Annotated in this window: 48 protein-coding genes and 1 tRNA gene; 34 read left to right on the top strand and 15 right to left on the bottom strand. The window is 66.1% G+C overall.

Annotation, left to right across the window (positions count from 1 at the left end; all coding sequences use genetic code 11):
• The first annotated feature begins 786 nt into the window (after nt 1–786).
• The gene (locus AB0I71_RS23535; protein ID WP_357587999.1) at nt 787–945 is read left to right on the top strand and encodes a hypothetical protein; all 159 of its coding nucleotides are present in this window, start codon (nt 787–789) and stop codon (nt 943–945) included.
• Nucleotides 946–1,410: 465 nt separating this feature from the next.
• Here the strand turns inward: AB0I71_RS23535 and AB0I71_RS23530 are convergent, their stop codons facing one another.
• From AB0I71_RS23530 to AB0I71_RS23515, 4 genes are all read right to left on the bottom strand, one after another.
• Entirely contained in the window at nt 1,411–3,366 is a 1,956-nt protein-coding gene (locus tag AB0I71_RS23530) for a bacterial transcriptional activator domain-containing protein (RefSeq protein ID WP_357587997.1), read from the bottom strand.
• A 25-nt stretch (nt 3,367–3,391) separates the two neighbouring features.
• Nucleotides 3,392–5,266: an Hsp70 family protein gene (locus AB0I71_RS23525; protein ID WP_357587995.1), complete on the bottom strand. Its 1,875-nt coding sequence runs from the start codon at nt 5,264–5,266 to the stop codon at nt 3,392–3,394.
• Nucleotides 5,267–5,489: 223 nt separating this feature from the next.
• Nucleotides 5,490–7,016: a PIN-like domain-containing protein gene (locus tag AB0I71_RS23520; protein ID WP_357587993.1), complete on the bottom strand. Its 1,527-nt coding sequence runs from the start codon at nt 7,014–7,016 to the stop codon at nt 5,490–5,492.
• Between the two features lie 467 nt (nt 7,017–7,483).
• Nucleotides 7,484–8,800: an ISL3 family transposase gene (locus AB0I71_RS23515; protein ID WP_357587991.1), complete on the bottom strand. Its 1,317-nt coding sequence runs from the start codon at nt 8,798–8,800 to the stop codon at nt 7,484–7,486.
• Between the two features lie 495 nt (nt 8,801–9,295).
• Between AB0I71_RS23515 and AB0I71_RS23510 the strand changes: the two genes are divergently transcribed.
• From AB0I71_RS23510 to AB0I71_RS23470, 9 genes are all read left to right on the top strand, one after another.
• A complete protein-coding gene (locus AB0I71_RS23510; RefSeq protein WP_357587989.1) occupies nt 9,296–11,431 on the top strand; it encodes a DEAD/DEAH box helicase family protein in 2,136 nt (711 codons plus the stop codon).
• 228 nt (nt 11,432–11,659) lie between these two features.
• On the top strand, nt 11,660–13,813 hold the full coding sequence (locus AB0I71_RS23505; protein WP_357587987.1) for an AAA family ATPase: 2,154 nt from the start codon (nt 11,660–11,662) through the stop codon (nt 13,811–13,813).
• Nucleotides 13,813–14,223, top strand: a complete 411-nt coding sequence (locus AB0I71_RS23500) for a hypothetical protein (protein ID WP_357587985.1) — start codon at nt 13,813–13,815, stop codon at nt 14,221–14,223. Before AB0I71_RS23505 ends, AB0I71_RS23500 begins: the two co-directional genes overlap by 1 nt.
• Before the next feature lie 501 nt (nt 14,224–14,724).
• On the top strand, nt 14,725–15,933 hold the full coding sequence (locus tag AB0I71_RS23495) for a cysteine desulfurase family protein (RefSeq protein ID WP_357587983.1): 1,209 nt from the start codon (nt 14,725–14,727) through the stop codon (nt 15,931–15,933).
• Complete coding sequence (locus AB0I71_RS23490; protein ID WP_357587981.1) at nt 15,926–17,035, top strand: DUF4007 family protein; 1,110 nt, start codon at nt 15,926–15,928, stop codon at nt 17,033–17,035. Before AB0I71_RS23495 ends, AB0I71_RS23490 begins: the two co-directional genes overlap by 8 nt.
• Nucleotides 17,032–20,607 (top strand): hypothetical protein, encoded by a 3,576-nt coding sequence (locus AB0I71_RS23485; RefSeq protein WP_357587979.1) that lies wholly within the window; start codon nt 17,032–17,034, stop codon nt 20,605–20,607. Before AB0I71_RS23490 ends, AB0I71_RS23485 begins: the two co-directional genes overlap by 4 nt.
• Complete coding sequence (locus AB0I71_RS23480) at nt 20,604–21,443, top strand: phosphoadenosine phosphosulfate reductase family protein (protein WP_357587977.1); 840 nt, start codon at nt 20,604–20,606, stop codon at nt 21,441–21,443. The genes AB0I71_RS23485 and AB0I71_RS23480 overlap by 4 nt, the downstream gene beginning before the upstream one ends.
• Before the next feature lie 589 nt (nt 21,444–22,032).
• Entirely contained in the window at nt 22,033–23,529 is a 1,497-nt protein-coding gene (locus AB0I71_RS23475; protein ID WP_357587975.1) for a DNA phosphorothioation-associated putative methyltransferase, read from the top strand.
• A 76-nt stretch (nt 23,530–23,605) separates the two neighbouring features.
• Nucleotides 23,606–24,646 carry a hypothetical protein gene (locus AB0I71_RS23470; RefSeq protein ID WP_357587973.1) on the top strand — a complete coding sequence of 347 codons (1,041 nt, stop codon included), beginning with the start codon at nt 23,606–23,608 and terminating at the stop codon, nt 24,644–24,646.
• Here AB0I71_RS23470 and AB0I71_RS23465 read toward each other — a convergent pair.
• Together AB0I71_RS23465 and AB0I71_RS23460 are read right to left on the bottom strand one after the other, a co-directional pair.
• The gene (locus AB0I71_RS23465) at nt 24,643–25,743 is read right to left on the bottom strand and encodes a hypothetical protein (RefSeq protein ID WP_357587971.1); all 1,101 of its coding nucleotides are present in this window, start codon (nt 25,741–25,743) and stop codon (nt 24,643–24,645) included. The genes AB0I71_RS23470 and AB0I71_RS23465 overlap by 4 nt on opposite strands.
• 9 nt (nt 25,744–25,752) lie before the next feature.
• On the bottom strand, nt 25,753–26,766 hold the full coding sequence (locus AB0I71_RS23460; protein WP_357587969.1) for a hypothetical protein: 1,014 nt from the start codon (nt 26,764–26,766) through the stop codon (nt 25,753–25,755).
• 630 nt (nt 26,767–27,396) lie between these two features.
• Here AB0I71_RS23460 and AB0I71_RS23455 point away from each other — a divergent pair.
• The 4 genes from AB0I71_RS23455 (at nt 27,397) to AB0I71_RS23440 (ending at nt 31,760) form a co-directional block, all read left to right on the top strand.
• On the top strand, nt 27,397–29,910 hold the full coding sequence (locus AB0I71_RS23455; protein WP_357587967.1) for a helicase C-terminal domain-containing protein: 2,514 nt from the start codon (nt 27,397–27,399) through the stop codon (nt 29,908–29,910).
• A 366-nt stretch (nt 29,911–30,276) separates the two neighbouring features.
• Nucleotides 30,277–30,507 carry a colicin E3/pyocin S6 family cytotoxin gene (locus AB0I71_RS23450; protein ID WP_357587965.1) on the top strand — a complete coding sequence of 77 codons (231 nt, stop codon included), beginning with the start codon at nt 30,277–30,279 and terminating at the stop codon, nt 30,505–30,507.
• The gene (locus AB0I71_RS23445) at nt 30,500–30,838 is read left to right on the top strand and encodes a hypothetical protein (RefSeq protein WP_357587963.1); all 339 of its coding nucleotides are present in this window, start codon (nt 30,500–30,502) and stop codon (nt 30,836–30,838) included. The genes AB0I71_RS23450 and AB0I71_RS23445 overlap by 8 nt, the downstream gene beginning before the upstream one ends.
• Nucleotides 30,822–31,760: an ImmA/IrrE family metallo-endopeptidase gene (locus AB0I71_RS23440; RefSeq protein ID WP_357587961.1), complete on the top strand. Its 939-nt coding sequence runs from the start codon at nt 30,822–30,824 to the stop codon at nt 31,758–31,760. Before AB0I71_RS23445 ends, AB0I71_RS23440 begins: the two co-directional genes overlap by 17 nt.
• Nucleotides 31,761–32,328: 568 nt before the next feature.
• Here AB0I71_RS23440 and AB0I71_RS23435 read toward each other — a convergent pair.
• Together AB0I71_RS23435 and fxsT are read right to left on the bottom strand one after the other, a co-directional pair.
• Nucleotides 32,329–33,312 carry an FAD-dependent oxidoreductase gene (locus AB0I71_RS23435; protein WP_357588086.1) on the bottom strand — a complete coding sequence of 328 codons (984 nt, stop codon included), beginning with the start codon at nt 33,310–33,312 and terminating at the stop codon, nt 32,329–32,331.
• A 401-nt stretch (nt 33,313–33,713) separates the two neighbouring features.
• Entirely contained in the window at nt 33,714–36,506 is a 2,793-nt protein-coding gene (gene fxsT / locus AB0I71_RS23430; protein WP_357587959.1) for an FxSxx-COOH system tetratricopeptide repeat protein, read from the bottom strand.
• Nucleotides 36,507–36,776: 270 nt separating this feature from the next.
• Between fxsT and AB0I71_RS23425 the strand changes: the two genes are divergently transcribed.
• Entirely contained in the window at nt 36,777–37,028 is a 252-nt protein-coding gene (locus AB0I71_RS23425; protein ID WP_357587957.1) for a hypothetical protein, read from the top strand.
• A gap of 148 nt (nt 37,029–37,176) precedes the next feature.
• On the opposite strand, the gene AB0I71_RS23420 is transcribed toward AB0I71_RS23425, so the two are convergent.
• Both AB0I71_RS23420 and AB0I71_RS23415 read right to left on the bottom strand, forming a co-directional pair.
• A complete protein-coding gene (locus tag AB0I71_RS23420; RefSeq protein WP_357587955.1) occupies nt 37,177–37,872 on the bottom strand; it encodes a RibD family protein in 696 nt (231 codons plus the stop codon).
• Complete coding sequence (locus AB0I71_RS23415) at nt 37,865–38,770, bottom strand: hypothetical protein (RefSeq protein ID WP_357587953.1); 906 nt, start codon at nt 38,768–38,770, stop codon at nt 37,865–37,867. Before AB0I71_RS23415 ends, AB0I71_RS23420 begins: the two co-directional genes overlap by 8 nt.
• 227 nt (nt 38,771–38,997) lie before the next feature.
• Here AB0I71_RS23415 and AB0I71_RS23410 point away from each other — a divergent pair, with 227 nt between their 5' ends.
• The 7 genes from AB0I71_RS23410 to AB0I71_RS23380 are packed head-to-tail and all read left to right on the top strand — an operon-like array spanning nt 38,998 to nt 45,746.
• Nucleotides 38,998–40,002, top strand: coding sequence for an NAD-dependent epimerase/dehydratase family protein (locus tag AB0I71_RS23410; RefSeq protein ID WP_357587951.1), 1,005 nt, complete (start codon nt 38,998–39,000; stop codon nt 40,000–40,002).
• Nucleotides 39,999–41,000, top strand: a complete 1,002-nt coding sequence (locus AB0I71_RS23405; RefSeq protein WP_357587949.1) for a hypothetical protein — start codon at nt 39,999–40,001, stop codon at nt 40,998–41,000. Before AB0I71_RS23410 ends, AB0I71_RS23405 begins: the two co-directional genes overlap by 4 nt.
• Before the next feature lie 17 nt (nt 41,001–41,017).
• Nucleotides 41,018–41,938: a glycosyltransferase gene (locus AB0I71_RS23400; RefSeq protein ID WP_357587947.1), complete on the top strand. Its 921-nt coding sequence runs from the start codon at nt 41,018–41,020 to the stop codon at nt 41,936–41,938.
• Complete coding sequence (locus AB0I71_RS23395; protein ID WP_357587945.1) at nt 41,919–42,821, top strand: phosphotransferase; 903 nt, start codon at nt 41,919–41,921, stop codon at nt 42,819–42,821. Before AB0I71_RS23400 ends, AB0I71_RS23395 begins: the two co-directional genes overlap by 20 nt.
• Nucleotides 42,767–43,945 (top strand): glycosyltransferase family 4 protein, encoded by a 1,179-nt coding sequence (locus AB0I71_RS23390; RefSeq protein WP_357587943.1) that lies wholly within the window; start codon nt 42,767–42,769, stop codon nt 43,943–43,945. The genes AB0I71_RS23395 and AB0I71_RS23390 overlap by 55 nt, the downstream gene beginning before the upstream one ends.
• A gap of 3 nt (nt 43,946–43,948) precedes the next feature.
• Nucleotides 43,949–45,061: a glycosyltransferase family 4 protein gene (locus AB0I71_RS23385; protein WP_357587941.1), complete on the top strand. Its 1,113-nt coding sequence runs from the start codon at nt 43,949–43,951 to the stop codon at nt 45,059–45,061.
• A 16-nt stretch (nt 45,062–45,077) separates the two neighbouring features.
• Nucleotides 45,078–45,746, top strand: a complete 669-nt coding sequence (locus AB0I71_RS23380) for a histidine phosphatase family protein (RefSeq protein WP_357587939.1) — start codon at nt 45,078–45,080, stop codon at nt 45,744–45,746.
• A gap of 118 nt (nt 45,747–45,864) precedes the next feature.
• On the opposite strand, the gene AB0I71_RS23375 is transcribed toward AB0I71_RS23380, so the two are convergent.
• Both AB0I71_RS23375 and AB0I71_RS23370 read right to left on the bottom strand, forming a co-directional pair.
• Nucleotides 45,865–46,074: a DUF397 domain-containing protein gene (locus AB0I71_RS23375; RefSeq protein ID WP_357587937.1), complete on the bottom strand. Its 210-nt coding sequence runs from the start codon at nt 46,072–46,074 to the stop codon at nt 45,865–45,867.
• Complete coding sequence (locus AB0I71_RS23370; protein ID WP_357587935.1) at nt 46,067–46,969, bottom strand: helix-turn-helix transcriptional regulator; 903 nt, start codon at nt 46,967–46,969, stop codon at nt 46,067–46,069. The genes AB0I71_RS23375 and AB0I71_RS23370 overlap by 8 nt, the downstream gene beginning before the upstream one ends.
• Before the next feature lie 693 nt (nt 46,970–47,662).
• Here AB0I71_RS23370 and AB0I71_RS23365 point away from each other — a divergent pair.
• From AB0I71_RS23365 to AB0I71_RS23315, 11 genes are all read left to right on the top strand, one after another.
• Nucleotides 47,663–47,938, top strand: coding sequence for a hypothetical protein (locus AB0I71_RS23365; RefSeq protein ID WP_357587933.1), 276 nt, complete (start codon nt 47,663–47,665; stop codon nt 47,936–47,938).
• A complete protein-coding gene (locus AB0I71_RS23360) occupies nt 47,935–48,168 on the top strand; it encodes a hypothetical protein (RefSeq protein WP_357587931.1) in 234 nt (77 codons plus the stop codon). The genes AB0I71_RS23365 and AB0I71_RS23360 overlap by 4 nt, the downstream gene beginning before the upstream one ends.
• Nucleotides 48,165–48,911: a GPP34 family phosphoprotein gene (locus tag AB0I71_RS23355; RefSeq protein ID WP_357587929.1), complete on the top strand. Its 747-nt coding sequence runs from the start codon at nt 48,165–48,167 to the stop codon at nt 48,909–48,911. Before AB0I71_RS23360 ends, AB0I71_RS23355 begins: the two co-directional genes overlap by 4 nt.
• A 49-nt stretch (nt 48,912–48,960) precedes the next feature.
• Nucleotides 48,961–50,454, top strand: a complete 1,494-nt coding sequence (locus AB0I71_RS23350; protein WP_357587927.1) for an APC family permease — start codon at nt 48,961–48,963, stop codon at nt 50,452–50,454.
• Between the two features lie 13 nt (nt 50,455–50,467).
• Nucleotides 50,468–51,124: a GNAT family N-acetyltransferase gene (locus AB0I71_RS23345; RefSeq protein ID WP_357587925.1), complete on the top strand. Its 657-nt coding sequence runs from the start codon at nt 50,468–50,470 to the stop codon at nt 51,122–51,124.
• The gene (locus tag AB0I71_RS23340) at nt 51,121–51,735 is read left to right on the top strand and encodes a GNAT family N-acetyltransferase (RefSeq protein WP_357587923.1); all 615 of its coding nucleotides are present in this window, start codon (nt 51,121–51,123) and stop codon (nt 51,733–51,735) included. The genes AB0I71_RS23345 and AB0I71_RS23340 overlap by 4 nt, the downstream gene beginning before the upstream one ends.
• 288 nt (nt 51,736–52,023) lie before the next feature.
• Nucleotides 52,024–52,386: a hypothetical protein gene (locus AB0I71_RS23335; RefSeq protein WP_357587921.1), complete on the top strand. Its 363-nt coding sequence runs from the start codon at nt 52,024–52,026 to the stop codon at nt 52,384–52,386.
• A 279-nt stretch (nt 52,387–52,665) separates the two neighbouring features.
• A complete protein-coding gene (locus AB0I71_RS23330; protein WP_357587919.1) occupies nt 52,666–53,193 on the top strand; it encodes a DUF6244 family protein in 528 nt (175 codons plus the stop codon).
• Between the two features lie 191 nt (nt 53,194–53,384).
• Nucleotides 53,385–53,786, top strand: coding sequence for a hypothetical protein (locus tag AB0I71_RS23325; protein ID WP_357587917.1), 402 nt, complete (start codon nt 53,385–53,387; stop codon nt 53,784–53,786).
• 14 nt (nt 53,787–53,800) lie between these two features.
• Nucleotides 53,801–54,256 (top strand): SitI3 family protein, encoded by a 456-nt coding sequence (locus tag AB0I71_RS23320; protein WP_357587915.1) that lies wholly within the window; start codon nt 53,801–53,803, stop codon nt 54,254–54,256.
• Between the two features lie 208 nt (nt 54,257–54,464).
• Nucleotides 54,465–54,914 (top strand): SitI3 family protein, encoded by a 450-nt coding sequence (locus AB0I71_RS23315; protein WP_357587913.1) that lies wholly within the window; start codon nt 54,465–54,467, stop codon nt 54,912–54,914.
• 225 nt (nt 54,915–55,139) lie between these two features.
• Here the strand turns inward: AB0I71_RS23315 and AB0I71_RS23310 are convergent, their stop codons facing one another.
• The 3 genes from AB0I71_RS23310 to AB0I71_RS23300 all read right to left on the bottom strand — a co-directional run bounded on the left by AB0I71_RS23310 (nt 55,140) and on the right by AB0I71_RS23300 (nt 56,438).
• Entirely contained in the window at nt 55,140–55,547 is a 408-nt protein-coding gene (locus AB0I71_RS23310; RefSeq protein ID WP_357587911.1) for an ImmA/IrrE family metallo-endopeptidase, read from the bottom strand.
• Nucleotides 55,548–55,857: 310 nt separating this feature from the next.
• A tRNA-Val gene (locus AB0I71_RS23305) sits at nt 55,858–55,932 on the bottom strand.
• A gap of 50 nt (nt 55,933–55,982) precedes the next feature.
• Nucleotides 55,983–56,438, bottom strand: a complete 456-nt coding sequence (locus AB0I71_RS23300; protein ID WP_357587909.1) for a TIGR02611 family protein — start codon at nt 56,436–56,438, stop codon at nt 55,983–55,985.
• Between the two features lie 669 nt (nt 56,439–57,107).
• Here AB0I71_RS23300 and AB0I71_RS23295 point away from each other — a divergent pair.
• On the top strand, nt 57,108–57,539 hold the full coding sequence (locus AB0I71_RS23295; RefSeq protein WP_007457244.1) for an SsgA family sporulation/cell division regulator: 432 nt from the start codon (nt 57,108–57,110) through the stop codon (nt 57,537–57,539).
• Nucleotides 57,540–57,671 lie beyond the last annotated feature (132 nt).

Below are 57,671 nucleotides of genomic sequence, written 5' to 3'. Positions count from 1 at the left end.
ATCTCGGACGCAGAGGGCTCGTTGCCATGATGGGCATGGGAGAGAAGAAAGGACTCCAGCGGGTCAGCACCGATTATCGTTCTGGGTATCCGTCGCTCCAGCTCTTCTAGCTCCAACTCTCTTCGACTAATCAGCTGCCCGACGGCGACAGGGAGCCCTCGCAGATCGACCGTCACCTGGACCCCTTCCGCCACATCTATTGGATCATAATATGGATCGACAAGGACCCATGTTTCTTGAACTTGTGTTACTTGATCTCGTAGATTCCAGTAACGAACCACGCCTTGGCGTTCTGAGATGGAACCAACATACTCCATTACTCGGCCATCACCCCTAAGGCTCTCGGAGGTGTTCCTCACTAGGAGCGAATTTCTGACAAAAGAGTACCGAACTTCGAGCTGATCGTGACCGATTTGGCCAATTCCGGTCGTACTTCGCCAGTAGGAATGCCAGCGACCTAAGTATCGACGCTTTCCTGGCGACCTGTGGAACTGGTAGTAGAAGTAGATTTGGCGTATGAGAACTGGCGTTACACCAAGAAGGAGGCCTGCCACGACCTCGGGCCAGTTGATGTCCAAAAGTATCACTCCTAACACTCACTGGCGCACGAAGTTAATCTATCAGCCGCGTCAATCGGCCACCATCGACGAACCGATGGCTATCCGCTCATCGGCACAACCGAGCGCTTCGCCCTACCCCGATGCTTGTCACGCAACGCGACGCCCGGTCGGCGGCAGATCTGGATACTCGGCGACGATGTTGAGGGTCCAAGGGCAGCATGGATTCATGTCCGAGCTCATGCCCCAAACCGGGCTGATCGAACAGCCCGGCAAGTGCCTGCTACCAACAGGCGACGGTGTCGTCACGCAGCTGCGAGTCGACTTCACCTTCACGGTCATGATCGAGTCGTGGATAGACAACCGCACCGAGGCTCAGATCTGCTAGGTCCGCCCGGTGCCGAGCGCCGTTATGACCCTCGGCGTCGGCAGCTCTGGCGCCGTTGCTCTAGCTGATCAGGCGAAGGTCACGGCTGCGGAGCTTCGCAACGACGCTTATTTGACGGTGGCTTTCGCCGATGACACGGTCTTCGCCGTCGCGCCGGTCCATCAGTACAAGGCGTTCACCGTCACTGGCACGCCGCCGCCAGTTTCACGGGGATTCCGCTTCGGGGCCGTACCGGGCCGCAGCGTCCCCCACTGGTTATGGGGAAACCGACGGCAGGGCGCACACGATCCACGGCAGCGGCAGATCAGGATGGCCGCCTCTGCGCTGCCCTTATTGTTCCCCTTGCGAGAGGGCCAGGTGCGGGCGAGTGTGGCCAGCACTAGCGAGCGGGGCGATCGGTCCGATGCGATTCTAGGCCAGTCATCGCCTGCGCTCGGAGCTGAAACGCCGACAGGTGGAACTGGGTCACGTACGGCCGTTCATGTGCGTGTTCTCGTGAGTGAGGCATGCGGTGGCGAGGCGCCGTGTGTACCGGTCGGTCAGGCTGGTGGCGGCGGCGTGTTCGCCGAGGTCGTTAAGGATGCGAGCGGCGCGTTGGTGCAGGTCGGCGTTGTACGGATCGATCCGGATGCCACCCTGCAGGTAGGCCAAGGCCTCCTTAGAGTCGGGTTCGGTGGCGGCGAGGGCGGCGTAGGCGTCGAGCACGTGCCGGCGTGCAGTCTCGCGGTATGGAATGAGCCAAGGCCAGGGCTGCCCGGCGGCAAGGTCGCCGGTGTAGGCGTCGATCACGGCTCGCCAAGCAGTGGCGGGGTCGAGAAGGGTCGAGGCTGCGTGGTCGACGGCAGCGATTAGGTGCCACAGGTCGACGTCGACGTGTTCGGAATGAAGGCGGTAGCGGTCGCCGGTACGGTCGATCATGTCGATACCGGTGGTAGCTCGTACGGCGGTGCGCATTTCGCTGAGGGTGGTGTAGAGGCGTCCGGTGAGCCGGTGGCCGGGTAATCCGGGCCAGAGGGCTTCGGCCATGAGATGGCTGTCGACCCCGTCGGGGTGCACGGCGAGGAAGACCAGCGCCTGCTGGGCCGCGGTGCGCCGCACCGCCATTGCTGTGCCGTCAATAAGCAGCGTCGGTTCACCCAGGACCCGCACCAGCACCCGCTTGCCGGAGCGGGTGGTGTCGTGGTGTGGGGTCGTCTGGCGCGGTGCCTGGGCGCGCGGCAGTGGGTGTGTGGGTGTGTCGGGCGCCGGCGGGTGGAGGTGACCGGTGACGGTGAGCAGGTCCGCGGTGGCGACGGGGTCGAGCACACATACCCGTAGCCCGGTGTTCTCCTTGGACGCGTGGGTGTGGCCGTCAGCCTCGACATGCCACGTCGGCGCTTGCGGCCAGGCGCCCAGCACCGCCACGGTCATCACGCCGGTGGTGAGGATGTTCGCGAGGCTAACCGGGGGCGGCTCGTCGAGAATCAGCACCGGCGGCCGACCGTCATCGGCCGGGCCTGATAGGACTGACGCCGTGTCAGGTGCGGCCAGTAGAGCTGCGGCGTGCGCAGGATTGTCAGCGATTCGCAACCCCGTCCCGGGTCGCAGGCGCGGGGCCGCTGGCCCGAGCAGCATGTCCACCGCGCGGCGGGTAATCACCAGTACCACCGTGGTCTGTCGCGCCGTGGCGAGGAGCGCGGTGATCAGCAGTCCGCGCGCGGCGTTCAGCGCTCCCGGCCCGACCAGCCCGACCCCGGTGGGTGGGAATCCGAACAGTGGTAGCGCAGACGCCGCCGGGGCGGGTGACGGTGGTGAGGGGCGGCTGACGGTAGCGCTCTGGACAGCCACGACGGTGGCCGGGAGCGCCGCCAGGTCCTCCGCGTTCTCGGCGTAGCGGCGTGGGCGGCTGGGGCGGTAGGCGCGTCGGCGGCGTAGCCATATCAGTCCCGCCGCGGCGGTCACTTGGTCGGCGATGTCGTGGGGCAGCCAACCGCCGCGCACGGTGATCCCATCGGCGGTGTCGGCCTGTTTAGCGTTGTCGTGCTCGGTGTTGGTGGTGGTGCTGGTCGTCGTCCCCTGGTGGTCGTCCACGGGTGTAGTGGGGGTGGTGATGGTGAGGGCGGCGGCGCCGGCGATGCCGGTGGCGGTGGCCTGCCAGGGGGTGGGCAGTGGTAGGTGGCGTAGCCATCGCACGCCGGCCCACAGCCGGGTGGCGGTGGTGGCGGTGACGAGGTAGGCGATGAATGCCCACAGCGCCCAGGCCGCGACCATCAGCATCAGGGTCAGGTTCTGTTCGGTCAGTGGGTCGTGGACCCACTGCCACAGCGCCACCCGTGGGGTGTCGGTCGTCGGCCAGCCCACCAGCCGCACGAGCAGGATCGGCGGGCCGACCAGCAGGACGGTGGTCAGCAGCATTGCCGCGGCCCGCTGCGGCCACCGCATCACCCACCCCCCGCTGGTTGGTGTGTCACGGGTGTGGTGGGCCGGGTAGGGGAAGGCTGCGGCGGGGTTGGGCGGGGGCGGTGTAGAGGATGCGGGTCCACAGGCGGCCGAGCCACCACACGGTGGCGGCGACGATGTAGAGACCGGCGACGGTGCCGGTGTTGTACCGGCCGACGAGGGTGGCGGTGAGGATCGCGAACGGGACACCCATCACCAGCCGCAGCCACAGTCCGGACACCAACGCGGTGATCACCCCGACCCCGATCAGCACCCCACCCACCCGTTGTCCGACCCCGAGCCACACCTCCATGCCGGGTGCGTAGGTCGCGGGCAGCGACCACTGGACCAGCATCATTCCCACCGTCGCGGTCACCACCGAGGTCACGGGGAAGGCGAGGAAGTCCGACCAGCCGCCGCGGGGGGTGCGCCACTGACGGAACGCGATCAGCGCCAGCACCATCGCGACCACCAGCATCGGCACCACCGGCAGCATGGTCCAGCGCAGGAACGCGCCCAACTCGGTGTCGATGTACTGGGAACCCACGACCGCATACATGCCCACGACGGCGACTCCGAGCCAGGCGGAGGTGAGGATGCCGGTGGCGACCTGCGCCCCCGCCGACATCGCCACCCCACTGTCGGTGCGGGCGGCCAGCGTGGAGCCCAGCACGGTGCCGGCGGCCAGGCAGGCGATCACGGCGAACACCGAGGCCATCGCCACCTCACCCCAGTTCATGAACGCCCAGTCCCGAATGAGCCCGGAATGCCACGTCGGCGTGAACAGCGCGTGTGACACCAGCGCCAGCGACGCGAACCCCGGCACCCCGATCGCCACCGCCCGCCACACCGTCGGCATCGGCTCCCCCACCGACGCCGTCTGCTCCGTAGTGAGGCCGCCGGCGTCGGCTGCGCCGCGGGCCGACGCCACCGCCGGATCCGGCACCAGCAGCGGCTGCAACCCGGTTTCCGCGGCTAGGACGTCGGCGACCAGCGGCATCTGCGCCGTGCCTCCCACGCACCACAGAGCGGCGATCGTTGCCGGGTCGACCTCGGCGGCGTCGACCGCGTCGCGCACCAGGCCCGCCGCCTGCACCAGGACCGGGCGGGCGGCCTGCTCTACCGCCGTGTGGTTGAGCACCACCGCCGGGCCCGAGGGCACCGGCACCGCCACCGCCGCATGCCCGGCCAGGGCGTGTTTCGCCGTGCGCAGGCTCGCCGTCAACGCCCACCCATCCCCCGCCGGCACCCCGTCGGGGAGCAGGGTGGCGGTCAACGCGGCGTCGATGGCGTCACCACCGGCGTCGGGGTCGGCGAGGGTCGACAGGACCTCGAACCCTGCCGGGCCGCGCCGCAGCACACTCACCTCGACACCGGCGCCCAGGTCACACACCACGACCACCGACCCCACCGGCAGCTGCACACCCGAGGCGAGAGCGTCCGAGGCCACCGCTACCGGCGCCTCCACCAGGCGTGGCTGCGCGAGGCCGGCGCGGTGGGCGGCCTGCCGCAGCCACGTCCGCCGGCGCGGCCCCCACCCCGCCGGCACGACCAGCCGCACGTCCTCCACCGGCCCGCCGGCCATCCGGTGGGCTTCGTCGACGACGCGGCGCAGGGTTGCCGCCACCAAATCGGCGGGCGCGACCTGCACGTCGGCGACACTCACCTGCTCGTCGACGGGGAGCCGGGGCCGGGGTATGAACCGCTGCGGATCGGCGGTGGCCGCCTGCCACGCCCGCTGCCCCGTCACCACCGACCCGTCGCCAGCGACAAGCACGGCGCTGGGCAGCGCCGGGTCGCCGTCGAACAGCAGCGGTGACCAGGATCCGTCCGGCCAGGCCAGGACCGCGGTCGTCGTGGCGCTTCCACAATCGATCGCCAGCCGCGCCTGCCCCGCTCGCATACCCGACAGTCAAACATGAGGATCACATTCACGTCACGCCTTAACTACAGCGCGCAGCGGTCGGTGAAATGGCCGGCCAGCGTACCCCGTCCGCCGACGTGCTGACGGTCCGCCCGCAGAGGGCAGGTCCCTTCGTAGTTCGGTCTCGACTGTCCTGGACGACAGAGGGGCTACTGACCCAGACCGAGCAGGTCATCGGGCAGATTCACAGGCGAGCCTGCCGCTACCGGCGTATCAGCATCGCCGTTTCCGCCGTGAGGTTCACCCGGCTGGGCTTGTAGCCACCAGCGGCGATAGCCCGGCCAAGGGAGTTGCGGATGGAGTACCAGTACGGCGGGTGATTACGGGCCGAGGGTGCCAGCGGGGACCCGATCACCTCTTCCAGCTCGGCGAAGGTGACCGGGATCGACTCCGACGTCTGCGCGGAGAGCCAGTCCGTTAGCGGCCGGTACTTACCGCTCGCCGGCACGCCTCGTCCGGCGTCCGCGTCGGGTTCGGCGTCAATGTCTCCTCGTAGGACGGCGACGATCTCAGGCGGGATGCGGAAGCCGGAGGCGCGCACGCCGTCGGGATACAGCGGCTTGAGTACGGGCGTTACCGGATCCGCCAGCAGTCCTTCGCTCTGGAGATCAGCGGTGATACGGGCGGCAGGGCGGGTGAAACCGCGCAGCATCCGCTCGTCGTCGTAGCCGCAGAGCCCGTACAAGATCTCCCTGCTGATCGTGCCGCCGAGCGCGGCGGCTTCCCGGATGACGTCGGCTTGGACCTGCCCCTCGGCGTCAAGCCGGCGCAGCAGTTCTGTGACTGCCTCGGCGGTCCAGGCACCGACCGGGGTCAGGTCATCGCGTTCCCGGCTGGCGTCCTCCAGCGAGGCTGGATTGACCGTCACGTCCAATGCCGTCGACCGCAGCAGCAGGTCGCGAGGCCGCAGCAGGAACAGCTGCCGACCTCCGCTGAGATCGAAGAACTCCTTCGTCATCTCCTGCCGCGGGCCGATCACCACCGACCGGTGCCGCCACCACCAGTCCTCCTTCTCGTCACCGGTGACGATCACGAGATCGAGCTGGCGACGGTTGGCCTCCTCGCAGGCCTGCCAGTAGACGAGGAAGTCACCCGCCGGACCTTCCGGATGGTCATCGTCCTTGTCGGCGTCGAGGTATCCGGGCGGCTGTTGCTCTTCGACCCTGCGCTTGCCGTCCGCGATCAGCCGGGTCCACTCTTCATCCGGAGGCCGGGCCAGCACCTTGCCGTCCAGCAGCGCCGTCAGCCGCTTCAGTACCCGATCCTCGGCCGCTGGCGTGTCCGCCTGCACCCGGTCCGGCTCGGCTTCGCCGACCGCGTTCAGGAGACGGTCGAACACCTCGGTGACGTCGTCCTGCAACGGGTCAAAGTCAGTGTCGGCCAGGGCGACCTGCTTAGCCCACCGAGTAAGGGCGTCCACGGTCGATCGCTGGTTCTTGAGCAGTGCGGCACGCACGTCCTGAGCAGCACCGTCGGGGTTGCCGATGGCGGCCAGGCGGTTGCGATGGAATTCCTGAATCGCCTGATGAGGCACCACGAGACGGTCCCCGAGCCGGTCGAAGACCGCGAGGAGGTCCTCGGTAGTTTGCACGTTGTAGCGATACAGATTGAGCAGCACATTGGCGTCGACCGCGACCAACGCGGACCTCAGGGCGCTGTCCACATCGGCGCCCGTAAGGATCCGGTAGCCCTCAAATCCGTCAAACAAGCCCGACACGGGTACCTCCACCGCCGTAACCGCCCGAAATCCCGCCCGGATGGCATCGTACGGAGGCAAGCCGACCTAGACCACAACCGGCACCACGGCTGTCGATACCTCGAAACCCGCGCCGCCCACCAGGAGCTCACGAACCTCCGCCTCCGGCCACCTGACCGGCGGCAGCCAAGACGCGGACGCTTCGGCGCATCGGTTCCGGCGGCACCCTGCTCGTCACCGCATCGGCGGACGCCGGCAGCGACTGCCGCCGGTTCAGGGCGGCCGCCGATGAGAATCGCTTCGTGCCCGGCGACGAGTGGGCGTACCAAGCACGCGACGACGCTCGTTCCGAGCGTGTCCAGTTCCTGGCCGTCGCCACGGCCACACCGTAATGGCAATTATTTGTACCCGGCCCCGCGCCTGGCTCGCGACCTGCAGGTGCGGTTGATGGTTCGTGCCTCGGTTGGCCCACCGGTGCGCGTCATAGCGGCTCTTCGAAGTTAAGCGGGGTTGAGGTGTCCGCAGTAGCGGCGGGTGGCGGCGGTGCGGGTACGTAGCCGCTGGTTCTCGGGATTCCGGAATCCGTAGGCGTCGCGAGCGATGGTCTTGATGACCCGGTTGGTGCCTTCCGATCCGGCGTTGGTGATTCCGGTGGTCAGGAACGCGTGGATCTGCGGCCACCAGGTCTCGATCGTGGTGGCGAGCCGGTGCAGTTCGGGCAGGTCGGAGGCGGCGCAGCGGGCGTAGAAGCGGTGCAGGAGCCGGTGGACGTGTTCCCGGTTCGGCTGGGTGCGGGCGGTCGCGAGCAGGTCGAGCAGGTCTTCTTTCGCGTTCCACGCGGCCAGGATCGGGGCGCCGAGCTTGGCGGGCAGGGCTTGGAGGGTGTCAACGAGGCGGTCGACGTGCTTGCCGGGCATGCGGGCGGCGGAGCGAGTCAGCCGGTTACGCATCTGCCATTCCGGGTCGCTGCCACGACCGCGGCGCCCGCGTAGGGTCAGCGTCACCCCGCGGCGGACCTCGGTGACGGCCCGGTTGGCCAGTTGCACGACATGGAAGTGGTCGACGACCAGCACCGCGTGCGGTAACGCCTGCCGGATCGCGGACTTGAACACGGTGCACATGTCGATCGCCACCGCCTGAACCTGATCACGCCAGGCCTGCGGGCGCCCGGTCAGCCAGCCCGTGACCGCCGCCGTGGTACGGCCTTCGACCTGGGCGAGCAGCCCTTGTCCGCCGGACAGATCACAGAATCCCACGTGCCACCGGTCTGCGGTTGTGGTCCAGGATCCGGCCTGTTCGTCCCATGTCCAGTGCGGCTTGCCACGGCGAACCTCGTCGATGCCCAGCACCGCGACCGGCCCAGGTTCGGCCGGCAGCACCGCGTTCGCGTGGGCGGTGAACGCCTCGGCGACGACCGGCCACGAGACGCCGTGATCCCGGGCCGCCTGCACGATCGTGCGCCCGCCGTCGGCGACCGCTGCACCTGCCGCCTGCCGCAACCGGGCGGTCAGCCGGGCACGAGCCGGGAGCTGAGCGACCTGCTCAGTGAACGACCTGCGCGGACAGGCCGGGGTCGGGCAGTACCAGAAGCGTTTCCGCCAGCGCAACCGCGCCGGCCGCCCGGCGACCGGCAGGTCCCGCGGCCGGGTCACCGTCCACTGCTTCACCCGCACCGCCCGCTGCCCGCACTGCGGACAGCACCGTGCCTGCTCACACCCGGTGGACAGGTCCACCACCGGGACACCCGCGGCGTCCAGTTCCACCCGCTCGGCGACCAGCCCGTCCAGCCCCAGCAACCGGGTCGTATCGTTGACCATGCTCGCAGCTCTTCACTTGTGACCATCCGACTTAGACACTCAGATGATCACCGATGAGCTGCGAGCCCTTCACATTCGGGTCAGCTTCAGCCGCAAACCCCGCTCAACTTCGAAGAGCCGTCATAGCGCTTCCTGCCCGGTGGGGGGCATGACCCCTCTCGCAAACGGCCTTCAACTAGGAGCCACCACCGACCGGCAAATAGACCTAAGGGTTGAACATCTGGCCCGCTCGTGCCCTGTTGATCATTCGACAGAGGATCGTACGGTCTTCGCACGTCCTGACGAAGCACCTGGGGCGTCTTCGTTCCGGTTATCGCGGCCGTCAGCCGCGACAGTTGAAGCTCGCGAGACTTCGATGAGGTTTGTCCGTAGACTTAGCAACGTCGAGACCAGCGGTCGAGGGTGCCCCTTGCTTGGAGGTCATAGGAGACGCCCTGGGGCCAATCAGCGAGGACAGGATGGAGGCGTCGGTTGAACTCGCCTCTTGTCACGGCGATGATCAAGGTCGACCCCCTCTACCAGATTCCGGACGATGACCTCGTCGGAGATGTCCTGATACCGGCGATGGCTGCAGCCGACGAGGCGCGCATCGGGGCAGGATTCTTCAGCTCGCGCTGCTTCGCCCAGATCGCGCCCGGGCTCGCCGACTTCCTGGCTCACCCTGGCCGTCAGCTCAGCCTTCTCATCAGCCCCGAAATCGACGATGCCGACCGCGAGGCTCTTGAGCGAGGCACCAAGCAGCCCGAGCAGGTGATACACGATATCGAGCAGCGGCTGCTCGCCGACGCCGTTGTGTCGGCGTCGGCCCTCGTGCAGCACACGCTCGACTGCCTCGCCTATCTGATCGCCGCCGGCAGGCTCACGGTGCGTTTCGCGTTGATGGCTCGTGGCCAATACCACAAGAAGAAGTGGCTGCTACGCGGCGGGACCGACTGGCTCGCCATACATGGTTCGGGCAATGCAACCGCTCGCGGCTTGCTGGTCAACGGTGAGCAAATGACGGTCGACCGGCCGTGGGCGGACGGTCCGGCAGCCGAGACCAGGGTGGCGAAGCTGCTCCGCGGCTGGAAGCGGGACTGGAATAACGAGAATCCGCATGTGCTGTCCATCGACGTCACCGACGGCCTGCGAATGCTCGGCCGACGTGGCGCCAAGCGTTCCGTGCCCACTATCGACGACTTCTGGCGAGCCTGGCAGGCCGACCACATGCGTGGGCTCGAGCCCGCCCTCCCGCCGGGCGTGGTGACACACCCTCCTCGCGTGCTGCTCATACCCGACGGCGTCGAGTGGGAAACAGGGCTTTACCGGCATCAAGGTGTCGCCGTACGGACCTTCATCGGCGCAGGTTCACGGGGAATCCTGGCCATCGCTACCGGTGGAGGCAAGACCCAAACGTCGTTGATCGCCGCAGTGAACGAACAGGACCGTCATACCGGGCCGATGTTGATAGTCATCCTCGTGCCGACCACGCCGCTGATGCGGCAATGGATCGAGGTGGTACGGCGCTTCGGTGTAGAACCTGCGGTACCGAGCGCACTGACCGTACCGAAGCGACGCGTCTGGCTGGAAGAGTTGAAAGCCAGCCTGACCACGACAGCCAACTATACGGCAGTGGTCCTGTGCACCCAGCAGCTGTTCGTCCGCGATGAAGGCCTTCGCGAGAGCATCGAAGCACTGCCGCAACAGGTCTTGACGATGCTCATCGGCGACGAAGTGCACAATCTAGGCGCCCCCACGTTTCTGCGCGCGGCGCCACAGCGCTTCGATGTCCGGCTTGGTCTATCGGCGACGCCGTCGCGGCAGTACGACGAAGCCGGGAGCGCCGAGCTGTTCAACTACTTCGGGCCGCCGATATACGAGTTCACGCTGGCTGACGCGATTGAGGTCGGATGCCTAACGCCGTACCGGTACTACTTGCACGAGGTAAGACTTACCGCCGACGAGTTCACGGCCTATGTCGACTTGAGCCGGCAGTTGCGGCGAAAGGGATTCAACCGGCAGGACGACGGTTCGGTGGACGGTCTAGAAGATCAGATCGAACACCTGCTGCGGAAGCGCCGCGCTGTCCTGGAGCAAGCCTCCGCCAAGATCGTTGCGCTAGAAGCGCTTCTCGTGGAGACCGGCGTCCGCGAGGTAGCTCGTACCCTGATCTACACTTCCGCCAAGCAACAGGTGCTGGGCGGCACCAAGCAGCTCGACGAAGCCAACGCCCTGCTTCGGCGGCTCGGGATCCGGTTCCACGAATTCACCAGTGCGGAGACCGGCCGCCGCGGATCTGAGCAGTATCTAGAGGCGTTCGGCCGCGGTGAATACCAGGCATTGACGGCTATGAAGGTGCTTGATGAGGGCATAGACCTGCCGGAGACCGACACCGCGTACCTGTTGGCATCGAGCACGGTGCGCCGAGAGTGGGTCCAGCGGCGAGGCCGCATTCTACGACGGGCTGACGGTAAGTCGCATGCCATATTGCACGACTTCATCGTGCTGCCACCCGCCGATGACACCAGCGACGGCCGCGCCATCCTTACCGGCGAGCTTGCCCGCGCTCGGGAGTTCGCCGGCGCAGCGGAGAACGAGTACGACCCCGACGGTCCCCGAACGATCATCAGCAGGCTCGAACGCAGCGTCTAAGGCAGAGGTCAGGATGGCAGTCACCCCCCGAATTCACGATGTTGCCGAGCAGGAAGTCCTGGGAATCCTCGAACGGTATCCCGGATTCCGGGCAGCCCTGGTAAAGGCTCTCGACGAGGTCGTTGTCAAGCAGTCGATAGCACACACCAACCAACGTCGTGACGAAGTCGCCAAAATTGTCCACGCTCTCGGTCGATCAGCCGTCACTGCGAGGGGGGGAGCAAGCTCATGATGATCAAGTCGGTGCACATTCTCCGCTTCAAGCTGTTGCGTGATGTGACGATCCACTTCTCGGTCGACCCCGAGCGGCCGTTGACCGTCATCCGTGGGGAGAACGGTTCCGGTAAGACCAGCTTGCTGTACGCGATGCTGTGGGGCCTGTACGGCATGGCAGGGCTGACGAAGGTAGCCAACATCGAGGCTCCTCGACTCACCTCAACCTTCTGCCGTGCGGGCTCGCCTGTGGCGGTGGAGGTTGAGATCGTCTTCAGCCACACCGACGACATGGGCACGACCAGTGAGTATCGGTTGCGCCGTCTGGTGCTGGAGACGCCTCAAGCAGACGGTCCTCCGCGACGCGGCCAAGATTCCCTCACGCTCGCCAAGCTGACCCCGGAGGGCGACAAGCCGGTGCCGGCTGCGGAGGCATGGGTCGAACGACTCGTCCCACTGCGGTTGTCGGAGTTGTTCTTTACCAATGGTGACGACATCCAGAAGTTCATCTCGGGGCGGGTGTACTCCCACGAACGGCAGGCGAAGGTACATCAGGCGATCCGGGAGCTTCTCGGTATCGATCAACTGACGACAGCCGTAGGTGACCTGAAATATGTCCATGGCGGGCTTAAGCGGCGAGTCTCGGCGGAGAGCGGCAAGGACGCCGAGGAACTCGAGGAACAGTGCGAGGCGCTGCGGCAACAGATAACCGAGCAGGAGCAGCTTCGCACGGCGACCGAAGGCCGCCAGAAGTCCATGGAGACCCAGCAGCACGAGTGGGAACGGGAGCTTGCGCAGCTGCGAGGTGTAGGCGACCTCGACGAGTTGAACGCTCAGATCAGTACGCTTAAGAGTCGCATACAGGCTTGTCGGGCCCGGGAGCACACAGCCTTGGCCGACATGAAAGCCGCGTTCAAGGGGCAACCCTTGTCGCGAGCGTTCACCGCAGCCGGCTTGGCGAGCGGGCAAACGAAGCTCGAAGAGCTCGCCGACCGACGCGTCATCCCGAACACTTCTCTGAAGGTGCTCCAAGACCGGCTGGCCGAGGAGGAGTGCATCTGCGGGTCGGACCTGCATCCGGGTACCCCGTTGCGGGAACACGTTGTTCAGCTGCTTGAAGAGCAGCGCGAGCACTCCGACATGGCCCAACGGTTGACTGAGCTGAGGTACAGTGCGGCCGCCTTCGATCTCGCTGCCGCTGACGTCGACGCCTTCGCGGCCAAGCGTCAAGCGACGCTGGCCGACTACACCGCAGCCCGCGATGATTTTAACCGCGCTGATGTCGAGCTGAAGCAGGCAGAATCGAAGCGCAGTCGCATCGATGACGCGCGGGTGCGAACACTGACCGATGAGCTTGCCGCTGTCGGTAAGAAGATCGCCGCCCGTGTCCTCGAACTAGGCCGTATCGCCGAGCGCATCGCCCAGTACGAGCGGCAGCTCGAGGAGCGCGAGCAGGAGCTGTCCAAAGTCACGCAGAAGAACCGGGCGAACCAAGACCTCATCATCAAGCGCGACGTAGCCGAGGAACTACGCGAACTTGCCGAACGGGTGCAGCGACGCCTGGAAGGCGAGTACGTGAAAAAGGTCTCGACGCGCCTACAGGAGATCTTTTTGTCAATTGTTGGAGCGGAGCCGGACGCCCATCTCGGAGTCTTCAAGGGCGTATCCATCACCGACAAGTTCGACATCGTGGTCGAAAGCCAGAACGGCACGAATCTTGACACCGACTACGAACTCAACGGCGCTTCACAACGCGCTCTCACGTTAGCGTTCATCTGGTCGCTGATGGAGGTGGCAGCCATCACGGCGCCACGTCTGATCGACACGCCCTTGGGCATGGTGTCCGGAGGAGTGAAGCAGCGGATGGTGAACACCATCACCCACCCGCCGACCGGTGACGAACCGCCATATCAGGTCATTCTCCTGCTTACCCGTTCCGAAATCATGGAGGTCGGTGACCTGCTGCAACAACACGCTGGGGCTTTCACCACGATCTCATGCAGCAAGGACTACCCCACTGACCTCGTGTACGACTGGCTAGGCGAAGACAGCGAACAGGCCGAGGTGCGAGCATGCTCCTGCACCCACGAACAGTCATGCCGCATCTGCGCCCGCCAAATCGATAACGCACACGGACTCGCGTTCCGGGATGTCGAGGTCACTGTCTGATGGTAGAGATCAACAATCGGTACGCAGCCATCGACCTGTTCATGCCAGAGGACGAGCACCGGGTCATCCGCGAGCATGTCGGGACAGGGCAGCCATTCCAACGGCAAGTCGACGCATGGTGGATCGCGTTCTGCCTAGGCGTGCGGCACAATCAGACACGGCCCTTGCCTGACAGGCGCACCAAGTTCATGGACGGAACGATCCTCAGTAGCGACCCCTGGCGGATCGTCCATCTGGAATTGATTGCGCTCGGCCTCCGCGGTGAGGAGATCTTGACGCGACCTCGCGATGTCATTCAACTGGCCACCGAGCACGCAAACTATGGACTAGAGCTTCTCGTCGGCACATTGACCGGGCAGAACGAACCTACGCTGACCCTCATGAACTACTTGGACCCCGCCACGCTCTAGTTACGTGGTCCGCAGCCATCAAGGAGCCGCTACGTCACTCGGCCTTCACCGTAGCCCTTTCGGGCGCCGGCATGGCGAGTGCCGAGCGTAACCGAGCCCCGCGTCGTCCGCCGGGGTCCGATGCTACCGAGCACCCGGCTAGCAAAGCAGTGGTTGCGAGCCATCGTTTTGCTCGTCGCCGCCGGAGATGTCCGGTCAACGGCTAGGGCGTTGAGTCGGCATACGAGCGCGGTGGGCGAGAGCTACGGCGGAGAGGGTACACAGCGTCACGCAGCTGCAGTAGTACAGCAGACGCCTACGACGTCAACATGAGGGGTCGCCCTACCGCGTCGACGTGATGGTTGGGGTTCCTAGTCGACGGCGTAGCGACGTGGCCGGCGTAGAGCGGATGGGAGCCCTCTTACGGTAATCTTGCCATCCATGATCACGGCTGGTGGGACGTGTCGAGGTTCTGTGGACTGCCACCAGCCGATAGGGTGGGTGCAGAACGAAGGGAGGAGGATGGGCCACGCAGGCACTGATCCCATCGTTTACCTTGACTACAACGCTACCGCCCCAATCCGTCCCGAAGCGCTACACGCGACCGCGGAGGCACTCAAATCGGTGGGCAACGCATCGAGCGCCCACGCCCCCGGCCGGGAAGCTGCCGCCGCTGTTGAACAGGCGCGCGCCCGGGTAGCGGCACTGTTGGGCTGCACCGGAAGCGAGTTGATCTTCACCTCTGGTGCGACGGAGGCCAACAATCTAGCCATCCGGTCCGCCACGACACCTGGCCGCAGCCTAGTGATTAGCGCCGTAGAGCACCCTGCGGTGAGTGAGGCCGCAGCGACTCTCGCCGGCACGGTTCACACGATCGGCGTCTGCCACGACGGCACGCTGCGTCTCGACGACCTAGAGGAAGCGCTGGCGGCGAGACCCGCGCTGGTCTCGATCATGGCGGCAAACAATGAGACCGGGGTCCTGAACGACCTGGAACTCGTCGTGAAGCTGTCACACGAAGCCGGTGCGTTGGTGCACTCCGACGCGACACAGCTCGTGGGTCGGCTCCCCATCGATCTTCACAGATTGGATCTTGACTCTCTGTCTCTATCAGGCCACAAGTTCGGGGCTCCTCAAGGCGTGGGGGCGCTGTTCGTACGGCGGGGTACACGGTTGGCGATCCGGCCGCTGGCGTACGGCGGCGGTCATGAGCGTGGACGGAGGCCGGGAACCCTGAATGTGCCGGGCATCGTCGGCCTGGGCGCCGCTGCGGAGGCTGCCGCCCGTTGCCTCGATCAAGAGGCATCGCGTATCCGGTTGCTGCGAGACCGCTTCGAGACCGCTGTCATGACGGCCCTACCCGGCACCCGCCGCAACGGTCATCCTGACCGACGGCTACCTGGCGTATCGAGTCTGACCTTCGACGGCCTGCCGGCCGACGCAATGCTCGCTGCCATGCCCGCCATCGCGGCGTCCGAGGGCAGTGCCTGCTCGGCCGGTGCCATGGAGCCGAGCCGAGTCCTGCTCGCCATGGGCCTGAGCCGGGATGAAGCCGAGTGCACCATCCGTTTTTCTCTGGGCTACGCCACTACCGCCGATGATATTGATATCGCTATTCGCCACGTGATCGACGCTGAGCGCCGGGTTCACGCTGCCCTGTACCCAAACACCACCACGACTGCCTCTGGAACCGCCCAGGGGCAGGAAGGACCGCGGAGACACGATGCTTGAAACCAAGCTAAAGGACATCGCCGAGCCGTCGTTCTCCCGCCATGAGACCTTCCACCCCCGGTTCGGCTGGTTGCACAAGGCGTACAGCGCCTTGACTGACCCCAACATCGGCAGCGACGTGTTTCTGCGCGACAACGCGACGGTGACGCTCGGCGTGGGTAAAAACATGGTCAATGCGATCCGGTTTTGGTCATACGCCTTCAAACTCACCGTCGAGTATCCAAAGGACCCGACGTCGCGTGCGAACGTCGCCTCACCGACCTGGGAGGCGCAGTGGCTGCTCGACGAGAACGGCGCCGACCCCTACCTTGAGGACACTGCGAGTCTGTGGCTGCTGCACTGGTGGCTCCTGGCGAAACCCTGCCACACTCCCACCTGGTGGGTGGCCTTCCACGCCCAGTCGACGTCCCGATTCACCACAAGTGAGCTTACCGAGACCACGCTGCGGCACGTACGGTTGGCTGGCTGGGAGCCTCCGGTAGAGGCATCGGTGGCTAAGGATGCGGATTGCCTCACCAAGATGTACGCGCGCCGGCGTGAACCCACCGCGGGTTCTGGCGGAAGTTTCGAGGACCTGCTCGATTCCCCCTTCCGGGAACTCGGGCTGCTGGAGCCCACCGGGTTTGGACGCAGCAACGCAGCGAGCCGCTGGCACTTCACCAGCAACGCTCGCACCTCTCTGCCGCCGGCCTTGGTCGCCTACGCATGTCTGGACTACGCAGCGCGCAGCGAGCCTCTGCAGAGTGGTTCCATCGCTCTGGCCCGTCTCACCAATGAACCGGGTGGCCCAGGTAGGGCCTTCCGGCTTAGGGAGCCGGAGATCGCGCATGCCTTGGAGGAGATCGCCGGCGAATACCCGCAGATGGCCCTGGTGGAGGGCATCGGACAGCGCAGCCTGCGGTTCGAGGGCAATCCCAAGGAACTGGCCTGGGACGTGCTGGAAAGCTACTACGGCAATGTTCGCGATCGCGCAAGCCTCCCGTACCGGGAAGCTTGGTACACCGCGCAACCACCCGGGATGCTGCGCGAGATGCGGCGACGTGGCCGCACCGACCTGCTCGACCAGCCGACTCTCGATCGACTCGCAGGAGCCCTGGTATGACCGCCAATGGTGCACCGTCGGGCATCAGTCCGCAGACGCCGGCCGGGATCAACATCGTCAGCAGCCGACTGCGGTCGACGAACATCGAACGCGACGTCCGCGGCGAGCACCTCGGGCCGGTGCACATCGGCATCCGGGCACAGGACATGCTGGAACGGGTCACCGCCGCCCTGGAGGACCAAGCAAATACCCGCGCCTGGTCCCTGACAGGGCCCTACGGCTCAGGCAAGTCGACACTGGCGTTGGTCGTCGTGTCGGTGCTCGGTCGTGCTGGGAACCGCCGGACGGAGGCCGAAGAGGTCCTCGCCGAGGCGAGCCCGATCCTGGCCCGCCGGTTGACCACAGCTCGTGACAACACCGCGCCCGACGGATTCATCACCTGCGTCGCCACGGCACGACGAGAACCTCTGCTCGACAGCATCACGCGAGCGCTGCTCGACGGTGCCGCCCGAGCCTGGCACGGGGGCAACATGCCCGCACCCGTGCAGGAAGCACTCGCGCCCCTCAAGGCTCCGGGTTTCAGCAATCGGGAGCTCGTGTCCGCCGTCAAGATCCTCTGCGAGCAGGCGCCGGTCATGCTGGTCATAGACGAGTTCGGCAAGTCGCTAGAGCACCTCGCCTCCCATGGTGAGTTCAGCGATGCCGGCAGCGACGTGTTCCTGTTGCAGGAACTCGCTGAGCTCGGTGCAGGCTCCCGCGGCGTGCCGCTCTACCTCCTTACGCTGCAGCACCTGTCGTTCGCCGACTACGCCTCCCGCGCGAGCACGCTGCAGAGCCGGGAATGGGCGAAGGTTCAGGGCCGGTTCGAGGACATCCTCATGACGATCCACCTCGGCGACACCGTCGAGCTGATCCGCCGAACCCTCGACCACGACGGCGTGTCGCCCAAGGGGCGCAAGCTCATAGCCCAGCATGCCGCCGCGTCCGCTCAGGCCTGGACCGAACGCGGTCTCCAAGGCATCCTCGCCGCAGGCCACGACACGTTCACCCACGTGTACCCCCTACACCCGCTGACAACAGTGGTCGCGCCGCTGCTCGCCGCGCAGATCGGGCAGCACGATCGGAGCATGACCGGGTTCATCGCGAACGACGAACCCCACACGGTGCGACGCTTCCTGCTCAGCTACGCCTCAAGTCGCCCCTCCTCCGCGTCCACCGTCCGCATCGCCGACGCCTTCGACTACTTCTTCACCGCCGGCCGCACCACCATCTTGGCCTCGGCCAACGCGAGCCGGTGGATGGAAATCGACAACCGCATCACCGAGGCCAACGGCCTCCCTGAGCAAGACCAGGTCATCCTCAAGACCATCGGCATGCTCAACCTCGTCGACGCCTCTGGCGCCCTGCGCGCCAGCATGGACACCATCTTGTTCGCCATGAGTGACCCCATCACGCTTAATGACGCCACGGCCCGACAACTGCTCGCCGACCAAGTCACCAGCCTCGTCGACCGCGGCTTTGTGGTGTACCGACAGTTCAGCGATGAGTACCGGGTCTGGCGGGGCAGCGACGTCGACCTGACCAGCCACATCGAGCAGCTCATAAACGCCTGCGACGACCACGCCGCGGTCAAGGTCATCTCGACCTACCTGCCGACCGCCGTCGTGGCCGGTAAGCACAGCCAACGCACCGGCATGCTGCGCCACTTCGTCACCAAGGCCACCGACGCAGGCTCGCCCGAGCTCATCGGGCCGTCCGCCGCTGACGCCGAAGACGGACTCCTGCTGTTCCACTTCGGGGACGAATACACCATCCCCACGGTTCGAACCGACCGCCCTGTCATCGCCGGCGTAACCGCCCACGCCGAGAAAGTACTCAGTACCGCCCGCTACCTCCACGCTCTGCACGAGCTACCGGCCAACGTCGAACTCGACGCCGTGGCCAGCACCGAGGTCAGCGAACGTATCGCGCAAGCCAGCGCCGAACTGGCCACCCGCGTCGCAGAAGCCTTCCTGCCAAGCCAGCTGGCCCCCACCTGGTACCTGCTGCCTGCCAAGGCGGGAGCTGCCGTCTTCACGTCTAACGCCGAGACCATCGAAGGTAGAAGTCTCGCAGAGCTAGTCTCCAAGGCGTGCGAGAGCGTATTCCCCTACGCTCCGCACATTCGCAACGAGATGCTGGGCCGGCATAAGCTGACCAGCCAAGCAGCCAAGGCACGGCGTGAGCTGATCATCGCCATGATCACCTCGCCCACCCAGCAGTATCTCGGTATTGAGGGCTACGGGCCGGAACGCGCCATGTACAGCGGCGTCCTGGAGTACCTCCAGCTGCACCGCCCCACCAATCAGCGCAGCGACGAGGATACCGAGCTGCTCCCCTTCGGCTTTCACGAGCCGGAGCCCGGGAACTCGCTGTACCCGGCTTGGACCGCCATGCAGCAGCGTATGCGGGCCGCCACCGAACAGCCGCTGGGGCTCGATGCCGTCTACGAACTCCTCGAAGCGCCTCCGTTCGGAATACGGCCGGGCGTAACCCCGGTCATCGTGCTGACCGCGCTCATCATCGGCAGCCAGGAACTCGCCCTCTTCGAGGAGGGCACCTACCAGACCCGACTCACCGAGGCTCTCGCCGAACGCATGATCAAGAGCCCGGAGCGGTTCGCAGTCAAAGCCATGGGCGTTGAATCCGGTCCGCGCAAGATCGCAGTGACGGAGATCGCCCAGCAAATCGGTACGCGGATGCCAGCAGCACCGCCGATGAACGTCCGCAACGTGGCACCCTTGGCGCTCACGCGGGAGCTGCTCGACCGGGCACGGGGCCTGTCCGCGTACGCCGATCACACCCAGCAAATCCCCAAGCAGGCACGGGCTGTACGTCAAGCGCTCAAGACCGCGCGCGAGCCCGACGCTCTCCTGTTCACCGACCTGCCGTCCGCCCTCGATCTCAAGCCCATCCCGGCGAACGGTGAGGTCGACGAGCAAGCAGCGCGCCGCTACGCCGAGTCGCTGAGCAAGGCGCTTACTGAGATCAGCCGAGCGGACGAACGTCTGCGCACACAAGTTGTCAAGGCCATCGCCGAGGCATTCCACATGCCCACGAACCTCGGCAAGCTACGTCAGCGCCTTGCGGCCTACACCCGACACCTCGCCGACGTGAACCTGGTCGAGGCAAAAATCCGTGGTGTCATCACGCTCGCTCAAGAGACCACGCTCAGCGACGACGAATGGCTCGATCCGTTCGTGGTGCGGATCGTTGGCCGCGGACTCTCCGACTGGCGTGACGGTGACATCAGTACCTTCACCAACGAGGTCCGCGCTGCCGCTCGCGCTATCGAACGGTTGGCCAACCTGCACCAGCCCACGATTACGGAACCGACCGACGCTTCGTTCCTTTCCCGGGCGATCACCGTTACCCAGGCCGACGGACACGAGCTCCACACCGTCGTCCACCTCTCCGAGGACGAACGCGCCAACGCGCAGGCCCTGCTGCCGGAGGTGATCGCCCTCGCTCGGAAGAAGATCAGCGAGGACGGTGAGCGGGCACTGCTCGCCCTGCTGGCCGAAAGTGTCATAGTCGAGAAGGACGCTGGCAGCGACGACGCACCATCCACGCGAAGGAAGCCGACCCGATGACTGCACCCCGACAACGTACGTCCGACGAGACCCGCCACGTCCTCGGCATCTCAGGCGGTAAAGACTCCTCCGCCCTCGCGATCTACATGCGCACCAAGGTGCCGCAGATGGAGTACTTCTTCTGCGACACCGGCGCCGAACTCCCCGAGACCTACGACTACCTCAACCGGCTCGAAGCGGCCCTCGGCAAGCAGATCGTCCGACTGAACGCCACCCGCGACTTCGACCACTGGATGCAGGTCTACCAGGGCACCCTTCCGAGCGCATCCATGCGGTGGTGCACCAAGAACCTCAAGATCAAGCCGCTAGAGGAATGGCTGGGCGACAGCCCCGCCATCTCGTACGTCGCTATCCGCGCCGATGAGAACCGTCTCGGCTATGTCAGCACCAAGCCCAACATCAAGGCTGTATTCCCGTTCCGGGAAGACGGCATCGACCGGGACGGAGTCAACCGCATCCTGGAAGAGTCCGGGATCGGGCTACCGGCCTACTATGAGTGGCGCACCCGTTCCGGCTGCTACTTTTGCTTCTTCCAGCGCAAGCACGAGTGGGTTGGCCTCGCCGACCGACACCCCGACCTGTTCGAGCGCGCTGTGGAATACGAGGACAAGGTCAATTACCAGGCCACAGCGATGCGCGGCCGCCAGTACACGTGGTCTCAAGGTGAGTCGCTGCGCGACCTTCTCGAACGGCGCGACGTGATCGAAGAGCGGCATGCTGCCGCGCTCGCTCGCGCGGCGGCCAAACCCCGTCCTAACCTCCCTCTCATCGAGGTGCTCACCGATGCCCTAGACGAGGAAAGCGACGAGGCGGGCTGCGCCGTCTGCCACCTCTAAGTGTCCGCGTCGAGCGATACCGGCAGGAACAACACATCGGGGTCCCGCGCTAACCTGTTGTACGGCTGGCGCCACCATGCTCTGGCTGCTTCTGTGTCCGCAAAATTCCCAACCGCAGCTGCACGGCGACTTGCCGTATGAACGATTAGCCCAATCACTATCCCACCCACAGGTTCCGGTTCCGATAGACCGAACAACGCGGAAATTAGCTTCGGTGGCAATCGGACCAGCTGATCTGGGTTGCGAAAGGTGCCGGTCGACCGCTGAACGTCTGAGGGCGGCATTGCGGCTGCCACAAATTCACCCTCTCGGCCATCGGAGTGCGTAACTAGAAAGGAAACGTGGTTTGCATCAGTCATACGCGCCTTCAAAATCACCGCAGCTCCAGTGGGTAGCCCTTTCGCTGGACAGTGACCGCTAATTATTCGATCTAGTCAAGTCGGCCATGTGACTTCGGCTTCTGCATAAGGAACTACGTAAGCGTACCGAGTCGCTAAGGGCGGGTCGGCAGAGTTGGCGAAGCGACGGCGAACGCCTCTTGCAGCCTGTACGCTTCGGGTCTCGACTTGAACCGGCAGAATCGTGAGTCATGGACAGCGCCCAGGCGATCCCCCGGCACCAGACAGCGATTGCCCGTCAGCACCTGTCCAAGCCCATCTCGCTTGCAATGGCCGACGGCATCCTGAGCGATAAGTCGACCTTGTTCGACTACGGCTGCGGGCGGGGCGGAGACGTCGCCCGCCTCCAGGCCATGGGCTACACCGCCCATGGCTGGGACCCGGGACACAGCCCCAACGCCGTACGGCGCGCGGCTGACGTAGTCAACCTCGGGTACGTCATCAACGTCATCGAAGATCCCACCGAGCGGGTGCAAACGCTTGCATCAGCTTGGGCGCTAGCCCGGCAGGTACTCGTCGTGGCGGCCAGACCCGAGTGGGAGGCGCGAACGATCACCGGCCACCGTCACGGCGACGGTCTCATCACCAAACGCGGCACCTTCCAGAAGTTCTACTCGCAGGAAGAACTACGCAACTGGATCGACGTTCAGCTGGGCACCCACTCCATAGCCGCCGCTCCCGGCATCTTCTACGTCTTCCGCGCGAACGCACACGCCCAGACCTTTCTAGCGTCACGTGCTCGGCAACGACCCGCGGCCGTCCGCCGGCCACGGATCCGGCAAGCCCTCTACGACACTCACCGCGAGGACATGGACGCGCTGGCGGCCTTCATCACCAGTCGTGGCCGACTCCCCGAGCCAGAGGAGGTGCCCGGAACAGCAGGTCAGCTCCTGAGCGCCTTCTCTTCGCTGAGACAAGCCGCAGCGATGTTGCGGGATGTTACCGGCAGCCAGGACTGGGACAGGGACCTTGAACGAGCCCGTCGTCAGGCAGAGCGGGATCTCCTGGTCTACCTCGCACTTGCCACTTTCAGAGGCCGACCCAAGGCGTCAGATCTGCCAAAGGGGATAGCGCTTGACGTACGAGCGCTATTCGGATCCTACCGAATTGCCTGCTCCAAGGCAGACGAACTGCTTCACGGCATAGCCGACCAAAAAGGTTTGAATAATGCATGCAGTCTCTCTCATGTCGGAAAGCTGACGGCCGACGCCCTGTACGTACACGCTACTGCGATCCAACTGCTAGATCCGCTTCTCCGTGTATATGAAGGATGCGCCCGAGCGCTCACTGGGACGGTAACAGAATGTACCATCATCAAGTTTTCGCGGATAACGACCAAGGTCTCCTACCTGTCCTATCCAGACTTCGATAAGGCGCCACACCCCGCATTGGCGACATCCCTAAGGGCGGACCTTAGAAAGTTGGATGTCAAGTTCACTGACTTCCGCCGATCAGCTAACCCGCCCGTGCTCCATCGCAAAGAATCGTTCGTCCCCCTTGACTACCCCGGTCGTGGCAAGTTCGCTCGGCTGACCATCCAGGAAGAGCGCGCCGGGCTGCTGCACGAAACCGCGACCATTGGGACTCATGCCAGGTGGGAGAAAAGGCTACAAGACCGGGGCTACCGGCTGGCTGGGCACCGCATCATCCGCACCACGACGGCGACCGCCCCTTCGGCCTTCCAGTAATCGACGCCGCTTGCAATCTTTCTGCTTCGCGAACCAAGGGTCTTCGCTGGCGCTCGGCCAGCCTTCTCGTCGTTGCATGCAGGTGTGGAAGAATGGTGCCATGGATGCCCTGCCCGGCTCCACAATGCCGCCCGCCTCGGTGCAGGGGTTGTTGAACCTGCTCGAAGAGGCGAAAGGATCTGTGCAGGTTCTGGATCCGTCGGAAGAGGTGAGGGCGGCCTGGCGTCGGCTGATCCATGCTTTGCGGTCTGGCAAGCACGTGCCCAAGGGCTGGCATCTGGTTCACCGCGGCCGCAACACCGGTGACCTGGTGATCGAGCTACGCCGGGGCCGCCACCCGAGCAAGCGGTACCAGCCGGCGAGTCGCTCATTAGTGCCGGTCCCTGAGCTCTTGGTGGACCCTCATCCGGTCATCGAGCGGTTACGCAAGCAGCCCAGCCGCCTCCCGGAGTCCGATGAGAACCGCTCCCGGACGCTGTTGCTCCTACAGGCGCTGTGTCTGGAGGCAGAGAAGCGGGAATGGGCCATCAGGTTCGATACGGACGCGCTGCTGAGCGTGGTCGTCGACGAACAGCCGCTCGAGGTGCGGGTACGGGAGGAGAAGGGAGCCCGCTGGATGCTGCGCCTGGTGCTCACGGTCACCGACGCCGACGCCGGTGTGGCCGAGTGGAAGGACTACGCCCGCAAGCGGCTTGAGGACGAGTTGCCCGCCGTCCTGACGGACCTGCGCCAACGTGGCCGGCGGCTACGTGACCGCCGCGAAGCTGCAGCGCGGGCGGAGCAGGTGCGGCTGCAGCAGGAACGCGACCGGGTGGTGACGGCGCACCGCGACCAGATCCTGCGGCAGCAGGTGGCTGCGTGGCTGCTGGCCGAGGACATACGCTCCTACTGCGCAGATCTCGTCAACGGCGGCATGCGGATCGACGACCCGTGGCTGGCGTGGGCACACACCTACGCCGATGACCTTGACCCGCTGGCCGACCCGCCCGGAATTCCCAGCGATCCACCGTCATCGGTGGTCGTGCCGACACCGAGACAGCAGCACGTCGGGAGGACTGCCTCTGCGGCGCCGCCCTATCAACCGTGGCATCCGAACCGCCGCTGGTACCACGGCTAGTAGTGCCAGTGGCCCGCAGGCAGGTACGGCCGCAGGTCATCGCGCTCGGGCCTTGGCGTCTTCGGCATGCCCTCCCGGCTGAGCCGGGGATCCACGTGGTCGGCATGCTGCAGGATCCACGTCGCCCAGGCCCGCACCTCCTGCGCACGGTCGGGCTCCAAGTCGTCAGCGACCGCCGCTAGCGCTGCCGCGTAGGCGCGGGCGTCGTCGGCGAACTGCCGCTCGCCGATACGAGCCTGGATGGTCTTGCGGCGGTGGTCCTCGGTGAACTGGCGTTGGGCCTCATCTTCCCGCCGCTGCCGTTCCCGTCGGCGCTCCTGTTCGCGGCGCTCCTCGGCCTCGCGGCGCGCGATCAGGAGGTCGGCCCACCGCTCGATGTGGGTGAAAATCGCGCCGAGTTGCCTGTGCAGGGGTTGGTCGGCGGTGTCAGTCCAGGTGTCGTAGCCGCGGCGCCGCGCCGGGTGCACTTCCTTGATCGTCAGCTGTAGCGGCTTGCCGCGCTCCCCGTAGAGCTGGAGCGGGAACTCGTCCCGGCCGATGCGCAGGATCAGCTGGCCGCTGTCGTAGTGGTCCCGTCGGTTGTGCCGAAACAGCGTCTCGTACCCGCGGAACTCGGCCTCGGTGATGACGGCCTGCCAGATCTGGCGCATCCGCTGCACGGGCCGACGCTTGTTCGGCATCAGGTAGGGCCGGTGCTGGTAGATCATCCGCTCGGGGAAGTCCAGCGCCTCGGTGAGGTCCTGCACGATCGGGTGTGGGCGGCGCACCGTCGAGGGGACAGGGACGATCCGGCCGAGGAACTCCTGGGTCCGGGGCCGTGGACGCGGAGGCGGAACCCACTGCCGGGTTGGCTGATCCGGCGGCGTCAGCGCCGGCGACTCGACGCCCTGGCGGTCGACCTCGACCAGCAGCAGCGACATGCCACCCGGTGACGACCAGCTGCGTAGTCGTTGCGGACCGGCTCGCAGCAGCCGCAGCTTGGCAACCTTCGCCGCGTGCCGCCACGCGATCAAGGACTCCTCGTCCAAGCCCTCCAGTTTGAGCCGGCCGCCCGCCGCTCTCACCCGGTCGAGCACCAGTTCCGGTGTCACCTCCACCGCCGTCTCCTACCGGTCTAACCCGCTGTGCGGGGCGGTGTTCTCGCTGGGCCAGATCTCCCACCGGTTGCGGCTGCCGCGGCGAACCTCGGCCCCCGGATGCTCGACACTGATGCGGCTGAGCTCTTCGATAACCTCGTCGATCGACTTGCCTGAGGAGATGACCGCCAAGGGCTGCGGCTTCGGCACGGCCGCCGGTTCAGGACGCTTCTGCGACGACGAGAGCATCTCGTGCAGACGGCGCAGCCGCGCCGACCAGCGCGGCCACGCAGGGCACGGGCCAGACCCCAGGAAGGCCGGGTCGCCGGAGGTTGACCAGCCGTGCCAGTCGGCGGGCCGGAAGCAGTCGGAGCACATATCTTTCGCCTCGAGGGACGCCATGGCTCGCAGCGCCTCGAACCTGCGTCTGACCCGGTCCGCTTCCGCCCGAAGCTCCCGCCGCTGTGTCCGGTCAGCCGCCCCCGCCTCGGCGGTGAGCCGGTCCACCTCTCCCCGCAGCCGCTGCACTTCGTCACACCGCCAGTAGATGAAGTCAGTCATCGCCAGCTCTCGCCGATGCGACGGGAGCCACCCGGTGACGTCCACGACCGTCTCAGGGTCACCCACCTCGCAGATCAGGGCAACGATGTTCGCTTCGGTTTCGGCAACATCCGCGTCCAGCTTCGCGATCTCCGCTGCTCGACGTCGCTCGTCCATACCGGGGAAGCGTGTCTTCTCCTGCAACCCGGTCCGCTCGGCGATCTGGGCCTTGAGGATCGACTGCTGCTCCACGAGCGCGAGGCGCGCCTGATGACGGCGCTCGTCGTACCCGGCCGCTCGTGCCCGCCGCTGCCGCTCCCGCTCAGCCCGCCCTGCCTCGTACTCCGCCTCCCAGGAGACGAGCCACTCCTCTACCTCCTGCGGGGTCTTGTGCCGGAAGCCGGGCTCTGCGCGAGTCCACTGCGCCATCACCGCCGTCGCCGCCTCCAGGTCCGCGGCACGCTCGGCCTCTACCCACCGGTTCCATTTGGCCTCGTGGTGCACCTCGATGAACAGCGACCTGGCAGCCTCGAACTCCGCCGCGGTCGCCTCGGCCCCAGGACAGGGTTTCCACAGCAGCCCGCCGATCTCGATGACGGCGGGCTCCTCAGCCTCCCGAGGGGGGCCAGCTTTTGACATGGAGCATCTCCTCAAGCGAGCGAGCGTTGCTGATATGGCACATCACGCTACGACCCTGCTGCGGATCGGCGACGGCCCCCAGGTCCGGCCAGGATCGGGAAGCCGACGGCATGCTGAACAGGATCTGGCTGTGTCCGACCTAAGCGTCTGCAGGCGGCTGGCCCCGCGACACTTCGGCCGGGAGAAGCGTGCAGGCCGTCGTGCGCGATCAGGCTGTGCGGTGTGATGAGCGGTGCAACGCTGGTCGCGAGTGCGGCGCCGACCCCTGCGGCATCGCGGGCCAGCCGACAGGTCGTGGGCTGGTCTCGATGCGGGAAAGATTGCATGGGCGGCGGCGCCGGTGCCCCGTGCGCGTTGCTGGCAGACGTCGGTTGGACCCTACCCAAGAAGCGAAGCGTGCTCGGGAGCGACCGCTAGCCGGGCCTGAAAGCCATGGTGACGCTGACCGTCCGCATGGGAGGATCACAGCCGGCTTGGCCAAAAACGAGGACAGAGATGGCATTCGATTTTAGTAAGTTGTCGGCCGGCGGCACGATCGGCCGCATTATCGATCCCGCGCGACTGTTCGACGCCTTGCCGGACAAGGCAGATGGATACGGCTACCTGCGCGCGGTGCAGAAGGACGTGCTGGACGCGTGGTCGACACGGCGCGCGGAGCGCGACATCGTGGTCAAGACCAACACCGGAGGCGGCAAGACCATCGTCGGGCTGCTCATGTTGCAGTGCTGCCTTAACGAGAAGACTGGCCCGGCGCTGTACCTGTCCCCCACTCCCGACCTGGCCAAGCGTGTGCGCGCCGAAGCGCGCAACCTCGGCATCGCTACGGTCGACGACCCGGAGTCGTCGAAGTTCCTGCGCGGCGAGGCCATCTGCGTTACGACTATGAACGTCTTGATCAACGGCAAGACTCGGTTTGGTCTAACCGTGCCTGGTAGCCGCCACCAGCCGGTGATGGTCGGGTCGGTCGTCGTTGACGATGCGCATGCCGCGCTGGCCATGACCGACGAGAACACTCGTCTGCGCATTCCACGCGGGCACGCCACGTACACACCGCTGGTGAAGCTGTTCGAAGACGACCTCAAGGCCCAGAGCCCGCATCAGTTGATGGACATTCATGACCAAGACCCCAGTGCAGTGCTGGCCGTGCCATTCTGGGCATGGCAGGACAAGCACGAGGCCGTACTGCAGATTCTGCATCCAGAGCGCTCCAGCCCAGCGTTCGAGTGGTCATGGCCGCTGATCAGCGACATCCTGCCGTGGTGCCATGCGGTCGTTACGGCGGACGAAATCGAGATCATGCCCCCGTGCCCGCCAATCGAGAAGATCCCCAGCTTCGCGCAGGCGCGCCGGCGCATCTACCTAACGGCGACTCTGGCGGACGACAGCGTGCTGGTCACTCACTTCGACGCAGACAAGGACAGCATCGCCACCTCGATCTTTCCCGACAGCGCCGCCGACCTCGGTGACCGCCTGATCCTGGCCCCGGAGGAACTCAACCCCGACATCTCCCACGACGAAGTACGCGCCCTGGCCGCCTCGGTCGCCCAAAACCGCAACGTCGTCGTCCTGGTCCCCAGCAAGCGGCAGGCAGCCAAGTGGGCATCCGAGGCCGCCCTCACCGTCAGCAAGGCTGACGAAATCAGCGCCGCGGTCGAGCGGCTGACGGCTGGGCACGTCGGTCTCGTGGTCATTATCAACCGGTACGACGGGATCGATCTGCCCGATGAGGCATGTCGCCTGTTGATCATCGATAATCTTCCACTAGCTTACGGCGGCTTCGAACGGCGCGAGGCTCTTGCGCTGCGTGACACCGAGGCCATGGTGACCCGCCAGCTTCAGCGTCTAGAGCAGGGCATGGGTCGCGGCGTGCGCAGCCGTGACGACCGCTGCGCCATTCTGCTGCTTGGGCCACGCCTGACCCAGTTGCTGGCCCGTCCGGAGATTGCCGACCGCCTGTCGGAGGCCACGCGCGCGCAGCTCGACTTATCCCGCCGGGTCGCCCGGAACCTGGAAGGCACCGACGCGGCCGGACTGCGCGCGGTCATCACTCAGGTGATCGACGACGACCGGGGTTTCCGCCTAGCGTCGCGCGAAGCATTGATCAATGTGAGCTATAGCCCAGCATCGGTGTCCGCGACCGCTACGCACCTGCGTGCGGCCTACAACAGTGCCGTCGGCCATCGCGCCAGCGAGGCTGCAGCACGGGCCAAGGCCGCTGTCGGGGCTGCCCGCGACGGAGGGGATGCACCCCTGGCGGGCTGGCTCGGCGAGACCCATGCCGCCTACCTCAACGCTGTCGACACCGTCGCGGCGCAGCAGGCACTCACTGAAGCGGCCCTGCTCAACAACGCCGTGTTACGCCCACGCGCTGGCATCGAGTACCACCGGATTAGCCCGCCGTCGCCGCAGGCTTACCAGGCCTCGGCCTACCTGACCGACCGGTACGCGAGCGGGCACGACCTGATCGTCGGACTCGACGCCCTCATCGACGACATCGACTGGGATCGGACCCGCACTGACGCCGCCGAAGCAGCGCTCGCCGACCTCGGCGCGCATCTCGGTTTCAGCGCCCAGCAGCCCGAGCGCTACTTCGGGATTGGCAGCGACGTTTTGTGGGCCGCCGGCAACCGCACCTACCTGGTAATCGAGGCCAAGACGGGTGCGCAAGCTCCCCGCATCTGGAAGAAGGACATCAACCAGCTCTCCGGATCAGTTAACTGGTGCCAGCGCGAGTACGGCAACGACGCGATCATCATCCCGGTACTCGTACACCCGACCCACACGGTCGAACATTCCGGGACACCACCGCAGAACACACGGATCATCAACGAGCCCAAGCTCAAGGCCTTCAAGTACGCAATCCGGCGATTTGCACGAGCGATCGGCCACGATGACAAGTACCTCACACCCACCGGCGTCGAGCCGCAGCTCGCCGCGCTCGACCTCGGCGTGTCCGCGCTGATCGCCACCTACACGCAGCTGGCCTATCGCGAACCGGCGAGCGCCTGACCACGGCAATCGCAGCCACCAGCAGGGCGCGCATCTCTTCATTTCCGCGACGCCGGCAGTGGCCGCTGATCGACGACGGAGCGCTCGTCCGGCCGGCGATTCAGGGGGGTGATTGGCCCTAGCTAGCCCTTAAACGACCAGCCGCAGGTGAGCGCTCACACGGTAGAGCAGCCGCCAACCACCCTTGATCAGGCAGAACTGCGAGAGGCAGGGACCTTCGGAGATTAGCGAACCCTGCACCCTTCGCCGCACCGACGCATCGCGGTCTTGCAGATCTACCGGGTCGAAATCGACTCGCGTGACTTGTAGTCTCTCCAGTTCAAGCCGAACCACCCAGCTTGCACAGTATCGGACAGAGGGGACGTAGTGGCGGTCACTAGACCTAGCCCAGGCTTCCTTGACGGACAAACCCCTTGTGGCGCCCCAGGAGGACGCAAGCGCTGGCGGAACGCGCGGGGCGATCGGCTGTACGAGTGGGACGCCCTCCACGGGCATGTTGAGGCTTACACCAAGCAGGGCCGGCACGTAGGTGTACTTGACGCGGTGACCGGTGCTATGGTATCAGGACCGGTCAAAGGAAGGAGGATCGATGTCTAGCAAGCAGACCTTCGTGGACGCGTGCTTATCTGGCCGAGCACTCCTGACCGAAGTCGACGATTATGTGTCGGCTTGGCATGATTGCGAAGACGACACGAGAGACCTCCACGAATTCCTAGGAATGACAGCCGATGAATATCGGCTCTGGGTCGAGCGGCCGGAGTCCCTCCGTTTCATCCTTGCGGCACACAAGAATCGCATGCCCGTCACTGAGTTGGTTCTCGAGCAAACAGGGTTAATGGCCGCCGCTCGCGCTGAGGCCAAAGATGAAGCAGTCCATGTGCTGCGCTGGCTGATCAAGACGGGCAGAGTGAGTGACCCGGACGCCTGAACAGCGTCTCGCGAGTCGCATCGTCGAGCGCCACGACCTCACTCCACCCATCGACATCGCTGCCCTCACGAAGCAATATGCCGCACTGGAGTTCGCCGAATGGCCGTACGAATGTGACGGATTGACAATCGGACTAACCTCCTTACCCAGACCAAGGGTTTTCATTCGACATACCGGGAATACCCTGCGACAGCGGTTCACGATGGCTCACGAACTCGGCCACGTGCTACTTCCTTGGCATATCGAGGAGGTTGCATGTAGCCCTAGAGTTGGTTCGGGAGCGTTCTTCGAGGGCGGCCTCCGAGAGCGGGAAGCCTCAACCTTCGCGTCTCACCTGCTGGTGCCAGACAGGTTCCTAGAACCGCTTTGTGCAGTCGAAATAAGCATGACTGACGCCCTGAAGGCGCTAGAAAAGGCGGAGGTATCAGCTTCCGCAAGTCTCATCGCGCTGGCCCGAGCACTTCCTCCAGGGGTAGCCTTCGTAGTAGAGGATCGCATATTTAGCTCAAGGGGAACGGTTCTGCCCGCCACGAACTTCGACTACTGGCGGAACCGACAGGCCTGGAATAGCGCGGCCGCATCGCACGGACGGACAAGACTTAGAGGGAAGTCTCTTCGATGGTTCAAGTTCGAACAATTTGAAGAGCCGGCGAAGGTCTCGGACCCTCGAGACTCCACCCAACTCCTAAGGGATGCCATCGCCTGCATCACCGACGATCCACGGGAGCAGAAACGGATACTTAATGTCGTCAATGGAGTGATTGGGGCGGCGATGACGGATGAGAACAGATCTTCACCAGCGAGAGCCCTCGCAACCATGCGACATCGACTGAGAGCTCGTGCCGACCTCGCTGAGCTTCTACAGGAGCCGGACTTCGACCTTTTTCTACGCAGACGCGCGTTTGCACACTCGAACCACTGATCAGGACGAACTCGAACTTGTTGGCACAGCTTGTGCTATGCACGAAGGGCTCCGGTGGCGCCAGTACCGAACCTGCCGATCTTCAACCAGCGAGCACAACACATGGGCCATGCGACCGACACACCACAGGCACGGTTGCTAAAAGAGCAGGTCACCGGCATATAGACATAGATAGAGCAGCGGGTTAGGAAACCGATGCTCTATCCCCTGAGCTACGAGGCTGGACGATCAACGCCGCTTGGCGGCGGCTGTCAGCGTACCGCAGGAAGCTCCTGGGGTGATCAGCGCTGGCACCGCCACCAGCGGATCACACACCGACCGCACGTCGCCGGGCCCGGCCCGGCCGGTCGTCACCGACGGGCATGGTCTCGCACCGCCGTTCCCCTAAGGTCACCGGCTGCGGAGCACACATCGCGCACATCAGCAAAGATCATCTACCGGTTGGCGGTCCTGCTGATCGCGGCTGATCTCCGCAGGACAGCCGTGCCACTGGGCTCGCCGCTGGAGGCATGCCCAGATTCGGTAGCGAGCTGATCCTGGTCGGCAGGAAGCCGCAGGCCGCCGTTGGTCAGCCATGCGCCTGTCGGCCTCGTCGCGGGCGCGCCGCTCGTGCCGCCGCCTCTGAAGCGCAGCCCCAGGACAGAGTGAGTCCTGCCCCACCATGGCCGTAGCTGTGGATCACACGGATGCCGCCGATGCGTTCCTGCTCGACACGGACGCAGGGCCGCGTGGGGCGCAGACCGACCCGGTGGGCGATGACCCGGGCGTCCCGAAGACGTGGCTCGATCTCGGCACAGCGGGTGATGATCGCCGCAGCGGTGTCCGGATCGGGTTCTCTGCTCCACTCGCCCGGGTGCGCGGTCCCGCCGACGACGACCGTCGCACCATGGGGGTAGAAGTGCGTCAGGTCCGGTGAGAGCCCCGTGTCTTCGGAGAAGAACTCGACGATGCCGGGGTTCTCGACCACGACGAGCTGCCCGCGTATCGGAACCAGTTCGGGATCAGGTACGAGGCGCCGAGCGCCCAGGCCAGCGCAGTTGACGACAACAGGAGCGATACCAGCGGCTTGGTCGAACGCGTCGATCCGCCGAATCTCGACCACGCCGCCGGCCCTCTCGAATCGCTGCCGCAGGTAGCCGAGATAGACCGGCATGTCGACCAGCGGCGCGATGTATCGCCACCCGGAGACGAAGCCGTCCGGAAGCTCGCCCGCCTCACACACCCTGAACCCGTCGAGTTGGTCGCCCCACTCCGGCGGGTCCACCCACTCGCGAGACGCCTCGACACCGGCGACGAGCCGCACTCCCGTCGACGGGTCGACGGCGAGACCCCGCAGGACATCAAGGGTCCGAGCGCTCCACACACGCACCCGGTCGACAGGCTCAACGAGGTACGGACCCCACATCGCCCCAGCCGCGTACGAGGTGGTCCGCTCGGGCGGGTCCGCCGCCCACACCTCGACCCGCATCCCTGCCTCGACAAGACAGACCGCAGTGGTGAGCCCGGACACGCCAGCACCGACAACAAGAACATCAAGACCGCCGCGGCTCACCACCCTGACCATAGGGCACAACGGGTTTGCCACAACGCCACCATGCAGGGGTGCCCACGCGCCGCTCACCGTCCATGACCAAGCGATCGACAGCGGCTCCGTCCAACCTCCACACCACCACGAACACATACGCGAGGCAAAGGCCCGCCACCAACGCTCCAGCTCATCGACGGGTGCGCCGAGCGGCTGACGGCATACAGGCCCGACTGCAACGGCAGGTACGGGGCTTTACGTGCACAACCCGACGAGTTCGATCACGTGCCGCAACTGACCAGGTGGCCCGGCGGCGATCCAACGAAGTGACGATGCGTGACAGCGTTACGGAGCCCAGCCTCTCCCTCGGCGTGCGGATCTGGCCGATGAGCGTGCACCTGATAAGTGGTCGCCTACCGAAGCCGCGCTTATCGCTGAGGGGGTAACGCCCCATCCGTCCGCGACGCAGTTGTCCGGCGGGCCATGGGAGCGTCTTTCAATCGGGCCAGGAATGCGGCAGTGGCCAACGTGTGCGGGTGTCTCGCGCCGAGGACCTCGGTTCGCCTGGTAAGCGCGATTTGCAGACATTCGGCCGCTTGGTCGTGGTGGCCAGAATAGGCGAGCCACTCACCAAAGTTGTGCATGCTGTTTAGGGTGTCCGGCGCGAGCTGGCCGAGAATGCGTGCACTGTCGTCGATAAGATCCATCCAGGCTTTCGCAGCTTTACCCGAATCCATGTCGATGGAATTGTGAAGAAGATAGTTGTTGCGGACGGTCAATGTCTCCGGGTGGTCGGTGCCCATGATTCGGACGCAGTCGGCGAGCAGGGTGTCGTAGTCGTCGGCTGCGTGCTGCACGTCGCCGGACTTTGCTAACGCGTTCGCCAGGTTGCCACGGGTCGCGAGAGTGTCCGGATGGTCGGGGCCTAGCTGCTTCGTGCGAGCCTCGAGAACGCGCTGCAGGAGTGGGATGGCTGTTCCTATGTCGCCGCACTCGATGAGCCACCTAGCGTGCGCTCCCTGTGCAGCAAGGGCGTCCCGCTGATCGGGGCCGAGCGCGTCGAGCCGGTCGCCGGCCAGCCGGGCGGACATCGCGAGGGCGGCTTCGCTCGCTCCTGCCTCCCCGTACATTCCGGCGAGAAGCGAACGCGCGTCGTGGGTGTGCACATGGCGTGATCCGAACAGCCGCTCACAGTCCGCCAGTACCTGTTCCATCTCACGGATGCCCTCGGCCAGGGCGCCTGACCGAGCTCGGCACGCGGCGAGATTGGCGCGAGCCACGATGGTGCCCGGGTCGTCGGGTCCGTTGCTGCGCGTGAAGTCGCTGACCAGTTCTTCATGGGTGGAAACGGCTCTGCCGGGGTCGCCGGCATTCGCTCGCCATCGGGCGGCAAGCCCTCGAAGCTCGAGGACATCCGGATGGTCGGGTGCCAGGTGCTGTATCGACCTGGTGATCAAGTGGTCGAAATACTCGGCAGCGCCCGACGGATCACCGGCCTCGCCTTGGCGGATGCCGGCCAGGATCAATACCTTATGTACGCCGGATTCTATGAGTTCGTCCCGGTCATGACGGCACAGGGCATCGACGCCCGCGCGCATGGTCAGGGTGAGCGCTCCCGCGTGACCTCCTCTGAGCCAGTATCCGAGCAGGGTGTCAGCGGCCGCCCAAATGACCGAGGACCGACGTTCAGCGTCGAGTGCCTCGCGAGTGACTCGTTGGACAAGCGCATGCACCCGAACGATGCCATCGTCGTGACGTAGCAAGCTAAGTCTGTATAGCGTTCGCAGGCCGTCACGGATCGTGTCGATCTCGGCGGCGTCGATGTCGCCGTCCGAGCCGGCGGCCGACCATACCGCGTAGGACAGCCAGCTCCGGGCTGCGTCTTCTGTGACGAGACCGGCAGGAATGTTGTTGGAATCTAAAACGCTGAGTAGCTCCATGAGTGGCCGCGCCACACCGATCGGTGTGAGCTGGTTCGCGGCGTCCATCGAAAGTGCCCAGGTCGTTGCAACAGTGTCGCGATGATCGTCGGGCAAGGCTTCTGGTTCGGGCAGCAGTTCACTGAGGCGCTTGCGTTGGTCCGCGAAACGGCGTCGGTACTCGCTGCACCGTAGCTGCCGGTCCAGCATGAACGCCGTCGCCTGGGCGAGCGCGAGCGGCAACCCCTGCAGATCCGCAGCGACGCCGTCGATGTCGTCGCCAAGTGGTTCCCGATCTCGAAGTGCCGACTGCAGGTACCGTGCGGCCTGTTCAGCACTGAAGACATCAACATCGACGATACGGCGTCGATGTCCGGCGAGGGCTGCGTCGCGGCGCCTGGTGGTAACGATGACCCTCCCGGCAGGCCCTCGCGGCCAAAGCCCAATCAGGTCGGCAGGGATCTGCACGTCATCGAGGACGACCAGCCAGGGCTCTTCATTGGTAGTGAGCCAAGCGAGGAGCCGGTCGGCCGCCTGATCAACGCCGTCCTGTGGGCCGAGCATTGCCCGAGCTGCCTCGACGTAGGTTGCTAGGACCAAGTCCCGTGAAGATGCCGTCACCCAAATGATCGTGGCGGTCCCCGTTCTGCGGTTGTGAACAAAGTCAGCGGCGAGCTGTGTTTTGCCGACGCCGCCGAGACCGGTCAACACAACCGTCTCCCCGAGCGGAAAGTCGTCGAGGAGCCCATCACGTTCTTGATACGACATCGCCGGCGCAGGGACCACGCCTACATGTTGCGGGGCTGCGAGCAGACGTTGACCCGTCCGTCGGCCGAGCGCTTCGGCCGCCAAATCGAGCGCACGGGCCTCGACCGAACCGGGAGCGAACGTGCGCAGCAGGTCACCGTGCGCGCTGAGATGGGCCTCGATAGCAGTGCGGCCCATCCATGTGATGGGCACAGGCGATAGGCCCTGCAGGTGCGACTCAAACCACTCCAGTTCGGTGGGCGTCGGATCGAGTGGCACGACCAGCGTCCACGCCACCATTGTTGCCTGGCTGCGAACAGCGCTCAGGAGCGACTTCTGAATTTGTCGCCGTTGGCCGGGCTTGAGCCGTTCGGTGAACCGCTTGATCTCATAGATGTGCAGCCCACCAACGACCGGCAACCTAACGTCCACGCCACCGTCGCCGCCACTACCATCGACACGCTGCGCCTCAGGCATTATCCGCGTCAGCATCGCGGCCACGAGCTGTTCCACCTGGTCGGCGCTGTAGTCCGACCACGGGACGGGAATCGTCACGTCCCGACATCCCTTCCGGTCGCATGCGTAGCGGCATCGATCAGCCTGGTGAGGCAGGCATCTGGCTATGCCCGCGACCGCCACTGGGGACGCTAGTCATTGTACAAGCGTCGATCGTCCCAGTGCGATAGTCAGAAGCGGGTTTGGCCGATCAACGCGGTGAGGACGTCTGCCGTCTCGAGCGGGTAGAAGCGTGACTTAACCTCGCCAGGACCAGGACACGCTCTCACTCGTAGCCGACGCACACGGGCAGTCGGGGAGGCTGGCACGGTGATCACGTTCTCCCTTGGTCCTTCAAAGGTTGCCGAATGCGACCTGGATGGATGCAGGCTTTCCTCACTTGGGCTGGCGCTGACTGGCAGCAGCCTGTCGGGTGGCGAAGGCGTCGAGCCGCCGGGCTTCGACGAAGCCCTCGTCCTTGGACGGGATGGTGGCGGTGGTCGTAGCCGGAACAGGAGCCAGTCGAAAACCCGTGCGCAGTGTGCGTTCATCGATCACCGCTCCGCAGGCGAACTCCTCTGATGCCGTTCACCAGTGAGAGCCCGGGAACCGGGCAACGTCGCGACGTGCGCGGTGGCTCCGCAGCGAACGGCCACCTTGATGTCCCCATCGATGTCCTGTACGCGGTCAGCCGAACCAACGGCGGCGAGTCGGAATCGACGGATGGCGTTCAGTCAATCCAGGTGAAGCGGTCGGAGAGGGCGTAACGCTGGAACACGACGTCTCCGACCTGTTGTACCTCGGCAAGGCGGGCCCGGCTCGTTGATGTCCATGAGAATGGCCCCGGGTTCACGAACCGGGGAGCGTCGGCCTCGCCGACGAAGAAGGGCGCCACGACAAGGTGCAGCTCGTCGGCGAGATCCGCCGTCAGCAGTGCGGTATGCACGCTGCTGCCACCCTCGACCAGGAGCCGACCGATGCCACGCCCGGCGAGGTCGGCCAGTACGCGCGGGAATGAGAGCGGTTCACCGCCGTCGACGACCGTCGCCACCGACCCGAGGTGCTCCCGCTGCTTGTCGATCGCACTCGTCTCGCAGTACACGATCTTCTCGATGTTGCCGGTGGTGAAGAACGCCGCAGTGGGATCGAGGTCACCCCCGCGGCTCACCGTGACCTTGACCGGCGTAGCCGAGAGTCCGGCGGCGGTCCGGGCTTCGCGGCGGGCTTCGGACCGCACCATGAGCCTGGGGTTGTCTCGGCGGATGGTGTTGGCTCCGACGAGGATCGCGTCGCAGGTGGCCCGCACCGCGTCGACCCGGTCGAGGTCCTGCTCGTTGGAGAGGATGAGTCGCGTGGGGCCGGCCGTGTCGATGTAGCCATCGAGGGACATGGCGCACTTGAGTAGGACGTACGGTCGGTCACTCACGGATGTCACTCCTACGGTCGGTGGTGATAATCCGCTCCACGAGTTCTATGAACTCGTCAGCGATGGCGCATGAATCCAGCGAGTCGAATAGGTCCTGTGTGATCCACTCGCGCAATCGTAGATTGGTCCGCATTCGGTTGAGCGCGCTGCGGGCCGCGCCGCCCGTGGCGCCGTAAGGGATGATCTTCTTGTCCATGGAGACGGCGAGGTCGATCTCGTCCAGCGTGCCCTGGCCGCCACCGAATACGAGGACGTAGTCGGCGTTACGGACGACGTTCGGATGGCCGAAGACGCCGACGGCCGCTCCGAGGCTGGGTGGGCGGTAGTGGTTGGCGATGTAGGTCATGATCTCGATACCGACGCCCCGTGGTCCATGGTCGACGTCGAAGTGGTGGTTCATAAGCCATCGACTCACGGCGATGATGCAGCCGTCGATCGCTTTGTCGTCCGCCTCTGGTGACCGACTTCCGCAGATCGAGATGCGTGGCGGCTCTTCTGATCGGGTGGGCCGGAACCACCCGGTTGTCACCGCGGCTTTGTCGCCAGCCGGGGCCCCGCGCTGCTTCGGCGCGGTGAACGCGGAGATGGCCACATCGACTGGGGCGAGGCCAAGCATCACGCGAGATTCGTCGGGCATGAGGAGCCCATCGGCGACGCGGGCGAGCACGTCGATGTCAGTGACGCGCGGGCCACGCGTTCCTCGAATGAAGTTCGATACATCGGACCGGTCGTGGCTGGTCAGGAGCGCGAGTTGGGTCTGCGTACAGTCCGGGTGCACTTCGAGGTAGATCTTGAAGAGGGTCCCGATCTCGCGGCGGGCCAGCGCGAGCCGCACGTCATCGCGCCGCCAGAACAGGAGCGAGACGCCGGTGACGTCGAACGTCTTGCGCCGAGCCACCCCGCCCCCACTGGTCGTCGATCTGTGATGACCAGAGGGTAGTGGATTACGACGCAAGTTCGCGTGGCCTGGTCCCACCGCTTTGTTGTCCGACGCCCGTGGACTCGGACCACGGGTCGCGTCAATTTCCTGATGTCGTCGACAAGCCCAAACTCCAAACGTGACCGACCACGCCGGACCTGCCGGGCGGTCGAGGTGACGCAAATCGAAGGAGTTGAGGCGGGCACATGGTTGATCCCGTTCTGCGGCTTGGCGCAGGTGGTCGGCTGAACGAGTCCACGATCGTCGTGACCGGTGGCGCCGGCTTTATCGGCAGCCACGTGGTCGCCCGGTTGCTGGCAGCCGGCGCGACCGTCAAAGTCATCGACGATCTTTCGACGGGCCGGCTCGAGAACCTGCGCGACAGCCTCGGTGCCGGCCTGGCCGAACCGGACATTCGGATCTGTGACGTGCGGTCGACTGATGCCGTCGACGCTATACGGCTGTGGCGGCCCGAGATCGTCGTCCATCTCGCAGCGCAGTCGAACCTGCCGGCCTCGACACGGTCGCCGCTCGTCGACGCGGACATCAACATCCGGGGAACGGTGAACGTCCTGGATTCGTGCGCGGAGGCAGAGACCGGGCTGGTCGTGTACGCGGCCACCAGCGCGATCTACGGCACGGTGGACGGCGACGCCGTGCCTGTTGCGGAGACCGCGCCGATCGCGCCGACCAGTCCGTACGGGCTGAGCAAGGCGACGGCACTGAAGTACCTCGACTGGTACCGAGATCACCGGAGCGTCGACTACACGGCGCTCGTGCTGGGCAACGTCTACGGGCCGCGCCAAGTTGGCCCGATGTGCGGCGTCGTCGGCCTGATGGCGCAAGCCGCGATGACGGGCGGGCATCTGGCAATCTTTGGCGACGGCCACCAGACGCGAGACTTCGTGTTCGTGGCCGACGTTGCCGAGGCGGTGACCGCCGCCTGCACCACTGGCGGCCTCGGGCTGGTCAACATCGCCTCGGGCGTCGAGACGACCGTTGGCGAGATCGCTGTGTTGGTCTCTCAGGCAGCCGGCGCCGGAACGCCGCGGCATGCCGATCCGCCGCTAGGTGAGGTGCGGCGCATGGCGCTGGACATCTCGCGGGCGATGGACCTGCTCGGCTGGCACCCCACGACCCCGCTCGCGGAAGGCGTCCGGATCACCGTCCGGGCCGCGCGGCGGCGCGATTCGATCAAGGAGGCGTCATGAGGTACGCGCGTCGATTCGCGGTCGGGCCGGTCGAGGTGCAGGTGACCTCGAACGAAGAATCGGTCCTCGACTATCTTGGCGAGTTCTACACCGCGACCGGTGCCGCCTTGCCGGGAAACGGCTGGACGGTCGACGCTCAGGTTGGCTCGCCAGAACCAGATGCGAACACCAACCAGTGGGGCGTTTCCTGGCGGATAGACCGCTCTGAGCACACGGTCCATCTGCGGGCCGAGGCCGCCGAGAGCCTCTCGATCACTGCCCGGAAGTGCGTACGGGAAGTCCTGGTCGACTACTGCGAGCAGCGGCGGTACACGATGTTGCACGCCTCCGCGGTCGTTGATGATGCCCTCAGGATCGTTGTTGTTGGGGACAAGGGAAGCGGCAAGACCACCCTCGCTCTGAAGGCCGCTCTCCGGCACGGGATGCGGTATGTGTCCAACGACCACCTGATCATGTACAGGCCTGATGGCGCGTGCACCCTCACGTTGACATCGCTTCCCACGCTGATTCCGCTCAAGATTGGCACGTTTCTGGACCTCGAAGGTGCGTTGCCGGAGCCGTGGGATCGTGACGGGCTCGATGTCGAGGCATATCGCGCCTCGGCGAGATCCGAGGTCTATTCTCTCGATCGGCGCGTGCTCTACACGTACCGCGGTTTGGGTCACGACAATCCGATCACGGTGGACCTCGGCCCCCGCCGCTCCCCGCTGACGACGTTGATCGTGTTGGTGAGCTACTCGCCGGGCGACGCTGGCGAACCCGAACCCGTCGCGGATCCCATAACGGGGCTTCTCGCTCACGTGCGTACCGATTGGATGTTCGATCCGACGCTGAACCAGCGGTACCTTCCGCGGGCCGAGCGCGGGCGGGATGAGTACCTCGCTGACGCCCGTCGCCTCGTCACCGCCCTGGCCGAGCGGTCGACAGTTGTTCGCTGGACTCACCGCGGTGATCCGGCCCCGATCCTGGAGTTCGCCGCCAATCGGAGACTGGCATGAAACCCCTCGTCACGGTCGTGGTCCCCACGTACAACCGACCCGGCCCTCTGCGGCAGGCCCTGGCCAGCGTCGTCGCCCAGCGCGCCGTACCCGGCTCGGTCGAGGTAGTCGTCGTCAATGACGGCGGATGCGACGTGAGCACGGTCGCGCACGCAGCCCGCGAACAGGGCCTCGTCGTCCGCCTCATCGATCTGGACCAGAACGGTGGTCTTCCTTCAGCGCGCAACGTCGGCATTCAGGTCGCGCGAGGTGATTACCTCGCCTTCCTCGATGACGACGACATCTTCCTGCCCAGCCACCTCGGCACAACCCTCGCAGTGCTGAGCACGGGGGATGCCGACCTCGCGTACACGGTGTGCGTCGTCCAGGAGGCGCGCGTCGACCCCACGAACCCGCCGGCATTCAGCACCCCTACGACGTTCTCGTTCGATCCGGACCTGCTGTCGGTGGCCAACTTCATGCCGGTCCATACCGCGGTGCTTCGGCGTCCACCGGAGTCGGCCCGGTTCGACGCTGACCTTCCCGCGCTGGAGGACTGGGACATGTGGCTGCGTCTGGCCCGCGATCATCGTTACCGGTTCGTGCACGTCCCGGAGCCCACCGTCGTCTACCACCGCATCACGAGCGAGGCCAGCATGGTCGGCGCGACCGTCGGCGATGGGCATGCCCTCGCCCACTTCGGGACCCTCACCGAACAGATGTGGTGTCGATGGCCCGCCCGCACGCCCAAGGCGCAGCACTTCCGGCTGTACATCGCCGTCATGTATTGGCACTCGTTGGCGCGCCTGGCGGCCGGTCATGCGCTCAGCGACCAGTACTTTCAACGCTGCGTCGCAGAGATCGCCGCGGTCTGGCACGGGGAGCGCTCCGAGACCGGCCTTCGCCAACGGATCATCGACTCGATCAAGGAGACCGCCGATGTCGCACACGCCGCCTGATCTGCCTGGCTCAGCGGCCACGATCGGGCTGACCATCGACACGGTGCTACGGCGCACGGACAAGACCCTGCTGGCGCGAGGCTCGTTCCGCGGCGATCCGGCAGCGGTGAAGTATCTGATTGACCCAGATCCGTTCTGGGCGGCCAAGTGGCGGCACGAGCTGGACGTGTACGAGGTCTTCGGTGACACCACCCCGCCTGTCCGCGTTCCTCGACTGCTCTATACCGACCGTGACCGGCTGCTGGTCCTGGAATGGGTCGACGCATCGCCCCTCGCGGTCGAACGCTACCCCCAGCGAGAGCTCGATACCCGGGAGGTCGATGCCGTCCTGGACAGCATCACCGCGTTGAATGAGTGGACCTACCCCGCCGCCCGGTTCTCGCCCACCTTCGACTACTCCGACCGCATGGCTCGGTACCAGGCCAAGGGGTACCTCACTGAGGGCCAGAGAGAGGCTCTGGACCGTCTGCTGGCCCGCTGCGACGCGCCGGCACAGCTCAACCATGGCGACCCGCTGGCCAGCAACATTCTCCTCGATGCTGGCCGTTCTGACAGCGATGACGAGGCCGAGACCACGGTGGTGCTAGTCGACTGGGAGTTCACCGGGCTATTCCTTCCTGGCTTCGACCTTGCGATGCTCCACACCCAGGTCGGCGCACGTACGCCAGTGATCCGCGAGCGCATCGAGGCGATCGTGAGTGAGACGGGCATCGAGGCCGCATTCGCGCTCAACCTCGCTGTGGTCCTGACCCGCGAGCTGCGCCTGCACCACGAACTGCCCGAGGACGACCCGGCCCGGAGGCGGTGTCTGCCGATCATCGACGCCGCTTGGACCTCGGCCAGCACCCGCCTACAACGGCTCGCCGCGTCGAGGCCAGCATGATCCACGTAGCCCTGGTCCACCGGGACCTCCACGAAGTGAGCCGCGGCGGCATCTGCACGCTCTACCGCTCCCTGGCCCGGCAACTGGCCGACCTGGGCGCATCGGTAACCATGATCACGCAGGAGTCACCCCACCCATTGCAGGGGAAGGATGTCACCGTCGTCTCGCTTCCCCGCACCGAAGACCTGGTTCAGCACCGCGAGGCCGTCGCCGACGCCCTCGACGCGTTCAGGCCCGACGTCGTCGACTGTTCCACCTGGGAGGCGGAGACCCTGCGGTATCTCGCCAAACCTCGCGCCGACCGAGCCCCCGTTGTCGTACGCGGCGAGTTCAGCGCCGCCCGCCTCGACGCGGGCGACCTCGCCCGCGACGAACACCAACTCGTCCAGGCCGCCGACCAGGTCATCGCCGTCAGCCAGTACGCGGCCCAGGATCTCGCGACGGAGTACGACATTCCTTTACCACTCGTGGTGGCCAACGGAGTCGACCGCGAACGGTTCCACCCGGGGAGGCCCACCACGCCCGCCAGCGGCTTCCATATCGACCTCGGGGCCGACGGCCACGTCGCAGGCCGCAGACCGATACCCGACCTCCTCGCGGCCGGAGAAACAGTCTCGCCATGGTCGCCCGATCCGGCGGGACGCCTCCGGCTCGTATGGGTCGGAAAGATCACGCCGATGAAGGGCTGGGACGTGCTCGAGACCGCCGCGACCCAGCTTCGAGACATCGCCTTCATTTCCGTGCTGCTCGGCCACTCACCAACGTTCGCGCCGGTCACATCAGCCAGCAGCGAACTCACCGTCCTTCAAGATCTGGACGACACCGACCTCCCGGGCCTCTACCGCGCGGCGGACTGGCTGCTGTCCACGTCGCGCTGGGAAGGCTTCGGCCTCGCCATCGCCGAGGCGCTCGCCTGTGGCACCCCGGTCCTGCTGCCAGAGCACCTCGGCACCGCGCCCGAGCTGCTCGCCGCCGGTGGCGGTTACACGTACCGCGACCTCGATCACCTCGCGGACATCCTGACCCGGGCCGAACGCCCGGCCGGCCGCCTTCCCGACCACTTCGACTGGGCAGTCAACGCGGCCGAAAGCCTCCGGCTCTACCGAGCGCTCGTCGGCAGGTGAGCCGTGCGAATCCTGCTGATCGGCCCACACCACGCCGGCGGAAGCATCCCGCCCTACCTCGACGTCTTCACCGCCGCGCTGCGATTCCTCGGCGTGCAGGTCGACCGCCTCGGCTCATCGGGCGTGCCCTACGACAAGGAGCAGGACCGATTCTGGACGGCCGAGCAAGTCCGCCAGGAGGCCGAGGGCATGCTCGCCGACGTCGACGTGAACGCGTACGACCTGCTCTCTGTCCACTTCGGAAACCTCGACGTCGAACAACTGCTACCCCAACTGTGGCCGGCCCGCCGACCACCGACCGTCTACCACCTACACAGCCTCGACTGGACCCTGTTCACCAACCACATCCCCGAGCCGGACCTACGCGAGACGGTGAAAAGGGGAGTCGCCGGAATGGACGCCTTCGTATGCTTCGGCACCTACGGAGCCGAGCGCCTCGAGACCCTCGCTGGGCCCGACGCACCACGCCTTGTCTCCTGGCTGCCAACCACCATCCCATCGGGCACCTCGCCGAGATACCCGAAGGATCTCGCAGCAGCCCTGGAACCCTCGGGCCCCCGGCCGCTTGGCAGCCTCTACGGCTACGCCGCCCCCTGGAAAGACACCGAGAACCTCATCAACGCATGTAAGCAGACGAAGGAACCCGGCCGCATAATCCTCGCGGGCCCGTTATGGGACGACCCAGCACAGGCAGGACTGGACCTCGCCGCCGAGGTCAAGGGCACCACCCACGGATCAACACAGCTGCGTGTCGTACCGACGTACCTCGATGCCGCCGCTCGGTTGGCGCTCGTCACAGCGACGGACTTCGCGATCTTCCCCTACCGCTCCCAGCCGACCTTCCAGGGCAGCGGTGCCATCGCCGACTACCTCGCCCACGGTGTGCCCGTCCTCGCAACGGACGTTGCCAACATGGCCGAACTGATCGGCGACGCGGGAGTGGTCATGGAGCCCGCCAATCCCCAGTCGTTGGCCGACGCGGTCGATCGCTTCATCCACGATGCTCAACACCGTACGACCCTGGCCAGCGCTGCCCGATGCCACGCCCGCCGCTTCAGCGCCGTCCACCACGCCGCCCAGTGCCTTCGGTTCTACGACACCCTCAACAGACGCTGAGACGGGACCAGCGACCATGACACTCCCCGCTGAACTGACCATCGCCCGCCACGGCGAGGCCCACTGCAACCGCGAACAGATCGTCGGAGGCCCGCAAGGGTGTCGCGGACTGACCGACCGAGGCCGACGCCAGATCGAACGACTAGCCCAACGACTCGGTCAAGAGCACCACGAGCGCCCCATTCACGCCATCTACACCACACCGCTGCGCCGAGCCCAGGAAAGCGCCGCGATCATCGGCGCGTACCTCAGCATGGACGCCGAGACCGTCGCCGACCTCGCCGAGCAGGACTACGGCACCGCCGACGGCCGGCCGTGGACCGACGTCGTCGCTGAGTACGGGGACATCCCTGCCCTCGATGCGGACCGTCCGCTCGCGGCCGGCGGCGAAACTTGGCGGGACTACCTGCATCGGGCCAGCGTCGCCATCGGCGAGATCACGACCCGGCATCTAGGTGAGCGCGTCCTCGTCGTCGGCCACGGCGAAACCATCGACGCCGCCTTCCACTACTTCCTGGCCGCGCCTATCGACGTTCGGGCCACCGCGGCTGTCGCGGCCTACCACGCGAGCGTCACGACCTGGGTGCAACAGCCGCTCTCGTGGACCCGACCCTCTGTTGGTTGGCGATGGACCCTCACCAGCCACAACGACACCCGACATCTGTTCGCAGACGCAGAGACGTGAACCGCCCCGGATCTGAACCGCCGAGCCGAGGCCGCGCCAGGCGATAGCCGACCAGCGCTGCGCCCGCTACGGGCTGGCGCCCGGAGCGCGGCGCTCCCAGGCGGCCTGTGCCGTTCGGTTAAGCGCTGAGAGCGCCGTCTCGCACGGCGTCCGTGAAGGCTGTCCAACTCCTTGCCGTGACGGCGAGGTGGCCACCGTGCGGGTTCTTGCTGTCGCGCACAAGGACCGCGTCTTGGCGGCCGAGCAGGTTCGTCGCCACCTCGACGCAGTCTCCGCCGTTGCCGCTGCGGGTGCTCTTGCGCCAGATCGCGCCAGCCGAGTCAGCCACTGGTGTATCCCTTCTGTGCTTCCACGATCAGTCGTTTCGACGCCGCCTGGTTGAGGGCGCGCTTCTCCAGGTCAGCCCACGCCAGCCGGTAGGCGGCGACCTCGTCGGGCTTGTTCAGGTACATCGCACCAGTCAGCGTCTCGGCGTACGCGAGCGGGGGTTCGAGTGGATCTCCGAACTCGTTGGTGGGGAATTCCAGGATGGTGAACGGCCCGCAAGCAGCCATGCCACTGTGCACTCCCGCGGAGAACGGCACGATGCGCACGGTCACGTTCGCCTTGACCATCAACTCCAGCAGGTGCGCCATCTGCTCGCCCATAGCCCTCGGGCCGCCGACAGGTCGGTGGAGCACCGCCTGGTTAAGGACCACCTGGAGGTGCGGCGCGCGGGGGCGGGTGAGCAGCGACTGTCGCTCGACTCGCACCTGGACGCGGCGGAGGATCTCGTCCTCTTCGAGGTAGCCCGGGGGCACGCGCGCGACCTGTTCGGCGTAGGTGGGGGTCTGGAGCAGGCCGGGGACCAACTCCGACTGGTACTGAAGGATCCTCTCGGCGCTGTCCTCCAACGTGACGTACAGGCCGAACCAGGCCGGCAGCGCCGTCTCCGTGTAGTCATGCCACCAGCTCTTGCGCCGGCCGTTGCGGGTTTCAGCGGTCAGGGCGAGCAGGACTTTGGTGTCGTGCTCTCCCGCCCCGTAGATCTCGAGCAGCGCCTTGACGTCGATGTCGCGGAAGCGGACGTTCTCGTGGCCCTCTTCCCACCGGGCGATGGTCGTACGGCCCTTCTGGAGTTGCTCGGCCGCCTGCTCTTGCGACAGCCCTGCGTGCTTCCGTAGCGCCTCCAGGCGACGCCCGATGTGGCGGCGTAGCAACGCCGAGCCCACTGCCTCAGACACCTAGCCCACCCTCTCGCTCACTTTGGGCGCGTGCTGCGCCCAATTAAAACACGCATTCGGCGTGTAACCCTGAGGGGCACACCCGCTGTGACCTGCCCTTTTACGGCACAACGCAAAAGTGACTCTCAAAACATATACCTCTTCTTGAGTGGTTGATTTCTGGGCATGTCCAAAGTGTAATGAGTTACAGAAGGGGCTGACAGTCGCCGAACGGGTCATCACCTGAAGGCCGGTCACGTCTGTCGGATCAAGCGGAACGCCACGAGCCCGGGGCCTCTTCAACCAGCTCAACGCCGAGTACGTGCGGGAAGCGGTCCCCGTCCGTGAGCCAGGTGCAGGGTCCGGCGTGCTTCCCGTACGGGACGCCGCCTGCGTCCGCTGATCGGGATGTGCGGTCGGTGCCCGGGAAGGCCTGGCCGCGCATCTCACACAGGAAGAGGTGATGGCAGTGCGCGTCAAGTGGTTCGTCCCCGCTGACGGTGAGCATCCGTTCAAGCCCTTCGGCATCGACAGCGCTGACCCCGCCATGCTCTTCGGCCGCGAAAGTGGGGCCACGCACCCCGACGGGAACAGCGACGGCACTTCCATACCCGCCGATGTCGCCGGACACGATGACATGCTCCGGCCGAGCCCCAGCCGACCGGCATTGACGCTCGACTGTGGTCCGCAGCCGGTCCGCCGAGGGCCACAGCTGTGAACCGCAGCCCGCAGCCTCTCCCCGACATCCCGCCGGGTGCCTTGCTCCAACTCGAAGCAAACGACTGGTCCTATGGGCGTGACCTGACCCCCGGTACTTCCGTAGCCATCGCCGTCACAGGGGTCCGCGACCTCCTGTACCGCAGCGACGAGTGGGTCTGGGTGCTCGGTCATCGGCCGGAGTGCGAGTACCCGCACGTGGACCGGCATCCGCCGTGCATGGAGGTGCGGGTCAAGATCGCCGCGCTGCACCGCCAGGTATCCGGATCATGACCAGCACCGACGACAGCGATCGGCCCGTCGATCGCTTCGAGTCAGCGCGGAACACCGCGCTCCAGCACCGCAACGGCGGCACGTGCTTCCACTGCCAGCACGACCGGTGCGGGCAACACGCCTGGGCGGTCGAGGAACTCGCCCGTCATCCCGGCGGGCGGAAGCTCCTTCGGCAGCTCGGGCTTCTCATTCCCTGTGACGATTCGACTGAGGAAGGCCGGCCGCGGTGAACACCACACCCCCAGGTGCATCAGACGACTCCACCCCGCACCTGCCCGAGCACCGGGCCCCGGTAGCGCCAGCCCGGCCGGTGCGGGCCGTCGGTAGCGCCGCCGCCCAACCCACGCGCCTCGCGGACGAGTTCTTCTATCTGGCGCATGACGACCAGACCGGCCGGTCACGGCTGTTCGAATCCGCGACGGCGCACGGCCTGGCCGCCGCGCTACTCGCTGAGCTGTGTTGGGAGGGGCGAATCACGTTCGTGGGCCGGCATGTGCGAGTGACCGACCCGTCGCCGCCGAGGGACTGGCTGCAACACCTCGTCCTCGACCGCCTGGTGGCCGAACCCCGTCATACCGCGACACGGACGTGGTTGGCGTTCCTTGGTACGACCGCCCACGAGCAGGTGGCCACCCGCATGTGGCAGCTCGGGCTCCTTCAGCCGCGGCAGGTGGGCCGGCTGTGGAGGCACCGCACCGTCTACGTGCCGGCGGACATGAACACCGCCGCCTGGTCGTGGGCCCGCCTCTCCTACCAGCTGCGCAACTACCAACGGCTGAACGACTTCGACGTGGCCCTCGCCGGACTGGCGCTACACACCCAGCTCGATCCGATCCTGCTCGACGGCGCACCCCTGTCCGCCCGCACGCTGCTGCGCCGGCAGGTCGAGCAGGCCCCCCTGCCGCTGCGCGAGCTTCTTGCTGATCTCGGTGCCGTCGTCGGTGGTGCCGTGCTGAGCCACCGCACCTCCTGAGCCCGGCCCACCCCCACCCATCCAATCCTCCTTGGCTGAGAGAGAACTGATGTCTCACTCGAAACCCGACACCGTATCTGCCGTCCTCGCTCGTGGGCGGCTCGGTATTCCGTCGGTGGTGTTCTTCGTGATCGCCGCCGCCGCGCCCCTCACTGTTGTCGCGGGTGGTGCGACTACCGGGTACGCGGTCACCGGCGTCATCGGTATCCCCGTGGCGTATCTGGTGGTCGCGGCCGTGCTCGCGTTGTTCGCGGTCGGCTATGTGGCCATGTCCCGGCGCATCGTCAACGCGGGCGCCTTCTACACCTACGTCACCCGTGGCTTGGGCCGCCCTGCCGGTGTGGGCGCGGCGATGGTCGCCCTGCTGGCGTACAACGCGATGCAGATCGGCCTGTATGGCGGGGCCGGCGCGGTCACCGCCCAGTTCCTCAACGACCGGTACGGCTGGCACCTCACCTGGTGGATGTGCGCCCTCGCCGTGTGGGCCCTTGTCGCGGGGCTCGGCGTCGCGCGGATCGACCTCAACGGCCGCGTCCTCGCCGTGGTACTTGTCGCCGAATGCGTCGTCGCGTTGACCTTCGACGCCATCATGGTCACCCACCCGGCCGACGGGCAGATTGGCTTCGACACCCTTGCCCCCTCCCACGTGTTCGCCGCCGGGATCGGCGCGGCGTTGGTCACCGCGATCACCGGGTTCGTGGGCTTCGAAGGCACTGTGGTCTTCTCCGAGGAGACCAAGGACCCGCGCCGCACGATCGCCCGTGCCACCTACATCGCCGTGGCCGTGACCGGCATGCTGTATGGGCTGTCCGCCTGGGCGATGTCGGTAGCCACCGGCCCAAACCGCATCGTCGAGGCAGCCCGCGCCGACGGCACCGACCTGATCTTCAACCTGGTGTCGCCGTACCTGGCCGACAGCGTCATCACCGTCGCCCGGGTCTTGTTCATCACCAGCTTGTTCGCCGCCCTGCTCTCCTTCCACCACACTGTGGCCCGATACCTGTTCGCCCTCGGCCGCGAACGAGTTCTGCCCGTCGTGTTCGGTCGCACCAGCCGGCGCACCGGCGCACCCAAGGTCGGCTCCCTCGCGCAAAGTGGCCTCGCCTTCGTCGTGCTGGTCGGCTACGCGCTCGCGGGGGCGGACCCGATCGTGCACCTGTTCTTCTGGATCACTGTCACCGGCGGCCTCGGGGTACTGATCCTGATGACCGTCACCTCCGCCGCCGTGATCGGCTTCTTCGCCCGCATTACCCACGCTGAAGGGCCGTGGCGGTCGCGGATCGCACCCGGGGGCGCGACCCTCGCGCTCGGCGGGATCCTCACCGTGACGCTGCGGGAGTTCGCCACGCTGCTCGGCGTGGAGTCGGACTCGCCGCTGCGGTGGGCGTTCCCCGCCGCTTACGCCGCCGTCGCACTCCTCGGCATCGCCTGGGCGCTGGTCCTGCGCGCCACCCACCCCGACGTGTACCGGGCGGTGGGTCTGGGGGCGGACAGCGGCACCGGACCGCTGCGCGCCCCCGATGCCGTCCGTCAACCCGCCTGATCAGGGAGCCGCCATGACCGTCACCAACAAAAAGCTGCTTGTCCGGCCCGCCACCCACGCCGACGCCGGACCGCTGATCGGCGTTCTCGCCGAGGCGTTCCACGAAGGCCCCGTCGCCGACTGGCTGATCCCCGACCCCGACGAGCGACGCACCGTCTTCTACCGCTACTTCACCGACGCACTCCACCACGCTTTGGAGCACGGGCAGGTGCACACCACCGCCGACCAGATGGCCGTCGCCATCTGGTATCCCCGCCTCGAACCCACCCCCACCGACACCCGCAGTCGGCTGGAGGCGTTGGAGCGCATCGCGGGCGCGTACGCGCCGAAGTTCGTGCTGCTGGAGGAGACGTTCGGCGCCCTGCAACCCGACGACCCGCACCACTACCTCGCCTACCTCGCCGTCGATCCCACCTGCCAGAACCGTGGTATCGGTGCCGCGCTGCTGGCCGAGCATCACCGTCGCCTCGACGATCTCGGCCTGCCGGCGTATCTGGAAGCCAGCAACATGCGTAATCGGCGGCTCTACCTGCGCCTCGGCTACACCGCCGGACACACGATCACCCTCTCAGCCCACGGGCCGACCATCTGGCGGATGTGGCGCGGCGCCCCCACCACCAGCGGCCGGACGCCGTTCCCGCACCCCAGACCACGCCGACGGTCACTATGACCACCACCCCCGTGATCACACCACCCATCCGACCCGCCCAGCCCAGCGATGTCCCTACCATCGCCGCACTACTCACCGACGCCATCCCCGTCACGCAATGGCTGGTGCCCGACCCGACCGAACGGCAGCAGGTGTTCCACGGGCTCCTCGCCATGGAAGTCGACCACGCCGTCGAGTCGGGACACGTCGACGTCACGCTCGACATGACCGCCGTCGCCGTGTGGCACCACCACCCGGTCACGGGGGCAGCACCGCTGTCCGACTACCACCTGCGCACCTTCACCGGCCGCGCCCTACCCCGGTTTCAGCAGCTCCACGCCCTGATCAACCGGTACCGCTCCGGTGCGCCGCACCACTGGCTCGCGTGGCTGCACGTCCTCCCGGACGCCCGCCGCCACGGCATAGGCCGGGCGCTGCTCACTCGCCACCATCAGCGCGTCGACCAGCTCGGCTATCCGGTCGACGCCGTCGTCACCAGCGTCCCGGCCCGAGACCACCTGACCCGGCGGGGCTACCACGCGGGAACGCCCCTGCGCCTGCACGGCGGTCCGCACCTGTGGCCACTACGGCGCGCCAGCCAACCGATTCCGCCCACCACGGCGGCCAGCTGAGCAACCACAAACAACCGGTCCCGTGGGCTGCCTCAACGGGCGCGGCAGCCCACGGAACCGCAGCAACCGCATACCGATGGTCCACTTGACCGCTACCATCCGCCTCATGGCCGCTGTTCTGGGCAGCGTCCTCCTCGCCGGCTGCCAGTCCGCTCCCGCCATCCCCGCGCCCGTACCGCCCTCGCCGCCCATCGTTGGGCAGCAGCCCGCCGCCATCCCCGAGCCAACAGACCCCGGCCTCACCTCACAGCAACGCACCCCTGCCTTGCTGGGGCGATCCCACCCGACATGGCCGACGAGCCCGCCCACCCGAGGCTGCTGGTCAACGGAATCGTCGGGCTGGCAACCAGCCAGTATCTCGACCAGCGGCAGCGAGCGACAGCCCTCCACGTCATGGCGGCGGTCCCTGACATCACGTACCTCTACACGACAACCGACCTCGCCGGGCGCCCCGGACTGTCCTTCCAGGTTTACGCCGATGGATCAACCTCGACGGTAGGAATCGATCCGACTACCGGCGAACTGCTCGCCGCGCACGAGCGGATCAGCGGCGGACTCCGGCCGGACCTTTTCTCCTATGTCCTCCTCCTGGATCGCGGCCACACCAGCACCGATACCCTCACGTCAACCACTGCGGCTGCGGGTCGGTGATGCGCGTGCCGGGACAAGCTGACCCACCGCCGGACCTGAGGTAAGGCGACGGCAGCGCGCGTCCCTGCCGCCGGCCACTCGACCGGCGGCGCAGCCGTCGCCAGTCGCCCGATACGCCAACCTGAACACAGTGGTCGGAACTGGGCCACCCGCTATGACGCATAACTTCCGCGGACCCGCGAGTGCCAGCTGCCGCAAGCGTCTGGTGGCCACCAGTGGCTCCTCGGTAGTTTCAACGGTCGAGCACCTTTACGTTCTCCGGTTGGGAGAGTCGGCTACGTGTCGCACATCGAGAAGATCACCGGTGAACTCCGGGCGCTGATGGCCGGCGTCGAACGTGCGCAGGGGCTGGTAGCCGCTGCAGACAGGCAGGCCCAGGAGGTGACATTGCGGGCCGCGGGCGCGGGCTTCGCCGCAGTGGCGGCGGGCATGGCAAGGGTGCACAACGCGATCACCGGAATCCAGGGCGGCCTGGGCAGCCTCGCTGGGTCGATCGGCGACGCGACCAAGTCAACGGCGGCCGTGCCGCACGAAGCCACACCGCAGCAGACGGCTTCCGGTCTGGCACCTGTGTTGGGCGCGACTGACAGCGCTCGTGATGCGGCCAGGGGTGCCATCGAACAGGTTGGTGCGGCGCAGCAACTCGTCACCATGGTCCTGCAGGGCGGACAGCCCGGGCCGCTGTTACAGGCCTTGGACAGCGTCAAGCAGGTCCTGGTAATGGTCTCTGCGCGCACCGGCGCCGTCCGACAGGCCGTCGAAGCGGCGATCACCGAGGCGCGGCAGCTGGGGTCCTCGGGAAACTGACGGGGGCTGGAGGTCCCGTACCGGCCAGCCCCGCCCCTCCTGACATCGACGCTCGGACGTGGAAAACCCCTGCCACAGGTGAGTCCGCCGAAGACATGCCGACGACGCCGTGGAGGAGGACACCTACCGGTGTCCCGGGCGGATCACCGACCGGACCGCGCACGAAGGTCTCTCGCAATCAGAAGTCCGTGGTGGCGCAACGCTCGGTGCAGCTTGAGAACGAGTGCGCCGACACAGTCGCCGACAAGGGCTACCGCCTCCACCAGAACCCCACCAAGCAGGAGGTCGCGGACGCTCGAGCCCAGACGCGCGACGCCGGAGACCCGGACAAGAACCCTGACTATCTGATCGAAGGGCACGTCTTCGATTGCTACTCTCCCACCGCGTCCAAGCCGGTGCGCGGCATCTGGAGCGAGGTCTCCCAAAAGATCGATGAGCAGCAGACGCAGCGGGTGGCACTGAACCTTCAGGACTGGCGTGGCGACCTCGTCGCCCTACGCAAACAATTCGATGACTGGCCCATACCAGGGCTGAAGGAACTGGTGGCGGTGACGCCGAACCGTGAGATCGTGCAGATCGTACGGCGGGACTGAAGGAGACAGGGAAAGTGGCTATAGAGTTCCGACTGACGCTGGCCGGCGATATCCCGCTCGATGAGGTGGCTGAGCTCGCTGCCCCTGAGGCCACCGAGAAGCCGGCACCTCCCGGTCACCCGCGACTGCTCAGCGCCGACCTGTACGAGCAGTGCGGCTACGCGGTCAGCATCACCGCGGGTAGCCACGGCTATTACGACGCCGAGGACGACAACGGCTCCCGCTGGGAGTGGGAGCCAGACACCTACGTCAACATCGGTTTCCGTATGCGTGCCGACGACATGGGCGACAAGGGGGTCCCAAACATGCTCGCCAGCGTGGCCCGAGTGCTGGCAAGCCGCACCGAAGATGCCGCACTGGTGCAGGACGGCAACTGGCTGCTGTTGACGCGCGCGGAAGGAACCGTGCGTAAGCACAACGTGGACCTGTGGTATGAGGATGCGTTCGACAGCATCCTTCCCAGCGAGTGACGTTCAGCGTCAGGGCAGGACGGCCTGCCCAAGGTGTCGGAGAAGTAGCAGCTGGCAGACGCAACGTGTGGTGTTGAACCTGCGGGATGGCGCGGTGACCTGGGCGCCCTTCCGAAGCATTTCGACGACTGGCCGATCCACCGGCTCAAGTGACTCGCGGCGGTGAGATCGTTGAATTCGGCCGGTGAGACTGGTAGGTAGCAGTCGCGTGGCTATCGAGTACCGATTAACGCTCGCGGGCGATATCCCGTTGGAGCAGGTGGCCGCCCTTGCCGCTCCGCAGGGTGTCGAGGAGTCGACTCTGTCGGGCTACCCCCGGTTGCTCGGTGCGGACCTCACGCACCACTTCGGGTACACGGTTAGCGCCTACGGCGGCAGCAACGGCTACTTCGACGCCGAAGACGACGACGGCTCCAGATGGGAGTGGAAGCCCGACACGTACGTCAACGTCGTCTTCTCCCTGTCGAAGCAGGACCCCTCAGATCGGGCGATACCTGACATGGTCGCGGCCGTTGCCCGTGTGCTCGCCGGCCGCGCCGAGGACGCCGCGCTGGTCCTGAACGGCAACTGGCTCCTACTCACCCGCACCACCGGAACCCTGAGCACACACCAGCCCGCGTGGTGGGACACCTACGGCACCAGGAACCTCCTTCCGTAGGCGGGACCTTTCCTGGGGCGGCCGTCACCTCGGTGGGCACTCCGGCCCCCAGGCGCGGTCCCGCCACCCATGACGGCAGACCCGGCAGCGCCGGACATGACGTACTCGGCATCGACAACCTTTAGGAGCATGCGGCCAGCGGTCGCCATTCGACGAGGGACCACGCCGCAGCCATCGCGAGCCAACCTGCCCCGGCGGCCATCCCGCACTGCTCGACGGTGGCGCTTACGCGACGTCGCGTCCCCCTGTTTTGGATCTTGCTGGCGACGGTGTCGTGGTGGAGTTGCCCCGGCGCCGGTAGACGAGGGCTTTGAGGCTGATGCCCGGCGGCGTTCGAGTTCGAAGTCGAGCCAGGATGACAGTTCGTCGGCCAGGAGCGTGCTGGGACGAGGACTCGGCGGCGAGCGCGGTGACCTCGCGTTCCAGGACCTGGCTGCCGGGCTCGGCGTCATGATGCAGGAGCAGGTGTCCGAGTTCGTGTGCGGCCCCCATCCACGAGCAGGCCTTGTCGGCCTTGGCGGGGTTGAGGAAGACGAAGAGCCGTTGGCCGCACCAGCGAGAGAATCCGTCGACCCGTTCGAAGACCTCGGGTAGTTGCCGGCATTGCCATCGGGTGGCAGGCGCTGCGAGCACTCGGCAGTGGCGTCCCGGACCTCCAATGTGGGACAAAGTCGCCAGTGCTTGCGGGTCAATGGCCGGCAGAAAAATCTCCGCGACGCCCACCGGCCCCAGAACCGAGCCGACCGGGCATTCGGGATTCCCGATCCTGCTCTGACGATCTCGACAGCGACCGCGCGGTCGTCGGCCGCCGGAACCGCGGGCGGGGAGGCCCGGCCCGCGTCATCGCCAGCCTGCTCCCAAACTGCTCCCAATTTAAGGGGTGACAGCGAAGAAGCTCGTTACCGACCGTTCCGGCAACGAGCTTCTGACCTGCGCATATCGATGGTGGGCGATACTGGGATCGAACCAGTGACCTCTTCGGTGTGAACGAAGCGCTCTCCCGCTGAGCTAATCGCCCTCAGCGCGGATGACTCTACCCGATCGGGCGCGCGGACCGCGAACCCGGGGTCAGTTCGTGGCGAGGTAGCGCAACACCTGAGCGATCACGTCGATGCCGAGGCTGTACTTGATCGACAGGAGTGCGACGGCGCCGACGAAGACGAGGCCGACCGAGCCGATGACCAGGCGTACGGGCAGTGATTGTCGCTTCACCCAGGCGGTCCAGCCGTGGACGTGGCGGCGGGTGAACGCGAGCAGGCGTTTGGCCCAGTGGAACTCCACGGCCCAGATACCGAGGCCGGCGATCACCAGCAGCCAGCCGGGGCCGGGCAGCGGGATGAGTGCGATGCCGATGGTGACCACGAGGGCACCGAGCACCCCAAATATGATCTTGAGTGCGATCCGGCCGGTGGGATTGCTCCGGATCAGTGCGAGGGTGGTGGATATCCGTTGCCGCCACGTTGGTGGATAGCGTCGCTCGGACACGGCGACACCACCCCCCTCGCGTTCCGTGCCCCCGGTCATCTCCCCACGATGCCCCTTCCTGGTCGATCTACCCCTGTTTCCCCCTGGATAGCCTCGTCCGTTGCGTCCGGCCCGGGTACCACCCACCGCACCACGGTCGCCCGCCGCGCGCCGATCCGCCACCGCACCACGGTCGCCCGCCGCGACCCGATCCGGCACCGGACCGAGGTCGCCGGCAGTGACCCGGTCGGCCGCGACACCACGATCACCGGCCGGCACCCGGCCCGCCGCCGCACCGCGATCACTCATCCGACTGCGATCGATCACTGACCGACCGTGCCGGTTTCTCCGCTTCTTCGGCACCCCGTACCCCCGCTGTTCGGCTGTGCGGACCGCGACGTTCGACGGGTCTCGCACGGTCGCCGCATCCACTGAGGATCGCGTCCGCGACCATTTCAGGCCCCAGTGTGGCGTGGGCCCGTCACTGCAACCGCCGACTGGACGTTACCGGAGTAAGTCGACGACTCAACAAACCCGATGCCGGGCAGGATGAACCCACTGGGCAGAATCGGAAATCCTACATGAATTTTCACATTCACGAGGCCCTTCCGACCCCCTTCCCACCACTGGGTGAAGTCAGCGCATGGCGGAGCGTAGCCAGGAGTAGCGGCTGAGTATGGGAAAAGCGGGACACGCGCGTTCCGCAGCGGTGCCGGGGGGAGAACGTTCATGAGTGTCATCCGACCGACGACCGTAGAGGTCGAGACGTCGCTAAGGCTCGTCGCACCTGACGCCACCGCTTTGCCGGTGCGCGCCAGTCTGCGCTACGACCCTGCTGACCCGTATGCGGTCCACGTCCTGTTCCATGCCGAATCGGCAGGTGGCGAGGCGGTGAGCTGGTCGTTCGCCCGCGAACTGCTGGTCACCGGACTGGACGAGCCGGCGGGCATCGGGGACGTACGGGTCTGGCCCTGGGCCACCCCGCGCGGCGACTTCGTCGCGCTGGCGCTGTCGTCGCCGGACGGCAACGCCCTGTTCGAGGTGCCGCGCAGCGTGCTGGTGCGCTTCCTGCGGCGGACCTACGTCGTCGTTCCGCGCGGCCGGGAGGCCGAGCACCTGGACGTCGACACCGCGGTGAACCGGCTGCTGGCCGGTCGCTGACAGACGAAACCCGGGGCCGCGCGGATCTGCCGAATCCGCGCGGCCCCCGCCCACCCCTCCCCCCACCCCTACACCCGGTCGATCATGCAGTTGTGGCACCTGCCTTAACGGACTTGTACACAGTTATCAGGT

It is taken from the genome of Micromonospora sp. NPDC049891 (assembly GCF_040660295.1).
Taxonomy (GTDB): domain Bacteria; phylum Actinomycetota; class Actinomycetes; order Mycobacteriales; family Micromonosporaceae; genus Micromonospora.
This window is presented reverse-complemented; position numbering and strand designations above follow the sequence as displayed.

What these genes read in the sequence shown, in the direction of transcription:
- AB0I71_RS23335 (WP_357587921.1), top strand. Translation starts at nt 52,024, where the DNA reads ATGGCCGACGAGCCCGCCCACCCGAGGCTGCTGGTCAACGGAATCGTC.
- AB0I71_RS23475 (WP_357587975.1), top strand. Translation starts at nt 22,033, where the DNA reads ATGGACAGCGCCCAGGCGATCCCCCGGCACCAGACAGCGATTGCCCGT.
- AB0I71_RS23515 (WP_357587991.1), bottom strand. Translation starts at nt 8,800, where the DNA reads ATGGTCAACGATACGACCCGGTTGCTGGGGCTGGACGGGCTGGTCGCC.
- AB0I71_RS23345 (WP_357587925.1), top strand. Translation starts at nt 50,468, where the DNA reads ATGACCGTCACCAACAAAAAGCTGCTTGTCCGGCCCGCCACCCACGCC.
- AB0I71_RS23530 (WP_357587997.1), bottom strand. Translation starts at nt 3,366, where the DNA reads ATGCGGTGGCCGCAGCGGGCCGCGGCAATGCTGCTGACCACCGTCCTG.
- AB0I71_RS23360 (WP_357587931.1), top strand. Translation starts at nt 47,935, where the DNA reads ATGACCAGCACCGACGACAGCGATCGGCCCGTCGATCGCTTCGAGTCA.
- AB0I71_RS23535 (WP_357587999.1), top strand. Translation starts at nt 787, where the DNA reads ATGTCCGAGCTCATGCCCCAAACCGGGCTGATCGAACAGCCCGGCAAG.
- AB0I71_RS23395 (WP_357587945.1), top strand. Translation starts at nt 41,919, where the DNA reads ATGTCGCACACGCCGCCTGATCTGCCTGGCTCAGCGGCCACGATCGGG.
- AB0I71_RS23500 (WP_357587985.1), top strand. Translation starts at nt 13,813, where the DNA reads ATGGTAGAGATCAACAATCGGTACGCAGCCATCGACCTGTTCATGCCA.
- AB0I71_RS23295 (WP_007457244.1), top strand. Translation starts at nt 57,108, where the DNA reads ATGAGTGTCATCCGACCGACGACCGTAGAGGTCGAGACGTCGCTAAGG.
- AB0I71_RS23480 (WP_357587977.1), top strand. Translation starts at nt 20,604, where the DNA reads ATGACTGCACCCCGACAACGTACGTCCGACGAGACCCGCCACGTCCTC.
- AB0I71_RS23445 (WP_357587963.1), top strand. Translation starts at nt 30,500, where the DNA reads ATGTCTAGCAAGCAGACCTTCGTGGACGCGTGCTTATCTGGCCGAGCA.
- AB0I71_RS23340 (WP_357587923.1), top strand. Translation starts at nt 51,121, where the DNA reads ATGACCACCACCCCCGTGATCACACCACCCATCCGACCCGCCCAGCCC.
- AB0I71_RS23380 (WP_357587939.1), top strand. Translation starts at nt 45,078, where the DNA reads ATGACACTCCCCGCTGAACTGACCATCGCCCGCCACGGCGAGGCCCAC.
- AB0I71_RS23300 (WP_357587909.1), bottom strand. Translation starts at nt 56,438, where the DNA reads ATGACCGGGGGCACGGAACGCGAGGGGGGTGGTGTCGCCGTGTCCGAG.
- AB0I71_RS23485 (WP_357587979.1), top strand. Translation starts at nt 17,032, where the DNA reads ATGACCGCCAATGGTGCACCGTCGGGCATCAGTCCGCAGACGCCGGCC.
- AB0I71_RS23405 (WP_357587949.1), top strand. Translation starts at nt 39,999, where the DNA reads ATGAGGTACGCGCGTCGATTCGCGGTCGGGCCGGTCGAGGTGCAGGTG.
- AB0I71_RS23455 (WP_357587967.1), top strand. Translation starts at nt 27,397, where the DNA reads ATGGCATTCGATTTTAGTAAGTTGTCGGCCGGCGGCACGATCGGCCGC.
- AB0I71_RS23490 (WP_357587981.1), top strand. Translation starts at nt 15,926, where the DNA reads ATGCTTGAAACCAAGCTAAAGGACATCGCCGAGCCGTCGTTCTCCCGC.
- AB0I71_RS23505 (WP_357587987.1), top strand. Translation starts at nt 11,660, where the DNA reads ATGATGATCAAGTCGGTGCACATTCTCCGCTTCAAGCTGTTGCGTGAT.
- AB0I71_RS23510 (WP_357587989.1), top strand. Translation starts at nt 9,296, where the DNA reads ATGATCAAGGTCGACCCCCTCTACCAGATTCCGGACGATGACCTCGTC.
- AB0I71_RS23350 (WP_357587927.1), top strand. Translation starts at nt 48,961, where the DNA reads ATGTCTCACTCGAAACCCGACACCGTATCTGCCGTCCTCGCTCGTGGG.
- AB0I71_RS23470 (WP_357587973.1), top strand. Translation starts at nt 23,606, where the DNA reads ATGCAGGTGTGGAAGAATGGTGCCATGGATGCCCTGCCCGGCTCCACA.
- AB0I71_RS23495 (WP_357587983.1), top strand. Translation starts at nt 14,725, where the DNA reads ATGGGCCACGCAGGCACTGATCCCATCGTTTACCTTGACTACAACGCT.
- AB0I71_RS23525 (WP_357587995.1), bottom strand. Translation starts at nt 5,266, where the DNA reads ATGCGAGCGGGGCAGGCGCGGCTGGCGATCGATTGTGGAAGCGCCACG.
- AB0I71_RS23410 (WP_357587951.1), top strand. Translation starts at nt 38,998, where the DNA reads ATGGTTGATCCCGTTCTGCGGCTTGGCGCAGGTGGTCGGCTGAACGAG.